Here is a 41,715-nt window from a genome sequence, read left to right as displayed (position 1 = left end):
TTCTGGTGTGGGCTTTTTTTTTTTTTTTATCTTCCACCCCGGGGGGGGGGGGGGGGGGGGGGGGGGGGGGGGGGGGGTGTTTTTTGGGCACGGGCGCCACCGCGGCCTGCTTGTCCACCTGCGCGGACTTGGGGATCAGAGCCTTGAGGATCGCCAGCGGAAGTTGGCCGAGGCGCGGCAGGGGAGCCTGGTCATTGGCGCCGACGGGTTTGTGCCCGATCGGCCGGTTGAACGGTGCGAGCCGCGACGGGCTGGGGATCTGCACGGCCTGGTTGGGCAGGGGCTGCGCCGCGGCGGAGGCCCCCTCGCAGGGCTCGGCATTCGCCGGTGGGGCCACCCCTGCGGCCACGCAGACGCAGATGACGAAGGCGGATGCTGTCGACATCGGAGCCGAGCGCAGGCGCAGCGACATGTCACAACCTCTCGGACAGGACGCGGCGATGACGTCGGCAGTGGGCTGATGTGACGCTAGTGATTCAAGGGGTTTCTGTGATCTGTGATGCGCGATGGGTACCGACTCGTGACCGTGTCGAGATGCCCTCCGGCGGTGATTTGTGGAGTGTCAACCGGCGCCCACCGCCGGTGAAACTCCACAAACCGCGCGGGGCGATAATGGTCGGCGTGGCGTCGGCTGAGCAGACCGGACGGTCGAGGCTGACCGTCACCCCCGCGGACATGACCCAGGCCGCCGTGTTCGCCGCCCTGATCGCCGCACTCGGTCTGCCGGGCACCTTCACCATCGGCCCCAGTGGCGTTCCGATCACCCTGCAGACCCTCGGGGTGATGCTGGCCGGATCGATTCTCGGGCCCCGCAAGGGCGCGCTCGCGGTGGGGCTGTTCGCGATCCTGGCGCTGGCCGGTCTGCCGATCCTGGCCGGTGCGCGGTCCGGACTGGTGGCGCTGGCGTCGCCGACGGCGGGATTCTTCGTCGGGTGGCTGCCGGCCGTCATCGTGATCGGGGCGCTCACCGCGGTGATGATGCCGCGGTATCGAGTGCTGTGGGGCATCGCGATCAACATCGTCGGCGGCATGGCGGTGATCTACGCGTTCGGAACCGCGGGCCTGGTGCTGCGCACGGATCTGTCGTGGTGGGCGGCGTTGTCGGCCAACGGGATCTACCTGCCCGGTGACGTGGCCAAGGCCGTCGTGACAGCCGTGGTCGCGGCCCAGGTGCACCGCGCCCGTCCAGGTCTGATCGCCGCGAGGCGGACGCGCCGCGCCGGTGTGCCCGATGCCTGACGGCGAGACTCCCGGCGTCGTCGTCGACCGGGTGTCCCACGCCTACGGTGAACGCACTGTGCTGCGGGATGTTTCGCTCAACCTGACCGAACGACGCATCGGGGTGGTCGGCCCCAACGGCGGCGGCAAGTCGACTCTGGCCCGGATGATCAACGCACTCGTCGTACCCGACAGCGGAACGGTGCGGGTCGGTGACCTCGACACGAGGAGGTCCGCGCGAAAGGTCCGCCGCGAGGTCGGTTTCGTCTTCACCGACCCGGACCGGCAGATCCTCATGCCGACGGTCGCCGAGGACATCGAACTGTCGCTGTCGCGGCACTCCCTGAGCCGCGCCGAGCGTGCCGATCGCGTTCGGCAGGTGCTCGAACGGTTCGGGTTGGCGGGTCACGCCGACCACCCCGCGCACCTGCTGTCGGGCGGTCAGAAACAGCTGCTCGCGCTGGCGGCTGTCCTGGTCACCGAGCCGCGAATCGTCGTCGCCGACGAGCCGACGACGCTGCTGGACCTGCGCAACGCCCGAATGATGCGAGACGTCTTCGCGACGCTTGACGTGCAGCTCATCGTGGTCACTCACGACCTGGATCTGGTCGACGATTTCGACCGGGTGATCGTCCTCGACGACGGGCGGGTCCGCGCTGACGACGTGCCCGCGGTCGCGCTGCCCGCCTACCGGGAGTCGATGACGTGACGACGCTGGGGCTCTATCAGCCGGGCACGTCGGTCCTGCACCGGCTGCCGGCCGGATTCAAGCTGCTGGCTCTGGGCGTGCTCATCGTGGTGATGTCCGTGTTCGTCGATTCGCCGGCGCGACTCGGGGCAGCGGCCGCGGCTGTCGCTGTGATCGTGGTCCTGACCCGACTCGATGCCCGCATGGTGTTCGCGCAGCTGCGGCCCGTGCTTGCGGTGGTGGTCTTCATCTTCGGATTCCAGGTCCTGCTCACCGACTGGCGCCGCGCTGTGGTGGTGTGCGGAATCCTGCTGCTGTCGGTGCTTTTGGCCATGGTCGTCACGATGAGCACGCGCACCACCGACATGCTGGCCGCTCTGACGGCGGCGATGCGGCCGCTGGGCCGCCTCGGTCTTCCCGTGGACCGCGTGGCGTTGGCGTTGGCCCTGGCCCTCCGGTCCATCCCGCTGATGGTCGAGACGGTGCGTCAGGTCGACGAGGCACGCCGCGCCAGGGGCCTGAGGTTCTCGGCCCGGACCGCCGTGGCCCCCGTGGTCGTCTCCGCGTTGCGCAGTGCCGACGGGTTCGCCGAGGCACTCGTCGCGCGCGGCCTCGACTGACCTCCGCCGTTTCGGCCCACCGCAGTCACGGGTACCTGAGAGAACGCGGTGCCTGCACGGAGGCCGGAATTGGGAGGAGATGGCCATGCGCAGTCGACGGATTCTGCACGCAATGGGCGCGGTTGTGATCGCGACGGGGGGCCTGCTGGTCGGTGCCGGTGGTCCGGCCGCTGCCGAACCCTGTCCGGACGCGGAGGTGGTCTTCGCACGCGGAACGGCCGAACCCCCGGGCGTCGGGGGAGTGGGTCAGGCATTCGTCGACTCCGTCCGTGCTCAGGCGGGCGGCAAGAACGTCGGCGTCTACCCCGTGAACTACGCCGCAAGCGGCAACTTCGACGACCGCATGGAGATTGCCCGCACCGTCGTCGACGGAATTCGCGACGAGCGTGACCGCGTCCAGTTCATGGCCACGAACTGCCCCGACACCAAGCTGATCCTGGGCGGCTATTCGCAGGGGGCCGCGCTCACCGGATTCGTCACCGCACCCAATGTCCCGCCGGGGGTTCCGGCCGGGCTCGTCCCGGCGCCGCTGACCCCGGACCTTGCCGATCACGTTGCCGCCGTCGTCCTGTTCGGCAAGCCCTCGGGGGCGTTCCTGCAGCACTACGACGTGCCCGCACTCGAGATCGGGCCGCTCTTCGCCGACAAGACGCTGAGCCTGTGCGCGGCCGGCGACACCGTCTGTGAAGCGGTTCCGGTGGGCGGGCCGTCGCTGCCCCATGCGCTGTACGCGGTCAACGGCATGGTCGGCGAAGGTGCATCCTTTGCTGCCAGCAGGATCTGAGCGGCGTCAGGCCCGGTCCTCACGGCGGGCCATGTGCAGCCCGATGGTGAACGCCGCCTGATCTGCGTGCTTGAACGGATCTCTGCCGGTGAGCTCGTGGATACGGGCCAGTCGGTGCCGCACGGTGTTGATGTGCAGGTACAACTGGCGCGCGGTCTCGCTCAGCGACCCATCGGCGGCCAGGAAGGTCCGCAGCGTGCGCACGTGCTGCGTGCCGCGCCGCCGGTCCATCTGTGCCAGCGGATCGATCAGCTGCTGTCGGAACGGGGCGAGTTGGGCCAGCGGCAGCTGCTCGAGGAGGCTCTCCAGACTGCTCAACTGATCAGGGCCGACGCGATGGCCGCGACGCTGCGCCAGATCCAGTGCGATGCGGGCCTGGCCGATCGCCGAACCCACTTCGATCAGAGGCACCGGCGCTGAGTGGCCCGACGGCAGTGACAGGTCGTCGACGGCCTCGAACGGGTCCGTACTCAGCATCAGGCACAGGTCAGGGGCGTCTCCCACCAGCGCCTCGGGGAAGGCCATCGACAGCAGCGCGCCCGCTCCGGTGGGCCACGCCGAGCAGACGAGCGATTCGCCGGTGAAGCCCGGCCACGCGAGCAGTTGGCTGAGCGCATCGGGCAGCAGCATGCGCCGCTCCACCAGGGACAGCAGTTGGCCGACCCGTTCTCGGGTCAGGGCGGCTTCGACGTCCCGCTGCCCCTGGGTCGCGCGGACGAACCGCGCGATCAGGTCGAGAAGGCCGGGTTCCGGACGCTCCCCGTGCCCGATCCACTCCAGCGTGCCCACACCGGGCACCGCGACCGAGGCCATCGCCTCCGCGCTGGTGTCGGCCGGGTTCAGCGCGAATGAGCATTCCAGGATCCGGCCCGCGGTGTCGAGCAGTTCGCGAGTGGATTCATGCCGCCGCAGCGACGAGAGCAGCTCGGGCACAAGGGCATTGGTCGCTCGTGCGACAGCGATCTCAACGTCGAGGCCATACTCCGCGACATACCGGCTCACCCTGCTGAACGGAACATCCGGTGACGCGACGACCACTGGAAGGCCGTGTGATCGGCACTGTTCCAGCAGTGCCGGGGGCACCACGTCGTGGCCGTCGCCGACCCCGAAGCAGACTCCGGCCGCATTCGAGGTGACCAGCGAATCGGTGAACATCCGACAGTCTTCGGGCGTCTGCAGGCTGATGCCGACAGTGCAGACCAACTCGCCCCCACGCAGGTAACGCGACGGATCCCGCAGCTCGGTGGTGTGGGCCCAACTGATCGTCCGATCCAGGTCCTGCTCCTGGCCCGCGGCCGCCACCAGACCCAGTCCGGGGGCGTCGAGCAGGTCACGGAGCGTGGGCGCGCCCGACTCCGTGCCCGTCCACACCGGCGAAACCATTGTCCGAGCGTAACGCCGATGTCACATAAGGGGGTGGTGGCGTTGTGCGATCCTCCAATGTCAGGATGTCGACCGGTGCGATGGTTGCGTCTTCGACGTTCCGGCTGGCGCGTGCGCTGACCTCGCGTGATAGTTCCTGCCAACAGCGCACTGAACAGCGGGAGCAACACATGTCGACATCGATCGGGTCCGATGAGCAGCCCCAGGTGCTGCGCCGGGAATTCTCCTTGTGGTCGGCGTTCGCGTTCGCGTTCGCATTCATCTCCCCGATTGTGGCGCTCTACGGCATCTTCGGCCTGGCGTTGTCCGCCGCCGGCCCGAGCTTCTGGTGGGGCTTCCTGCTGGTGTTCGGCGGGCAGTTCCTGGTGGCGCTGGTGTTCGCGACCCTGGTGTCGCGCTGGCCACTGGAGGGCTCGATCTACCAGTGGTCCCGTCGCCTGCTCGGCACCACGTACGGGTGGTTCGCGGGCTGGGTCTACATGTGGACGCTGGTGATCGCGATGGCGACCGTGGCGCTCGGCTCGGCTGGCTTCATCGGCCACATCATCGGGCTGGAGGAGCCCTCAGGTGGGACCCTCGCGCTGATCGCGCTGGTGATCCTGCTGGCCGGCACCGCGGTCAACCTCGTCGGTCGTGGCGCGCTGAAGGTGTTCATGATCGGCAGCATCATCGCCGAGGTCATCGGGTCGGTCGTGCTGGGCACCTGGCTGCTGCTGTTCCACCGGCAGAACTCGCTGTCGGTGCTGTTCGACGGCGGCGGTCCGGACACCGATTTCCTGGCCTATCTGACCGGGCCGTTCATGCTCGCCGTGGCGTTCATCGGCTGGTCCTTCGTGGGCTTCGAAAGTGCCGGATCGATCGCCGAGGAGGTGCACGAGCCACGCAGGCAACTGCCCAAGGCCGTGCTGTTCTCGTTGGCGTTCATCGCGTTGGTGGTCGCCTACTCGAGCCTGGCCATCATCCTGGCGATTCCGGATCTCGATGCCGTCGCCGCGGGGGCGGTCAGCGACCCCGTGTACGACACCCTGACGGTGACGCTGGGTTCCGGTATCGCCAAACCGGTGCAGGTGCTGTTCGTCATCGGGTTCCTGGCCAGCTTCCTGGCCCTGCAGACTTCGGCGTCCCGGGTCATCTGGGCCTACGCGCGTGACGGTGCGCTGCCCGCGGCGGACACCTTGGTCCGCCTGCGGGGTGCGGCGCGCATTCCCGTGGTCGCGATCCTGGTCACCACAGTGGTCGGTGCGGGCCTGTTCCTGCTGAGCATCGTCGCCGGCGACATCTACTCGCTGATGGTCAACTTCACCGCGGGCGGCTTCTACCTCGCCTTCCTGTTCCCCCTCGTGGGATTCCTGGTGGTGCTGCTGCGGCGCGGATGGCGCCCCGGCAACTTCTCGCTGGGCCGCGCGACGGTGCCGGTGGCCGTCGTCGCCGTGGTGTGGGCAGTGTTGCAGTTCCTCAACATCGCATGGCCGCGAGTGGCTTTCGACCAGCGCTGGTTGGACTGGTCGGTGTGGATCGGCGTGGTGGCGCTGGCGGTGATCGGTGCGGCACTCTTCGCCTCGGTGCGCTCGCGCATCACCAGCACGACGGTCGTCGACGACGCCGAGATCCGTGACGAGTTGGCCGACCATCCGTGAGTGAGAAACCCGTCGCGCTGGTGACCGGTGGTGCCAGTGGCATCGGTTCTGCGGTCGTCACCGCCCTGACCAGGCGCGGCTTCACCGTGGGATGTCTCGATCTGGTCGAGTCGGCACCGGAAGCCGAACACACTGTGGCTGTGGATGTTTCGGACAGCGCGGCCGTCGCCGACGCCGTGGCTCAGATTCGGGACAGGCTGGGGCCCGTCCATGCGGTGGTGACATCGGCGGGCCACTACGAGATGACGCCGGTGGCGGACATCAGCGCGCTGGCGTGGCGGCGGATGCTGCGCGTGCACCTCGGCGGGTTGGTGAACGTCGCCCGCGCGACGCTGCCGGACCTGATCGAGCACCGCGGCGCCCTCGTCGCGGTGGCAAGCGAACTTGCCGTCGGCGGGGGCGACGGGGACGCGCACTACGCGGCGGCCAAGGGTGCGATCCTCGGGGCCGTCCGGAGCCTCGCCGCCGAGGTCGCTCCTGCCGGGGTGCGGGTCAACGCGGTCGCCCCGGGCCCGACGGACACCCCGCTGTTGGCCGACGATTCACCCTGGCGCGCAGCGGAATACCTCAACACGCTGCCGCTGCGGCGGCTGGCCGCCCCGCAGGAGGTGGCACGGTGCGTCGAATATCTGGTATGCGATGCAACTTTCAGTGTCGGCGACGTGGTCAATGTGAACTCCGGAGCCGTGATATGAGTGCGAACCTGCAGGGGCGGGTCGCTCTGATCAGCGGCGCCGCCCAGGGCATGGGCGCCGCGCATGCCCGTCGGCTCGCGGCCGCCGGTGCCACGGTGGCCGTCAACGATCTCCGGGACAGTGCGCAACTGCGGGCGCTGGCCGAGGAGATCGGCGGACTGAGCGTCGCCGGTGATGTGTCCGACGCCGACGAATGTGTCCGTATCGCAGCCGATGTCGTGCGGACGACGGGCCGTCTCGACATCCTCGTGGCCAACCATGCCTACATGACCATGGCGCCGCTCTGCCAGCACGCGGACGACGACTGGTGGAAGGTCGTCGACACCAACCTCGGCGGCACGTTCTTTCTGGTGCAGGCCGTGCTGCCACACATGCGCGCGCTGGGCGCGGGCCGCATCGTCGTGATCTCCAGCGAATGGGGTGTGACCGGTTGGCCCGAGGCCACGGCCTACGCTGCCGCGAAGTCGGGGCTCATCTCCCTGGTGAAGACGCTGGGGCGGGAACTGGCTCCCGAACACATCATCGTCAATGCGGTCGCTCCCGGCGTCACCGACACCCCGCAACTGCAGGTCGACGCCGACGCCGCCGGTGTCGACCTGTCCGAGATGCACCGGCGTTATGCAGCGTCGATCCCCCTGGGACGCATCGGGTCTCCCGGCGAAGTGGCGGCGGCGGTCGAACTGCTGTCCGACTTCGACCTGGAGTCCGTCGTCGGCCAAGTGATCTCGTGCAACGGCGGCTCGACCCGGTCGAGAGCCTGACGGAAGGAATGACAGTGCACAGCCAACCGTATGTGGAGACCGCACCCGGGGTCTGGGGACAGGTCGATGCGCAGTCGGTGCCGCGCTACGCGGGACTCGGAACCTTCGCGCGACTGCCGCAGCGCCACGAGGTGCCCGACTACGACATCGCCGTCGTGGGCGTGCCCTTCGACTCCGGGGTGACCTATCGGCCCGGCGCACGCTTCGGCCCCGCCGCGATCCGGCAGGCGTCGCGTCTGCTCAAGCCGTACCACCCGGCCCTCGACGTGACCCCCTTCGCCTCCGCTCAGGTGGTCGACGCCGGCGACATCGCGGCCAACCCCTTCGACATCGGTGCCGCGGTCGATGAGATCCGAGACGGGGTACGGGGTCTGATCAGCCGGGCCGAGCAGCGGGTCGTGCTGCTCGGCGGCGACCACACCATCGCCCTGCCCGCGCTGCAGGCCGTCAACGAGGTGCACGGCCCAGTCGCATTGGTGCACTTCGATGCGCACCTCGACACCTGGGACACCTACTTCGGCGCGCCCTGCACCCACGGCACACCGTTCCGTCGGGCCTCCGAGCAGGGACTGCTGGTCAAGGGTCGCTCCGCACACGTCGGCATCAGGGGCTCGCTCTATGACCGTGCGGACCTCCTGCAGGACGCGGGCCTCGGTTTCACCGTGGTGCACTGCCGTGACATCGACCGCATCGGTGTCGACGGAGTGATCGACCGAGTGCTGGAGCGCGTCGGCGATCACCCCGTGTACGTCTCCATTGACATCGACGTCCTGGACCCCGCGTTCGCGCCCGGAACGGGTACGCCCGAGATCGGCGGCATGACCAGCCGGGAGTTGATCGCGGTCCTACGGGCCATGCGCGCGTTGAACATCGTCGGTGCCGATGTCGTCGAAGTGGCACCGGCCTACGACCACGCCGAAGTCACGGCCGTCGCCGCGGCCAACGTCGCCTACGAGCTCATCAGCATCATGGTGGGCTGATGAACCAGATCCGTTGGCCGGAAGGTAAAACCGCCGCCGCGGCGTTCACCTTCGACGTGGACGCCGAGTCGGCCGTGTTGTGGAACAACCAATCGGTCGGCGCGCGGATGAGCGTCATGAGCCACCAGGCGTACGGCCCCCTGGTCGGCATCCCCCGGATTCTGGACCTGCTGGAGCGCCACCAGATCCCGTCGACGTTCTTCGTTCCGGGGCACACCGCGGACCGCTACCCGGAGGCGATCCGCAGCATCGTCGCGGCCGGCCATGAGATCGCCCACCACGGGTACCTGCATGAGCAGCCGACAGCGCTGACGCTCGAGGAGGAGATCGAGGCGCTCGACAAGGGCTTGGCCGCGCTGGCCGAGGTGGCCGGCGTGCGCCCCAGCGGGTATCGGGCGCCGATGTGGGACCTGTCCTGGCGCACGCCGGCACTGCTGGCCGAACGGGGTTTCCTCTACGACTCCAGCCTGATGGACGCCGACCACCCGTATGAACTGGCCGTCACTCCGGGTGCCGCCGAGTCTCTGGTCGAGATCCCCATTCAGTGGGCCCTGGACGACTGGGAGCAGTACTGCTACCTGCCCGACATCTCCGGAAGCGGACTGATCGAGACTCCGCGCAAGGCCCGCGAACTGTGGCAGGCGGAGTTCGACGGCCTCCACCGAGTCGGCGGCTGCTGGGTGCTCACCAACCATCCGTTCCTGACCGGACGACCCTCGCGCGCCGCCGAACTCGACGACCTGATGCGCTACGTCCTCGATCACGATGACGTCTGGGTCACCAACCTGGCAACCATCGCAGAACACGTTCGCACACTGGGGCTCTCGCCGCGGACCATCACCCCGCCCGACGTTCGCCGCTGAGTCAGGACACCGATTCGGCGGCCTGCTCGATCACGGCGGTGACCGCGTCGGGGTGCGATATCAGCGTCAGGTGCGAGCCGCCGTCGAAGACCGTGACGTGCGAGTTGGCCCGCGCGGCCATGGCCTTCTCCGACGTGGGGGTGATGATCTGGTCGCCGGTGCTGATGAAGTACCACGACGGAATCGTCTTCCACGCAGCATATTTCGACGGCGTCTCGAATGCCGCCGTGGATGCGGTGCGCTGTGCGGCCCACAGCCGGGTGGCGACATCGGCGGGCAGATCGTTGGCGAAGTTGTTCACGAAGATGTCCTTCTTCAGGTACAGATCCACCGCGCCCGCCGGTGCGTCAGGATAGGCGAGCTTGTCGAACAGTTCGCTTTCGGGCCTCTGCTTGAGCACCGAATCCTGCCCGCTCAGGGACCCGTTGGTCTCGCCGACGTCGGGGGCGGCGGCGTCCACGTAGACCAGTGCCTTGACGTCCGGGGACTCCGCTGCGGCGTTGGTGATCACCGAGCCGCCGTAGGAGTGCCCGACCAGCACGACGGGGCCGGTCAGCGTCTTGAGGAAGCCCGCGACGTACTGCGCGTCCGTGGTCAGGTTCTCCAACGGGTTGGCGATCGCGCGCACGTCATATCCCTGGTGCTGCAGCGCGGAGACTTCGCCGTCCCAACTGGAGGAGTCGGCCCAGGCGCCGTGCACCAGCACGATCGTCGGTCTGGGCGCGGTCGGCGCTGGAGCAGCCGATGCCGGTCCTGCGGTCAGGAGCGCGGACACCATGATGCCGATCAATGCGGCTGAGCCTGAGCGTGTGAACATGACTTCGACTGTGCGCGATCGCTGCGCCGGTGTCATCGGCGCTGACTGCCAACCGGTCTACCGGCCAGCGGTACCAGTGTGCCTCGATCGTCGCGGTTACGGCCGGACCGTGACGCGGGTCCCGTTCGACGGGACTGGGCGGGGTGAGTCCGTGCTCAGCAGTACGCGGTGAGCCGTGCCGTCAACGCCACCGAACCGTCGGCGTTGATCGCCTCGGCGTCCGCCACGCCACTGCGCCGGCCCGCGCGCACCAGGGTGCCCATGTAGCGGGAGTCGTCGCCGCACGTCAGCTGCCGGACGAAGTTGACCCGGAGTGAGGCGGTCGTCATCTGCCGTCGTGGGTCGGTGTTCAGCGCCGCCGACGCAACCAGTTCCAGCCCCGCGGACGCCACCCCGCCGTGCACGATGCCCATGTCGTTGTTGAGTGCGGAGTTCGGCAACTGATGCAGCACCGCGGGTTCACCGACGACACCGCGAACGGTCATGATCTCGCTGAGGTCAGTCGGTCTGGGCCGGTCGTCGACCGCGCGCTCGGTGTGGGGGTCCTGGAACACTTCGGGGCGGGCGATGTGCACAGACCGGACCGACCCGGTCCCGATGACGGTGCCGCCATGGGTGAGTTCACACACGCCCAACGCGCTGGTGCCCTTGGCGCCGAACGGGTGTGCCGTGCCGAGCACCGGCACATCCGGCGTGGCGGCGATGATCGCGCCGGCGTCCGCGGTGAGCTCCATCGCGAGTTCGCTCGACACCGTCCACTCGTCGCTGGCCCGTCGATGGTGGTTGACCATCCCCGCGACGTAGTCGACCAGAACCGCCAAGGGGCCCAGCGTCGGATGACCGGTCAGTGGATTGACCAGTCCCACCACGGGCATGACCGCGATGTACGGGTCAGGACTGTCCGCCAGCGTCTCGACGCCGAAGCGCCCCAGCGGGGTGTTCACCGGGTGGACCTTGGCGATCGGCGGGGCCATCCGGCTACTTTACAAACTCAGATCAAGATGTCAGGCACGGCCTCAGAGCAGATAGATCACGAACACCGTGGCCAACAGCACCGCCAGCCAGGCGTCGGTCGCAAGTTTGAGCCACGTCGGTGCGGTGCGGACCTCCATGAAGTGGCGGATGATCAAGCGCCCCTTGATGAAGGCCAGCGCCAGAACCAGAGCGGTGATCGGAGTGCTGGCCTGCACTGTGCCCTGGGCGTTTGCGGGGGCCAGCCACCACGAACCCACCGTGATCACCGTGAGAGCCAGCCACACCCAGGTCATGGTCCGCGCGGAGTCCGGTCGAACCGGAGTCGTCGTATCGGTCATGTCACCTCATCACGTACAGCAGGGCGAAGATCAGCACCCAGAGCAGATCGACCATGTGCCAATAGATTGCGCCGGACTCGACCATCGATGCTCGCCGGCGCGACGGGTTGCGGAGTTCACGCACGAGGACACCCATCACGATGAGCCCGATCAGCACGTGCACCAGGTGCACTCCGGTGATCACGTAGTAGAACGAGTAGAACGTCTCGGCGTTGGTGTGGCCGGCGGAGATCTTGGCGTACCACTCATAGCCCTTGACGATCATGAACAGGAGGCCGAGGAACCCGCCGGCGTAGATCAACCGCACCGCGTGCGCGTACTGACCGCCGCGGGTCGCCAGTACGGCCCGAGCGACGAACCACGAACTGGTCAGCAGGATCACGGTGTTGAGCACGCCGAGGTTGATCGCCAGATGCTGCTGCGCCTGCAGGAACTCGTCGGGGTTCATGGCGCGGTAGATCATGAAGACCACGAAGTATCCGGCGAAGATGATCAGGTCACCGAGGACCATGACCCACATGTCGCCGTCACCGGGCAGGTGAGCGCGCGCAGGCGCCGGATCGGTTTCCGGTGTGGCGGGCGGGGCGTCAGCGGGTGTCACTGAAAGCTCTTCCTTCATCCGGTCAGCCCACCGCCGGTTCGTCTGCGCTCTGCCGCGAGGCGGCCTGCTTGAGCAGGACGATCAGCGCTCCCAACCAGACTGAGAACACCACCACCGACCACCAGAAGGCGATGGAACCGTTCCACGCGAACGGTCCGGCCTTGAAGACGAACATCTGGGTGGCGATGACCTCGGTGATGATCTGCCAGATGGTCACGTACGCAAACCATTTCGGGAAGATGCCGTTCTTGTCGTAGAGGATCGCGATGGCGAAGACCAGGTAGGCCGCTGTGAAGCAGCCCAGCGATCCGTTGTACGACAGCATGCCGAGGTCGTAGAGCAGGCTGATGAGTTCGGGATCCCGGTCGGGTCGGAACGCGGCGGTCAGGAAGCACACCGCCACGAGGAGGAACCCGGGCAGCGCCCCGACCCCCATCCCGCCGATGTACCCGTAGGCGAACACCGAGCCCACCGACATCCGTTTGATCTGGTACGCCACGAGGCCGTTGGTCCAGGCCGCTCCTCCGAGCAGGATCAGCAGCAGAGCGAAGCCGATTTGAATCGTCAGGCCGTGCTGAGTGAAGAACGCGACCTTGTCGGCCGCGGTCACGTCCGGCCGTGGCGGCGGAGTGACCCGTGCCAGTACACAGATGATCACCCCGAAGACGCCGTACCAGATCGGAAAGAACCACGTCATAAAGCGGACGTCCGGCTTTTCTCCGCCTCGGGCGGCGAGCTCTGTGCTCGGCCGATCCGGGGTCAGGGTGCTCATGCGGCCACCACGCCCTCGTCGACGGCCTGGCGAAGCACCGCGCGGCGCAGGACGAAGAACATCACCACCACGAACGCCGCGAATGCGCCGTTGCGCACCCAGAACGACAGGAGACCATCCCAGGCCAACGGACCGGTGTGGAACACCGCGGCGCCTGCTGCGGGAACCATCGCGATCGCGGTGGCCAACGAGTAGTGGCCCACCCAGCGGGGGAACACCGGATCCGCGGCGTCATCGAAGTAGACGGCCAGCGCAAGCACGACGAACTGGCTGACCACCATCCCGATTGGGGCGATGAGCACGATCCAGGCCAGATCGTTGAGCAGCAACACCAGTTCGGGGTTGCGGTCCGGACGGAACGCCGCGACGAGAAACAGGACATTCGACAGCGCGAAGATGGTGACACCGCTGACCACGGCCGTCAGGTAGCAGTAGGCCAATACGTGGGTCTGCTTCATCCGCTTCATCTGCACCGCGATCACCATGAAGAACGGCAGCACCATGACCCCGCAGAGATTGAACGTCACCTGGGAGAAGCGGATCCAGGCGGTGTGTTCGGCGTAGAACGACGCGACCTGATCAGCCGACATCGTCGGAGACATCGGTGGCCAGAATCCGGGGAAGGCCAGCATCGCGATCACCAGAACGGCCCCCACCGCCGGTCCGGTCCACAGGCTGACCCACTGCGCCTTGATATTCCCCGATTTGGGCAGGTCCTGCACCTGCTCGACGATCTGCACTCTCACCCTCCCTTAAGTGACTTGAATCAGTTCGCGTGCGGCGGCAACGTCGACCCTCGATGCTGCGAACGCCTCAACATGCCGAGTGACTTCGCCTGGGCGCGGACATCTCTGCTCGCTGAGCACGCTATCCCGGGACCCGCGGTAAGGAAAGGGCGAAACTGAGTGAAGTCAGTGAAAGGCGCGGTCCGCCGGATGTGCCGGGCTCACTCCACGAGGAGTGGGCCCGCTTCGCGTTTACTGTTCTGTGTTCTCGACCGGAATGCGCCTGCGCTTCACCAGAGGCGTCCACACGAAGGAGAAGATGTGCCGATCACACTGTTGAACCCCGATGGACTGCCCCAACACGACATCTACCGGCAGGTGGCGGTGGCCACCGGAACGAAGTTGGTGTTCGTTGCAGGACAGGTCGCCCGGACGGCGGACGGTGAGCGGGTCGGTGAAGGTGATCTGGCCGCGCAGGTCGAGCAGTGCTACGAGAATCTGGCGACGGCACTGGCGGCGGCGGGGGCCTCGTTCGACGACGTCACGAAACTGACTGCCTACTTCGTGGAGTGGGCGCCGGAGAAGATGTCTCAGTGGGTCGAAGGGGTGGCGCGGGCCTCTGCGCGACTGGGCATCACGGCGGCGCCTCCGCTGACGGGGATCGGAGTGGCCGCGCTGGCCGAACCCGATCTCCTCGTCGAGGTCGAGGCGGTTGCGGTCATCGACTAGATTCCGCGTGGCGCGGTCGGATCCGTCGGGCGACGCCGCCGATCAGCCGCGTGTGACCAGTCAGACATTGATCGTGCACTAACTATTAGGGCACCATGGAGTGGTGACCACGGCCCAGGAAATCGACCCCCTCGCGCTGGAGCAGCAGGTGTGCTTCGCGCTCGCGGTCACCAACCGGGCGGTGCTCGCGGTGTACCGGCCTCTGCTCGAACCTCTCGGGCTGACCCATCCGCAGTACCTGGTGATGCTCGCACTCTGGGATCATCAGAAGGGTGCGGGAGAGGACAGGCCGGCCATGGCGGTCAAACAGATCGCTGAGGTGCTCCAGCTCGACTCAGCCACGCTGTCACCCATGCTGAAGCGATTGGAGGGGCTGGGCCTCATCACCCGGACCCGAAGCGTCACCGACGAACGCGCCATCGACGTCAGGCTCACCGATGCCGGTATGGCGCTGCGCACCCGCGCACTCAAGATCCCGTACACGGTGGTCGAGCAGCTGGGTGTCGACCTCTCCGAGCTTGAGCATCTGCGTGAGGTGCTGACCCGGATCAACGCGGCCGCGTTGGCGGCCGGCGCATTACAGACCTGACCACCATCGACCCGTAGGAGTGACCATGGCCGCGGCCAAACCAAACCTCTGGCAGTACATCGCCTACTCGTATGGCAAGCGCCTCCCCGACAGCATGCGCGAGTGGGTCGCGCAGGACATCACTGGCGACGGGGCGATTCGCCGGCACCTCATTCGCATGGCGATTCCGCCGCTGTTCGTTCTCGGGCCGCTGTGGCTGCTGCCCGCGTCGCTGTACGTGCACCTCGAGATGACGGTGCCGATCTACATCTGGGCGCTCCTGATGGCGCTGGCGCTGAACAAGGTGTGGCGCCGGCATCGACTGGCCCAGCACGGCATCGACCCGGGTCTGATCGACGTGGTGAACCGCCAGAAGCAGGCCCACATCCACGAGGATTACGCGCGTCGGTTCGGCCCGCGGCCTGAAGAGGCCAAGTGGCAGTCCAACAGCACGCCGTTCTAGTCGACCCGCACTCAGCCGAACTCGAGGAGGGTGTAGGCCCCGCGGTACTGCTTGGTGAGCTTCAACTGCCAGAACGCGGGGAACACCTTCTCGAACAGGAAGCCCCGTCCGGCCGGCATCGGCAGATCGTGCACCGCGCGGATACCGGGAACGGTGTTGACCAGGTCCGCCAGTTCGGCGGGCGTGAGGCTGAACGGCATGGGTGGGACGCGGTAGCGGCGGGTTGACCGCACGCCCTTCGGCGCGAACTTCTTCACCAGCACGGGCGGCAGGTCGAAGATCATCTGTCCACCGGGGAAACGGCGCGCGCACTCGGTGATCAGCCCCATGGACTCCTCGGGCTGCAGGTACATCAGCAGGCCCTCAGCGGTGATGAAGACGCCCTCGCTGGTGTCGACCCGGTCCATCCAGGAGTAGTCCAGCGCGGACTGGGCCAGGGTGTGAATTCTGGGCGAGGACGGCAGCAGCCGCTCGCGAAGTTTGATGATCGGATCGAAGTCGATTGTCAGCCACTGGAACTGGCTGTCGGGCAGGGCGCTGGACAGCCGCCAGAAGCTGGTCTGCAGACCCTCGGCGAGTGCGACGACCGTGGCCTTGGGGTGCGCGGTCAGGTACTGGGATGCAGCCTTGTCGAATGCCAGCGAGCGCAGGGCCATCTCCTGGCCCTTGCGGCCGAACTTCTCGAAGTCGAACTCGATCGAGTCGACCAGCCTGATCGCCTCCGGGTCATTGAGGATGGCCTGGGGATGCCGCGCCTGGTGGGCGCGGCCGTACAGCGTCAGCAACGCGGTCTCCGACACACCGGTCAAGTTGCTGGCGTCGATCTTTTTCGCTGGTCTGTCCACGGCACCGAAGATACCGGCGTCTGGAGTGTGGGCCGACACGGCCGTCGAGCGAGCGATGCCGCCACGGCCGTCGAGCCTTCGGTGCGGACACAGTTTCGATCAGCCGTCCCGGCCCAGAACCGCGACCACTCGGTCGGTCCAGTCGGTGCCGACGCTTCCGCGGCGCGCGAACTGTGCGATGTAGCTGCCCACGATCATGTCGACGACGGCGTCGCCGTCCCCCTCGTCGTGGTCCAGTACCTCGACCGCCGGGCGTCGCTGAGCCTGAAGACTCAGCCAACCGCCTCGGCAAGGGACGCGCACAGTCGCTCGCGATGGTGACGGGCATCCCCGGACAGTGCCGCGTCCGCCCGGGCGCGGCGCAGATACAGGTGCAGGTCGTGTTCCCAGGTGAAGCCGATGCCGCCGTGCAGTTGCAGGGCGTGCCCGGCCACGCGGTTGATGGCGTCTGACACGTAGGCCTTGGCGATGCTGACCGCGCGCTCGACGTCGTGGCTCTCACTGTCCAGCGTCAACGCCGCGTAATAGGCCGCCGCGGTGCTGGCCTGCACCCAGATGCGCATGTCGGCGCACTTGTGTTTGACCGCCTGGAAGCTGCCCACCGGTTTGCCGAACTGGACGCGTTCCTTGACGTAACCGACGGTCATGTCGAGCAGTCGCTGTCCGATGCCCACGAGTTCGGCCGAAACCAGCGCGGTGTTGAGCGCCAGGGTGCGATCCAGCGATCGCTCTGCGAGATCGCCTGAGGCGCAGAGGGCTTCGGCGCCCACGGTCACCTTGTCGAAGGTCACGTCACAGTAGCTGCGCGTGACGTCGAGGGTCGCTTGGCGCTCGATTCTGACGCCGGGGCTGTCCGTGTCGACGATGAAGCGGGCCAGGTGCCCATCGAGCACGGCGTCGACGAGCAGGGTCTGCGCGGTGTCGGCATCCTGCACGGAAACCTTCGCGCCGTCGAGCACCCAGCCTTCGCCGTGCCGCACAGCGGCGGTGCTGATCCCGGCGCGCGACCATGGCTGGCCGTACTCGGCGAAGGCCCATGACGCCGTGCAGGTGCCCTCTGAGATCGACTGCAGCAGTTTGGATCTCTGGGCCGTCTCCGAACGCCCGACCGCATCGGCCACGACCACCGTGGGGATGAACGGCGTGGCGGCCAGGCTTCGCCCCAGTTCGACGGTGACGAGGGCAAGGTCGATCGCCTGCTGTCCCAGACCACCGTCGTCCTCGGCGATCGCCAGCGCCGGCCAGCCGAGCTCGACGCCGTGGCGCCACAGCTCGACGTCGAATCCGGCGTCGGAGTCGATCAGCTCGCGTGTGCGGTCAAGCGAACACTTGGCGGCCAGCAGCGACCGAGTGGCGTCGACGAGACCCCTCTGCTCGTCGGTGAGCTCGAAATCCACGGGGTGCTCCTTAGCTGACGTCGGCGTATCGAAGGGGGATTGCAAAACCCGCTCCAAAGATACAGGATACTGATTAAGGTAAATGGCGGTCGGGTCACAGCGCTGGGAGAGAGATTCGTGCAACTCGGGCAGGACACCGAACTCGACGAAGTGCGACGTCGGGTTCGCGATCTGGCAGCCAAACATGCCCCACCTCGGCACGCTCGCACCGGCGTCCGCGCACCCGAACCCCACGAGATCCCCGCACTGCGCGAATGGACTGGACTGCTGTTCTCGGAACAGTTGCTGGGAGTGCACTGGCCCGTCGAGTACGGGGGTCTGGAGAACCCGCATCCGCTGTTCGAGTCGGCGGTCACCGACGAACTCATCCGCGCCGGCGGCGCAGGGCCCGTGGGCGGCGGCCTGTTGGCGGCCGCAGCGATCATCGCCTCGGGCACCCAGGAACAGAAGGACCACTTCCTGCCGCGCATCCGGTCAGGCGAGCACATCTGGTGCCAGCTGTTCAGCGAGCCCGACGCCGGAAGTGACCTGGCCAGCCTGCGGACAAGGGCCCGCCGGGACGGCGATGACTTCATCGTCAACGGTCAGAAGGTGTGGACCACCAATGGCCAGTACGCCGACTGGGGATATCTGCTGGCACGCACGGACAATGACGTCCCGAAGCACGCGGGCATCACCGCTTTCGCGCTGGACATGACCACGCCGGGCGTCTCAGTCCGGCCACTGCGGGAGATCACCGGGACCGCAGACTTCAACGAGGTGTTCTTCGACGAGGTTCGGATCCCGGCGAGCATGGTGATCGGCGAGGTCAACCAGGGTTGGGCGGTCACGACCGCCAGCCTGGCCCTCGAACGGTCCAGTGCGGGCAGCGGGGCGTCGCTGTTCGGTGCACTGGACCGGTTGGCGCGCCTGGCGAAAGAGGTGACGGTCGAGGGCCGGCCGGCGATCGAGCGCGACGATGTGCGTCAGGCCATCGGCGGGTTCGTCGCGGATGTGCATGTCAATTCCCTGGTTTCGGCATTCGGCGACAGTCGCGCGCTGCATGGAACCGGGGACCTCGGTGACGCTCCGGTGTCGAAGATCCTGTTCAGCGAGATCAACCTGGCCCTGCACGAGTACGGGCTGGAACTGCAGGGGCACGACGGAGTCCGGATCGAGGGCGACTCGCAGGTGCGTGACCAGGGCTGGTGGCAGGACGCGTTCCTGTATGGGCGCGCATTCACGATCGCCGGCGGTACCAACGAGGTGTTGCGCAACCTGATCGCCGAACGCGCACTGGGACTGCCGCGTTGACTCCGTCCGCACCTGTGGGTGCGGCGCCGATCAGCGCCATCGAAGGTTTCGAGTTGGAGGAGACATAATGCCGCTGCAGGATTGGATGAAGATCATCTCGGTGGACGACCACGTCATCGAGCACCCTCGTGTGTGGCAGGACCGGCTTGAGCAGCGCTACCGGGATGAGGGTCCGCAGATCATCGAAACGCCTGAGGGGCACCATGTCTGGCGTTACGAAGGCCAGCTCTACCCGCAGATCGGGTTGAATGCGGTCGCGGGTAAGCCGCCGTCGGAGTACGGCATGGAACCCGTGCGCTACGACCAGATGATTCCGGGCTGCTACGACCCCGCCGAACGGGTCAAGGATATGGACATCGACGGTGTGCACGCCGCGTTGTCGTTCCCATCGTTCCCCGGATTCGGCGGCGGTGTGTTCCAGCGGGCCAAGGACAAGGATCTGGCCCACGCCTGCGTCACGGCCTGGAACGACTTCCAGGTCGACGAGTGGTGCGCGAGCGCGCCGGATCGTCTGATTCCGCTGGGTATTCTGCCGACCTGGGACCCGCAGGCCGCCGCGACCGAGGTGGAGCGGTTGGCGGCCAAGGGGACCAAGGCGGTGTCCTTCCCGGACAGCCCGGTCCCGTTGGGCCTGCCGTCGTTCCACCACCCCACCCACTGGGAGGTGCTGTGGGACGCGCTGGAGGCCGCGGACATGCCGGTGTGTCTGCATTTCGGTGCGGGCGGCTACGTTCCGGGCTTTTCGTTCCAGAACCCGAATCCCGAGGATATGGCGCCGTTCGCGGTCGCGATCGCGACGTTCTCGACCAACCTGATGTGGAGCACCGCGGACCTGGTGTTCTCGGGCATGCTGCAACGGCATCCGAACATCAAGTTCATGCTGTCCGAGGGCGGCATCGGATGGATTCCCTACCTGCTGGAACGTCTGGACTACACCTGGGAGCGGCACCGCTGGTACCAGAACATCAGCCGTACCGACCGACCCTCCGACCTGTTCCGGAAACACTTCTGGGGCTGCTTCATCGACGACGAGCACGGAGTGAACTCGCGGGAGCTGATCGGCATCGAGAACATCCTCGTCGAGGTCGACTATCCGCACTCGGACTCCAACTGGCCCAACAGCCGCAAGCGGATCTCCGAGAACCTGCTGAACGTCCCCGACGCCGACGTGCACCGCATCGTCGAACTCAACGCCCGAGAACTGCTGCACTTCGACGGCGGACGCTGACGGATGGCGGATGAGCCGGACGCCAGGGGCGACGACGGGACAGTGGTGGATCGGCCTGAGACCGACGACTACGACCTGTTGACGTTCGGTGAGGTGGCGGCCCGGCTCTCCGAGGAAGTCGTCTCAACCACAGCGGAATTGGATCAGGAGCGCAGCAAGTCTCCGCCTGACCCTGACCGGGTGCGTCGTCTCGAGGAACGCATCGAACTGCTGCGCCGCAGCGGCGAACGCTACCGACGAGACCAGGAGGCGGGGGAGGCCTTCAAACGTAGGTTCGGGGCAGCGATCACATCGGAGCCCGATCAGCCTCGGTGGGGTTGAGGGGAGCGGGGGGCCAATGGCGGCAACGGGGGAGAATCCATCACCGGTCGGTGACATCACCGACTGGACGAAGGGCTACGTCTCGCGGCATCCCGTCGCCTCGCTGGAGACGGTCGGCAGTCAGTTCATCCTGGGACTGCGAGCGCTGCAGTACCTGATCCAGGACATCGCACGCTGGCGCTTCCCGTTCCCCGAGTTTGTGCATCAGGCGGCCTTCATGGCATCGACGGCGCTTTTGCCGACGATGTGTGTGGCCATCCCCATCGGCGTGACCCTGCAGATTCAGTTCGCGCTGTTGGCCGGACAGGTCGGCGCGACATCACTGGCGGGGGCTGCCAGTGGGCTGGCCGTGATCAAACAGGGCGCACCGCTGGTCGCGGCGCTGCTGATGGCGTCGGCGGTGGGCTCCGCGATCTGCGCCGACCTCGGGTCACGGACCATCCGCGAAGAAGTCGATGCCCTTGAAGTGCTGGGCATCTCGGCGATCCGGCGACTGGTGGTGCCGCGGATGGCGGCGGCCATCGTGGTCAGCGTCGCGCTCACCGGCCTGGTCTGCTACATCGGATTCCTGGCCGGCTACCTGTTCAACACATTCGCGCAGAACGGCGCCCCGGGCAGTTTCGTGACCACGTTCGCGTCCTTCGCGACCGTGGGCGACCTGGTGCTGACCGTCATCAAGTCGATCGTCTTCGGAGCCATCGTGGCCATCGTGGCGTGCGACAAGGGGCTGACCACGAAGGGCGGTCCCGCAGGGGTGGCCAACTCGGTCAACGCCACCGTCGTCGCGTCGATCCTGCTGCTGATGATCACCAACGTGGTGTTCACCCAGATGTACGTCCTGCTGTTCCCGAAGGCCTCCCTGTGAGGGCCGCACCGTACTACCCGCGGGGTGTCCGCCCGATCGTCAGCGCGACGACGTCGGTGGCCGGACTGGGGATCCGTCTCGGCCACATGCTGACGTTCTTCGTGCATGCCGTGGGGGGTGTGCCGGTGACGTTGACGCGGTACCGAAAGGCCTTCCTGGCCATCCTCTCCGACGTCACGTGGGGAAACGGGTCCATCGTGGTCGGTGGCGGCACGGCGGGCGTGATCATCGTGCTGGGCGCGACCGCGGGCGCGATCATCGGCATCGAAGGCCTGCAGGCGCTGCACCTGCTCGGGATGGAACCCGCGGCGGGTCTGCTGTCGTCCACGGTGTCCACGCGTGAACTGGCCCCGATCATGGCGGCCCTGGCGTTCGCGGCGCAGGCGGGCTGCCGATTCACCGCCCAGTTGGGGTCGATGCGCATCTCCGAGGAGATCGACGCCATGGAATCGCTTGCCATCAGGCCGATTCCATACCTGGTGACCACACGACTGCTGGCCTCGGTGGTCGCCATCATCCCCCTGTACATCTTGTGCCTGGTGGTCAACTACGCGTCCGTGCAGCTCATCGTGACGTTGTCCGGTGGGGTGTCGGCGGGCTCGTATGACCACTACTTCCGGCTGGTGCTGACCGGCACCGACATCGCCTACTCGGTGGCCAAGGCGATTGTCTTCGTCACCATCACCTCGACCATCCAGTGCTACTACGGCTACTTCGCCTCCGGTGGTCCGCAGGGTGTCGGCATCGCGGCGGGACGGGCGATGCGCGCCAGCATCTCGGTGATGATCATCGCGAATCTGCTTCTCACGGTGGGACTGTGGGGAATCGGATCCGGCGCGAGGTTGGGCGGCTGACGATGATGCAGGGACTCGAGTCAGCGCAACGGCCGATCTCGGATCGGCGGCTGCTCCTGCGCGGGCTGGGCCTGCTGCTGGCCGCGTTGGTGGTGTCGGCCATCGCGATCGCCAAGTCGGAGGGTGCCTTCTCGAATAGGCTGGAGGTCGTCGCACTGCTCACCGACGTCGGCGACGGCCTGCCGTCGGGCTCGGACGTGAAGTTCCGCGGTGCGCTGGTGGGTTCGGTGGAAGGGGTGACCCCCGCGCTCGACGGTCAACCGAACCGAGTCAGGCTCAGCCTCGATCCGCACTTCTCGGGAGGCATCCCCGCCAACGTCACGGCACGCGTGGTGCCGGGCAACGTCTTCGCGGTGTCGTCCATCCAACTGATCGACAACGGCCCGGCACCGAGCCTGCGGGCAGACGACCAGATCGCGCAGGACGACAGCCTGGCCACCGTGCAGTTCCAGACCGCGCTGACCAAACTGCGCGACGTGATGGCTGCTGCGGGCAGGCCGGGATCCCGGGACAGCGTGGGCGTGCTGGCGGCGGTCGCCGAGGCCACCGCCGGCAAGGGCGACGAACTGACCCATGCCGGCGGCGGCGCCAAACGCATTGTCGACGAGATCAACCGGGTGATGGCCCCCGATGGCAGCGAGGCCACGCTGGACGTGCTCTCGGAGGCCCTGCAGGGCCTTCAGGCGTCGTCACCGGAACTGCTCGACGCCGTGCACAACGCGGTGGTCCCCATGCGGACGGTGGCCGAAAAACGCCAGGAGCTCACGTCTTTCCTGTCCGCCGGGATCACCACGTTCGGCACTATGGGGGAGGCGTTCGAGAACAACACCGATCGCATCATCGTGATCACGACTCAGTTGTCGCCCGTGGTGGGGGTGCTCGCCGACGGCGGAGGGGAGTTCGCGCCGATGGTCACCAGGATCAATGACGTCACCAACCGGTTCTTCGCCCACGTCTGGCATTCGGACCGGCAGAAGGCCGTGGGCAAGTTCATGTTGGTGTTCACGCCGAACAAGATGTACACGCGGCAGGACTGCCCTCGGTACGGCGAGTTGGAGGGGCCAAGCTGTCAGAACGCTCCGCTGACGGCCGATCCGCCTGTCCTGCCGCGCAACTTCGACCCCGCCAACCTGCCTACGCCGCCGGGCGGCAACGTCGGACCGGTGGGCAGTCCCGAGGAGCGTGCGCAGATGGCCGAACTCCTGGGACCCGACACCAACGTCGCCTCGGAACTGCTGCTCGGTCCGGTCGCACGCGGCAACACCGTGACGGTGATCCCCGATCCCGGTGCACCCCCACCAGGACCACCGCTGCCTGCCGAGGCCGGAGCACCAGCACCGGGGGTGGGGCCATGAGCTACCGCAAGCCCCTCATCGGGTTGTGTGTCTTCTTGACGGTGTGTTTCGCCCTGCTGTGGTCGGTGTTCGTCACCCTGCAGCGCAACGTCGGCGCGCCCGCGGAGTCCTACAGCGCGTTGTTCACCGACGCCTCCGGTCTCAAGGCCGGTGACGAGGTCCGGATGGCCGGTGTGAAGGTGGGCCGGGTCGACGCCGTCCGATTGGACGGCAGACTGGCTCGGGTCGACTTCCAGGTGGCCTCAGACCAGGTGTTGTACGGAAACACCAAGGCGTCCATCGACTATCAGAACATCATCGGCCAGCGGTATCTGGGGCTCTCACTCGCCGACTTCGGCGATCCGCAGACGCTGCCCGCGGGCGCACTGATCCCGGAGACACGCACCGAGCCGTCCTTCGACATCTCACGACTGCTCAACGGTTTCGAACCGCTGTTCGCGCTGCTCAACCCCGAGCAGGTGGACAACCTGACCACCGCGATCGTGCGTTCCATGCAGGGCGACAGCGGTGCGGTCACGACGCTGATCGCCGAGACCACCCGGTTGGCGCAGTCGTATTCCGGCACTGACGCGATTCTCGAGGGTGTGCTGACCCACCTGAACTCCGTGCTGGACCAGGTGGCCCAACGCAGCGGTGACCTGGACGCCTCGATCAGCTCGGCGAAGACGATGTTCAGCGGATTCGCCCAGCGCCGTGCTGAATTCATCGACTCCATGCAGCAGGTGTCCATCGTGGGTGGCCGCCTGGCCGACATCGTGGGCGACGTGCAGCCGGACCTTCGGCAGTGGCTGGAACGCGACCCCGGCTTCGCCAAGCACTTCATGGAGGACAAGCAGGGCTTTGCGTACATGGCGTTCAACACGCCACTCATGCTCAAGGGATTGGCCCGGATGAGCCAAGGAGGATCGCATCTCGACATCTATGCGTGTCACATCACGGTCAGCCAGTTCCCCCGCATCGACGCCCTGATCGACGCGATCGTGCGCAACGGAACCCGCGGCGGCGTCATCCAGAACAGCACGAAGTGCAGGTGAGCGTGTGAGGGAGAAGATCAAGAGCCTGTTCGACCGGCCCATCGAGGCGCACAGCAAGCTTCGCCTGGGCGTGATCACGGTGGCGATCATCGCGGTGGTCCTGGGCGGCGCGCTCGGGCTCGGCCGCCTGGGCCTCGGGAAGACCACGTACACGGCGGAATTCGCGCAGGCGGCCGGCATCAGCGCCGGCGATCAGGTGACGGTGGCGGGTGTGCATGTCGGATCGGTGAAGGGTCTTCGACTCGAGGATGACCATGTGGCCGTGACCTTCGAGGTCGACGACACCGTTCCTGCCGGAAAGTCGACACGTGCCGAGATCAAGCTGACCACACTGCTCGGTGCACGCTACGTCGACCTGCAACCGGCGGGCTCGGGGGAGTTGGAGGACAACAGGATTCCGTTGTCCAACACCGAGGTGCCCTACGACCTGCAGGCTGCCCTGCAGGACGCCACCACCACCTTCGAGGCCGTGGACGCCGAGAAGATCGCGCAGTCGATGACCACTCTGTCCCAGCAGCTTCAGCGCACACCGGAGATCCTGCCGCAGGCCTTGGACAACATTGCGCACCTCTCGTCGGTGTTGTCGGCTCGTCGCGACGAGATCAGTGCGCTGCTGCGCAGCACTCAGCGGGTGACCGAGCTGCTGAGCAATCAGCAGCAGAGCCTGGGGCTGTTGGTCAACCAGTCCCATGTGGTGCTGTCGGATCTGGCCGCGCGCCGCGACATGGTGGTGCGGTTGATCAAGGCCACCACCAAGCTGGTGAACCAGCTGCAGCCCGTGCTGATCGGCAACCGACCGCAGATCGATGAGCTGCTCAGGAACCTCGACGGCATGCTCGGGTCGGTGGGCCGCAACGAGGAGCTGCTCCGCAACACGCTGCAGATCCTGCCCGTACCGGTGCGAAACTTCGCCAACGCCACGGGCAGCGGCAACGAGTTCGACTTCACGTCCTCCGGCGGCACCCTGATCGACTCGTTCATGTGCGCCATCAGCAGCCGGGCCATTCAGTTCAACCTGCCGAACTACTTCGAGGACTGCCGATGAGGTCAGGTTGGAGGATCCCGCTGCGAAAGATCACCGCCCTGATCGTGTTGGTCGTGGCGGCCGGTGGGTGCTCGAGCGGGCCGATGGCCAGGGACCGTGGGATGACGATCACCGCGCAGTTCGACAACGCCAGCGGGCTGTACGAGGGGAACGCCGTCGCCATCCTGGGGATGCCGGTGGGCCGGGTCGAGACGATCGACGCGAAGGGGCAGTACGTCGACGTCACGATGCGCATCGATCCTGGTGTGAAGATCCCCGCCGATGCCATGGCCGTCACAGTCTCGACGTCCATCCTGACCGACCGGCACGTGGAGTTCACGCCCGTCTACCGGGGTGGCCCCACCCTGAACGACAATGACCGGCTGAGTCTGGCGCGAACCCGTACACCGGTGGAGTTCGATCGAGTGCTGGCCATGGTCGACAAACTCGCGGTGGAACTGCAGGGGGATGGACAGGGTTCCGGTCCCGTCACGGATCTGCTGAACGTGAGCGCCGCGATGACCACGGGGAACGGGGACAGGATCCGCGGCGCCCTCGGTGAACTGTCGAACGCGCTGCGGCTCAGCGACGAGCACGGCGCTCCCACCGGCGACGCCATCACCACCATCGCCACCAGCCTGGACAGCCTGACCACCGCGGCGGCCGAGAATGACCAGACGATCCGTGAGGTCGGGTCCGCCGTCCGGCAGCTGAGCCAGGTGCTCGGGGCCGAACAGTTGGGCAGTGGTTCCACCGGGGCCCAGATCAACCAGATCCTCTCGGGGACGGCCGATCTGCTGGAGAGCAACCGGGAAAACCTCAACTCCACCGCCGCCAACACCGAGGTGGTGACTCGGGCTGTGGCCGACTATCGACGGGAACTGGCTGAGACCCTGGACCTGGCGCCCATGGTGCTGGACAACGTCTACAACATGATCGACCACGAGAAGGACGCCATCAGAGCGCATCCCACGCTGGACAAGATCGAAATCAACGGTCAGGCCACCAAGGAGCTGTGCAATCTGCTGGGCATGCGGCAACTCGGCTGCGCCACCGGCACCATCACGGATTTCGGCCCCGACTTCGGGATGACGAGCATGCTCGAGGGATTGGCAGGACTGGGACCATGAGCAGAACAGACAGGATTCTTGCCGCCGTCATCGCATCCGTGTGCGTGGCCGCCTCCGTCACCTCGTGCTCGGTGGGACTCGACCAGATGCCGCTGCCGGCGCCCTCGGCGGGACGCCAGACCTACCCCGCCACCGCGACCTTCACCGACGCCCTCAACCTGCCCGCCAAGGCCAAGGTCAGGCTGTCGGGAGCCGATGTCGGCGAGGTGGAGGCGATGACGGCCCGCAACTATCAGGCCGTGGTGACCATGAACATCGCCTCGGATGTGCGTATCCCGGTGGGCACCAGAGCCGAACTGCGTTCTGCCACACCACTGGGTGACGTGTTCGTCGCACTCAGCCCGCCCACGCAGGTCACCGCTGAGTCCCCGGTGCTGCAGCCTGGCGACTCGATACCGGTGCAGGACACCGCGTCCGCGGCTTCCGTCGAGGAGGTGCTCAGCACCGCGGCTCTTCTGGTCAACGGCGGTGTGATCCGCAACCTCACCAAGGTCATCAACGGGATGGGTGCCGCGGTCGGCGGCAAAGGCGACGACCTGCAGGTGTTCCTCGACGAGTCCACCAGACTGATCCAGAGTCTGTCCGACCGATCCCAGTCCATCAAGACCGCGCTGACTCAGACGGGTGACGTCGCGGCCACCCTGTCCGAACGCCAGACCGCCATCAACGACGCCCTGGCGGCGGCGAGTCCGGCGCTGAGCACACTGTCGGACAACACCAACCACATCGTGGACCTCATCGCCCAGGTCAACCGGATCACGCTGCAGTTGGCCAAACTGCCGTCGGTGCGCGGCGAGGAGTCCCGCAGCATGATGGCCGATCTCAACCGGTTGTCCGCGGCGCTCAATGACGCATCCCAGGCGCCCGGCGCATCACTGGCGAACTTCAACCTTCTGTTCGGGCCGATCATCAAGCTGACCAACAGCACGTCGTCCAACGTGGACATCGACCTGGCGGACCTGGCGGTCGGTGCGTTCGCCGACCCATACCACCCCGCCGACCCGGGCAGTCGGGCCCCGACCCGCGAAGACTTCCGAAACATGGTGGGCAGCATCACCTATGAGCTGATCCGGGTGCGCAACAAGTTCTGGGGCGCACCGACACCGCCCCCGGGCAATGTGCCGCCACCGGACCTGATCGGCCCCGCGCCCGGGTCCCTGACCCCGGCGCCGCCCCGACCGAATCTGTTGGCCCCAGCGGCACCGGGAACCGACCCGTCGGCACCGGAGCCACCGGGAGCCGACCCGTCGACACCCCAACCCCCGGCACCGGAGGGCACGCCGTGATCGCCCGACTGCTGGCCGGCCTCCGCTACGCCCGGGACAGGCGCCTCGGACTGTCGGCGTGCGCTCTGGCCGTCATGTTCGTCGTCGGCGTGACCTATCTGGTGTTCGGGACCCTGCGGGTGGACCCGACCCGGACGGAGAGGCTTGTGCGCGTGCATCTGGAGGAGACCGGCGGTCTGCTTCCGGGCCAGGATGTGACCCTTCGCGGGGTTCCGGTGGGACGGGTTCGCTCCATCGACCTCACCGAGGGCGGCGTGATGGCCGTTGCGGCCCTGGCCCCCGACGCCGAGATCCCCGCCGACAGTTCGGTCCGGGTGTCGGCGCTGTCCCCGGCTGGCGAGCAGTACCTCGACTTCCGGGCCGACAGCAACGACGGCCCCTATCTGGCCGACGGGGACGAGGTCGACAGCAGCAGGACGGCGACGCCGGTGTCGTTGGCGACACTGCTGGGCGATCTGAACGGGACGCTGCAGCAGATCGAGCCCGACAAACTCCGAGCGGTGCTCGACGAACTCAAGGTCGGCCCGCAGGGTCCGCAGAAGCTCGCCGCGATTCTCGACGGAGGATCATTCCTCGTGTCGACCCTGGATTCGGTTCTGCCACAGACCGTCAGCCTGCTGCGGACCAGCAAGGTGGTCCTGGGAACGGTGCGTGATGTCAGTCCCGGCCTCGAGGCCACCTCGACCAATCTGGCCGGGGTCCTCGGTGGTGTGCAGCGCATGGACGGTGGATATCGCACCCTGCTGGATCAGGGCCCCGGCACGATGCAGCGGATCGATGACCTGATCGCCGACAACTCGCCGACCATGGTCCAACTGCTGGGCAATCTGACCACGGTGTCCCAGGTGATGCACGTGCGGGTCCCGGCGCTGGAGGAGTTCTTCTTCCCGAAGTATCGGCCCGGATCGGCGCTGGAGGAACTCGGCAGCTCTTTCCGCGACGGCGGCGTGTGGGGCGCGGTCAGCCTCTACCAGCGGTACTCATGCGACTACAACCTGCCGAAGTCCCCGCCGACCGTCACGGACTTCCCCGAGCCGTATCTGTACACCTATTGCCCCAATCCGGATCCCAAGTACCTGGTGCGCGGGGCCCGCAACGCCCCGCGTCCGCCCGGCGACGACACCGCGGGCCCGCCGCCGAACGCTGATCCGCTCAAGCGGGCAGACCCGACGCCCAAGGGGCCCTTGACCGTTCCGACCCCGTATGGCGGACCCGCCCTGCCGTTGCCGCCAGCACCGCACGGTCCCTGAGCCGGATATGTCGAAAGGAGTCAGATGAGCACCACCGACGACGTGCTGACGCGGGATGCCCACGACGACAGCGATGACGCCGGCGGCGGCGACAACCCTGACGAAGTTGTCCCAGCCCGCAGGTCCTGGCGGCCCACACGGCGGATAGTTGCCCTTGGCGCGGGCGTCGCTGTGCTGCTCGCGGCCGTGACCACGGCCGTGGTGCTGGCGTGGAACCTTCGGGCCGAACGTGAGATCAGCACCGCTGCCCAACAGGCCACCGCCGCGGCACAGCAGTACGCTGTCGTCCTCACCAGCCTCGACGGGGCGAAGCTGGACTCCAACTTTGCGGCCGTGCTCGACGGCGCCACAGGCGAATTCAAGGACATGTACAGCCAGTCGAGTGCGCAGTTGAAGTCCGTGCTGATCGACAACAAGGCCGCGGCAAAGGGCACCGTGGTGGCCGCCGGCGTGAAGTCCGCGACCCCCGAGAGGGTCGAGGTCATGCTCTTCGTGGATCAGTCGGTGACGAATTCAGCCAATCCGGAACCGCGGGTCGACCGCAGCCGAATCATCATGACGATGGAGAACGTCGACGGCCGCTGGCTGGCCAGCAACGTCGAGATCCCGTGATAGGAGGCCGGAAAGTGCACACTCGCAGTCGAATCGGGCGCATCCTCGCTGCGGTCGGCCTCGTCATCACGGCCGCACTCGGGACGGCGCCGGTTGCGAGCGCCGACACGGTCTCCAACGGCGTCACCTACGGCGTGGTCCCGGATGTGCGTGCGGGCGTCAGTCCCAACGGACTGGGCGACTGGACCGTGAACTACGAGAAGGTGGCCGGTGGTGACCCGGCGATCGCCGACGCGATCAACCGGATCCTCGACGACGAGGCCAACGGACAGGTGTGGCTGTATGCCGCCAGTGCCAGCAAGACCTCGCCGTGGACGTTCCACACGCAGGGCAGGCTGCTCTTCCGCCCGATGACCATCTCGGCGCTGTTCCTGGGGCAGTACAACGCGGTCAACCTGCCCAACATGCCTGTCGATGCTGTCGCCACCCGGGTGTTCGACTCCCGCAGCGGGATTCAGATCGTCTGGGACAACCTCTTCGTCGACCGGCAGGCAGGCCTGGTGCGGCTCTCCGAGCTCACGAAACAGATTCTGCCCGCGGCCTATCCGACCCCACCCCTGGGCGGGTGGGCGGAGTACTCACCCTCGATGGCGCCGATCGAGCGCAACTTCCGATTCTGGATACCCACCGCGGACGGCATCGAACTGCACTTCACTGAGGGGCAGTTCGGCCGCGAAGCGCGGACCATCACACTGCCCTGGGCGGGACTGAAGGACCTGATCGCCCCGGAGTTCGCCGGCATCACCAGTTGAGCACGTCGTCCGGTCCGCCCGGATTGCACCCCGAGTTGATCAGCATCGTGTTGCTGACGACCTGTCGCCAGGGCTCCAGATTCCAGGTGCCGACCTTGCCCGGATTGGTGAAGCTGGCCAACTGCCAGTGACAGAAGAACTGATTCTGCATGCTGAGTGTGTTGGCCTCGGGCGCCTGCTCGAGCAGTTCGGCCCACGCGTCGTAACTCTGTGCGCCGTTGGTGAACACGCCGGCGGCCGACCAACCCCACATGGTGGGGAAGATGCGCAGCGTCGCGCGTTCCCCGTGGTACTCCCAGACGACATGGTCGATGTACTGCGGTGAGCCGGGCGGGCGGGCAGGCAACGGCTCGGCCTGTCCGGCACCCGCCCCGGCGACAGCGGAGATCAGGCCGACAGCCGCGGCCGCTGCGACTCGCGTTGCTGTGCGCATGGCGCGATTCCCCTCAACCGGTCATCCCACGGGCCATTGAAGTGCCTTGTACTGCAGGTACTCCGTCAGTCCGAACTGCCCGAACTCACGGCCGATGCCGCTGTGCTTGTACCCGCCGAACGGCGAGTTCGGGTTGAGCCCACCCCCGCCTCCGTTGATCACGACCATGCCCGTGCGCAGCTGACGCGCGACCGAGCTCGCACGCAGCGGGTCGGCGGACCACACGCCCCCGGACAGCCCGTAACGGCTGTCGTTGGCGATCCTGATCGCATCGGCGTCATCCTTGAACGGGATGACCACACCCACGGGGCCGAAGAACTCCTCCTGCGCGATCCGCATACCGTTGTCGACGCCGACGAACAGCGTTGGCTCGAGGAAGAATCCGCGCTCCAGATGAGCCGGGCGCTTGCCGCCGAAGGCGATCTGGGCGCCCTCTTCGACGCCCGAGGCGATCAGGGCCTCCACGCGCTGCCGCTGCACCTCACGGATCAGGGGTCCCATCACGGTCGCGGGATCGGAGGGGTCGCCCACGCTGATGAACCCGAGTGTGCCGACGATCCTGGCCACCAGGTCGTCATGCAGGGACTCGTGCACCAGAATCCTGGTCTGCAGTGCGCACCCCTGTCCGGCATGCGTGATGAAGCCGCCCAGAACGGTTTCCAGCACCTTGTCGAGGTCGGCGTCGTCGAGGATGATGTTGGCCGACTTACCGCCGAGTTCGAGCACAACTTTCTTGATCGACTCCGCGCCCTGCGCATAGACCTTGCGCCCCACCGCATCCGAACCCGTGAAGCTCACGATGTCGACGTCCGGGTGCTGGGTGAGGCGCTCTCCTGCCGCAACGTCGCCGGTGACGATGTTCAATGTGCCCGGCGGCAGCCCGGCGGCCTCGGCGATCTCACCGAGGACCAGGGCCTCAAGTGGTGTGTAGGGCGACGACTTGAGCACGGCCGTGCACCCGGCGGCCAGCGCGGGCCCGACCTTGGCCAGGTTCAACAGGAACGGGAAGTTGAACGCCGTGATCAGTGCGGCCACCCCGTAGGGTTCCCGGACTACGACGCCCTGGCCGATACCTCGGCCGAGGATCGGGGCCACCGGCTCCTCGAAGGCGAACTGCGGAAGAACCCGGTGGGCCATATCGGCGAAATGGTCGATGGGAGTGCCGACTTGGAGGAAGTCGGCCAGCATGCGGGTCGAACCGGCTTCGGCGATGTTGAGTTCCACCAGTTCGGCGCGCCGGCGGGCGAGTTCATCGGCCATCGCGGCCAGGATGCGGCCGCGTTCAGCCGGGCTCATCCGCGGCCAGGGCCCCTCGTCGAACGCCCTGCGGGCCGCGGCCACCGCGTTGTCGATGTCGGCCGGGGTGGCCTGGGGCACCTCGGCGATGATCTCCTCGGTCGCCGGGTTGAGCACCTGAAGAGCCTCGTCGCCGACGCCCTCGGTCCAGTTGCCATCGATGAAGAGTTTGCGGGTGTCCAGTGATGTCGACGTCACGATGTCCTCCTGGGTGCGCTGGTTGAGTAGCATGATTTAGGGAATTGGCGGGAAAAGAAGGCGGGCGGCGGCATGGACGCGGTGAAGAGAAGCGGTGCGGCCGCCAAACTGGTTCGCGCCCCGAAGACCGCAGAACTCATCGCCGACGAGCTGCGCAGCCGGATCGTCCGTGGCGTGCTCAAGAAGGGCGACGCGCTGCCCACCGAGGTCGAACTGGTCAAGCAGTTCGGGGTGTCCCGGCCCACGTTGCGTGAGGCGTTCCGCATTCTGGAGAGTGAGTCGCTGATCGTGGTCCGGCGTGGATCCCGCGGCGGCGTTCTGGTGTCCTCTCCCGAAACATCGGTTGCCGCACGTAATTTCGGACTTCTTCTGCAGATGTCGGGAACCACGCTGGCCGATGTCTACGAGGCGCGCATGGTGTTCGAGCCCGCGGCGGCCGAGATGCTGGCCACACGTGCGACGCCGAACGACATCGCTGATTTGAAGGCTTCGACGGTTGAGCTGGCGAGCATGGTCAACGAAGGCCCCGAGAATGCCGACCTGCGCGAGTGGTCCGCTGCCACGTTCCGATTCCACGACCTGATCATGGAGCGGTCCGGGAACACCACGATCGCCCTGATCAGCGCCGTGCTGCGCGAAGTCGTCACCCGCCACATGGAGCGGGTGGTCAGTTCGGCCACCGACCCCGCAATCATCGAGAAGCAGTTCAAGCAGACGGTCCGAAACTTCAACAGGCTGATCGCGCTGGTCGAGGCCAAGGACGCCGACGGTGCGCGTGCCCTGTGGACCTCCCATATGAGTCACGCAGGCCGCAAGATGCTCTGGGGCCAGTTGGCCACCGAGTCCGTGATCGACCTGTACTTCTGACTCCACGCTCACCCCAGTACGCCGTCCTCGCGCAGCGCCGAGATCTCGTCCCAATCCCACCCGAAGTCCAGCAGCACCTCCTCGGTGTGCTGCCCCAGTTCGGGTGCCGGACCGGCCGGGGTGCCCGGCACGCCGTCGAACTGGTAGGGCGGTGCCACCACGCGGAACGGGCGTCCGTCTGTGCCGACGACCTCGGGCAGATAGCCGTTGTCGGTGACCGCCGGATTGCTCAGCACCTCCTCGAAGGTGGCCGCGGCTGCCCACACCCCGGAGAATCCGGACAGCACGTCGCGCCACTCCGCCAGCGTGCGCGACCCGAAGACCTTGTCGAGTTCAGCGATGCACTCGCCGCGGTTGGTGTAGCGCTTGATGGTGTCGGAGAACCGGTCGTCGTCGGCCAGGTCGGGCCGTTCGATGAGCGTGCACAGTTCGGCCCAGAACCGATCCGCCTGCAGGCACACCAGATTCAGCCAGCGGTCATCGGCCGTGCGGTAGTAGTTGACGATCGGATTGGGCGCGTCGATTCGGTTGGGCCTCGGCAGTTCACCTGATCCGGCCGCGACCGCCGCCAGGTCGGGTCCCATGGTCCACATTCCGGTGCCCAGCAGCGACACGTCCACCACGGCGCCCTCACCGGTGCGCTCGCGACGGAACAGCGCCATGGCAACCGCACCCGCGATGGCGCTGGAGCCCTGCAGGTCGTAGAACGCCGCCGGCTGGGGCACCGGTGCGGGAGCGCCCGGATCGGTGAGCTTGTTCTGCACGCCGGCCGCCGACCACGCCGCCGCGGAGTCGAAGCCGCCGGTGTCGGCCATGGCGCCTTGGCTGCCCCAGCCCGATCCGCGCACATAGATCAGGCGAGGGTCGGCCGCGCGCAGCGTGTCGGCGTCGATGCCGAGCTTGGTGCGGACCTTCGGCAGGTAGTTCGTCAGGAACACGTCGGCGCCCGCGGTGAGCCGCAGCAGGGTGGCGACCCCGGTCTCGCTCTGCAGGTCAAGCGTGATGCTGCGCTTGCCCCGGTTGGGCACGTGAAGGAAGGGATTGGGTGCCGAGTCGTCGGCGTTGAGCGCGTTGCGCAGCGCCCGCTGCGGATCACCGTTGGGAGGTTCGACCTTGATCACGTCGGCGCCGAGATCGGCCATGATCGCGCCCGCACCGGGGACGAAGGTCCACGACGCCACCTCGATGACGCGCACACCCTCGAACGGTCCGGTCATAGTGTTCTCCTGTTCTGCGGGGACTGCACGGCTCAGCGCACCGCTTGTAGCGCCTCGCGCATACGAGTGAAATGTTTGGGATGCCAGATGTCCTGGTCTTCACCCCATCCGATCTGGCCGTCGAAATCCCACCGCATCAGCGCCGTGCTGCCGCTGTCGGCTCGTTCGCAGACGTGGCTGACCGTGTAACCCTCGGCGTCCATGGTGCGGCCACTGAGGTCGACGAGGCGCACCTGCATATGAGAACTGAAACCCGTCAACGGATCTCGGTAGTTCTTCATGACGCTGGTGGCCTTGTCCAGGCGCTCGAACCGTCCGTCGCGCAGCAGCCAGCCGTGGTTGAGCGGTGACCACCCGTCCGCGTCGCCATCGGCAACCCGGACGAACGCCAAAAACCCGGTGTCGGGCCCGGAGTGCCCGAAGATGTACTGGATTCTGCCGCGACCACGTTCCCGCTCGATCTCCCGCCATCGCGGGCCACCCGGATGCAGCACGCGTGACTGGGGGGTGTCGGCCGACGACGCGGATCTGGTCGACGGCGGCCGGGGTTCCCCGCGTGGGGCCCAGGAGCGGTCGCGGATCGAATAGCAGTCGATGGGAATCAACTCGCCGTCCAGGCGAAGCTCGCCGGTGACATGGCCGAGCTGATCGAGGTGGCTGTGCTCCATGAAGGGCGGTTCGCCAGGGGTGTAGCGACGGGGGTCGTGCACACCGGCGAAGTGCAGGCTGATCGCGAAATCCGCAGCCGCATCGGTGAACTCGATCTGGTAATCGCGAAGTGGCCGCAGCATCCTGACGGTGAACCCGCCGCCCGGAATGGTGATGTCGCGCAGGTCGGGCGCCGGGTCGGTGACCGGTACCTTCTCCTCCATCCGGAAGTACCGCAGTTGCTCGTGATGCGGACCCCGGGGATCCCACACGTACACGCGCCAGATCACGAAGCCCTGGTTGGTGTAGAACGTCGCGTGCAGCCAACCACCCAGCTTGCGCTCGGGAACATTGAACGACCACCACGTGGTCTCGGCCCAGTACGGATTCCCGTCGGGGGACGCGTGGAACTCGTCGTCCGACGCCGTGAACGGTGTGTCGGCGGTGACCGCATCGGGCGTGGTCGCACGAACCATGGCGCAATCCTAACTAAAGGATACTAATTTAGGGAATAGTCGGCGAAACTCCATGCTGGTCGCTCAGTGCACGGTGGGACACCGGCCCACCCTCATGCGGCGCGTTCGAGGATGTGGATGCCGCACGTGGAACCGAGTCCGATCACGTGCGCCAAACCGACTCGGGCGCCTTCGATCTGGCGGTCCTTGGCTTCATGGCGCAGGTGCTGGCAGACCTCCCAGACGTTGGCGATCCCGGTCGCGGCGATCGGATGCCCCTTGGACTGCAGCCCGCCTGAGACGTTGACCGGCAGGCGGCCGTCACGCCACGGTGCACCGCTCTCGAAGAAGTCCACCGCGCCGCCGGGCTCACACAGTCCCAGGTTGTCGTAGTGGACCAGCTCGGCGGTCGCGAAGCAGTCGTGCAGCTCGACCAGATCGAGGTCCTCGGGGCCGACGCCAGCCTGCTCATAGGCCTGCAGGGCCGCATTGCGGGTGACGGTGTTGACGTTCGGGAGGATCTGGCACGCCTCCTCCCACGGGTCGGTGGTCAGCACCGAGGCGCTGATCTTGACCGCCCTCCGGCGCTGCTCGGCCGAGAGCGTCTGAAGTCGCTCATCGCTGACCAGTACCGCGGCCGCGGCGCCGTCGCAGTTGGCCGAGCACATCGGCCTGGTGTTCGGGTAGGCGATCATCACGTCATTGCGGATCTGCTCGGCCGACATCGCCTTGGTGTGCGCGGCCAGCGGGTTCAACGTCGAGTGGAAGTGGTTCTTCTCGCTGATCCGGGCGAACAGGTCCAGCGGAGCGCCCGCGTACGCGTGGCGATGCAGATACTGCATCCCGATCTGCGCGAAAACCCCTGGCATCAGGTCCGTTCCGACGTGTCCTTCGAGGCTGGTGACCGCGTCCAGCCGGCCGGTCGGCTGCCAGGTCTTGGCTCCGGACCGGGACTTCCCGCCAGCTCCGAGCATTCCGGCTCCGGCGAGTTTCTCGGCGCCGACGGCGAGCCCGAAGTGGGCCTCGCCGGCCTTGATCGCCAGCATCGCGGTGCGCAACGCCGTGGCGCCGGTGGCGCACGCGTTGGCCACGTTGAAAACAGGGATGCCGGTCTGGCCGAGTTGCTTCTGCACTGCCTGCCCGTAACCGGGTGCACCGAGCAGATTTCCTGCGGCCATGACGTCGATGTCAGCGACTGTGACGCCGGCGTCGGACAGTGCGGCGCTCGCGGCGTCGACGCCGAGGCCGACCGCGTCTCGGTCGGGGCGCTTGCCGAATTTCGTCATCGCGATGCCCAGGATCCAGATGTCACCGCTCATCGTGCGTCGCCTCCTTGGGGGCCGTCTGCCGGTTCGAAGCCGAATCCGATCGCGGTTCGGCCCTGGTCGTCCGTGCCGATGGGAAAGGTGGTCAGTCGCAACGGCATTCCCAGCCGGACGGCGTCCACGCTCGGCTCGACGTTGACGACGTTGGCCCGCACCGAGATTCCGTCGCAATCCACCACACCGGCGACGTAGGGGACCGCAACGCCCGGTGCCGCGACCGCGACGACGGTGAAGGTCTGCAGCGTGCCCGTCGTCGCCACCGCCTTGGTCGTGAACGACGTGCCGAAGCACGACGCGCACGCGTCCCGGTGGTCGAAGTAGTAGGCGGCGCAGTCCGTGCACACGGTCGCGCTCAGATGGGGAGACTGCCCCAGACGCAGATAGCCGACGATGGGGATGGGTTCGGTTGCGGTGGCGGTCGTCTCGGTCAAAGCCGTGGCCTTCCTTCCTGCGATGGTGACATCAGACCTGACGGCCGGCGTCGGCCCAGTACACGTCGCGGATCTGACGTTTGACGAGCTTGCCTGCCTCGGTGCGGGGCAGTGCGGAGTCGAAGTCCACTGATCTGGGGCACTTGAAGCCCGCCAGGCGGCCCCGGCAGTAGGCGATGATGTCCTCGGCCAACTCGGTGGACGGTGCGTGGCCCGGAACCAGTTCGACGACGGCCTTGACCTGTTCACCCCATTCCGGGTCGGGGATGCCGATCACCGCGACGTCGGCGACCGCAGCGTGGCTGGACAGCACACCTTCGACCTCGGCGGGATAGATGTTCACGCCGCCGCTGATGATCATGTCCTTGGCGCGGTCGCAGATGAACAGGAAGCCGTCGTCGTCGAGGTACCCGACGTCGCCGATCGTGAACGCGGCACCGCGGTGCACCGACTCGGTGAGTTCGGCGTCGTTCCGGTACTCGAAACGCTGCCCGTCCGTTCGTTCGATGTAGACGTCGCCGATGGCGTGGGGTCCCAGTTCATGCCCGTGCTCATCGAGGATCTTGACCCGCACACCGCGAATCGGCCGGCCGACGGTGCCGGGTTTCTCCAGCCAGCGCTGCGGCTTGGCGATGGTCGCGGGACCCTCGGTGCCGCCGTAGGTCTCCCAGATCACCGGGCCCCACCAGGCCATCATCTCCTTCTTGACCTGCAGCGGACAGGGCGCGGCGGAGTGGACCACCGAGCGCAGGCTCGACACGTCGTACTTCTCGCGGACCTCGGTGGGCAGTTTGAGCATGCGGACGAACTGCGTGGGAACCATGTACGCCGTGGTCACACCGTGCCGCTCGATCGCGGCGAGGGTCTTCTCGGCGTCGAACCGGCCCTGGATGACCAGGGCCTGTCCCACGTTGAGCGCGCCGAGGTAGAAGCTCTGGCATCCGGCGTGGTGCATGCCCGTCGAGACCAGGTGCGTGCCGTCGAATGGCCGGAAGTCGAATGCGCGGCCGAAGATCGCCAGTGCGTTGGCGGCCTCGGAGGGCTCTCGTCCGTCGAGTTCCCGGACGATTCCCTTGGGTTTGCCGGTCGTTCCCGAGGAGTACCGGATCGCGTCGCCCTGGGTGCGCTCGGACGGCGGCGTGTCCGGATGACCGGCGAGAAACTCCATCTCAGGGACGAATCCGGCGCCGCCGGTCCCCTGATCGTCCACCACGATGCGCAGCGTGATGGTGTCCGGCAGTCTGGGGAATCGGTCGAGGTGGTCCGCATGGCTGACCAGGACCGTCGCGCCGGAGTGCTCGAGGATCGACATGAACTCCTCGGCCGACAGCGACGTGTTGAGCGTCAGGTAGCGCAGGCCGATCTGATTGGTGGCCAACTGCCAGATGACGGCGTCGACGTCGTTGGGCAGCGCGTAGGCCACCACGTCTCCGGTCCGCAGGTCATGGGCTCGCAGGGCGTTGGACACCCGGTGCGCGGCGGACGCCAACTCGCCGAAGGTCAGGGTGCGACCGCTGGGGGATTCGGCGATTGCGGGCGCGTCCGGATGGTCCTCTGCTATCCACCACACGCCGAGGCGCTGATCCCACGGATGCTGCATCCACCCTCCCAAGATTCAATTAGATAGAACAGTATCCTTAACTTGGGGATCTGGAAAGTCCGCCAGCCGGATCCCCGTGATTCAGGAGGGGCTGGCGGTCGCGACCATGTGTGCGCGCATCCGCATGATCGCCAGTTCCGCGTCGCCTGCGACAAGGGCGTCGGTGATGTCCTGGTGAGCGGGTTCGATGACGGCGGGTGCGGACAAGGCGCCGACCCGGGGGTTGGCCGTGGCAATCTCCGAGTAGAACTGCCAGCCCAACCGCATCGTGACCCGATGGACGAGTTCGAGCGCGCGATTACCCGTCAGCCTGGCGAGCATCGAGTGGAAGTCCTCCGCTCGGGCGAACGCCATCTCAAGGCCCTGCTCGGCTTCGGTGTGCAGCGAGCGCTGCAGCGCCTCGACGTCGTCGTCGCGCTGTTCGGACAGCCTGGCGGCGGCGCGTTCGACCACGGCCAACTCCAGACCGGTGCGCAGATCGGTGATGTGGCGCAACTCGATGCCGCGCCGCCGGAGGTAGATCGTGATGACGTCGGCCAACGCCGAACTGTCAGGTTCGGCGACGAAGAGCCCTCCGCCGGGACCCCGGCGGGTCAGCGCGATCTGGTGGTACTCGAGGATGCGGATGGCCTCGCGCACCACGGCACGGCTGGCCTGATGCCGCTCCATGAGCGTGGTCTCAGAGCCGAGGAACGCGCCCGGTTGGGCACCCGTGGAGACGATCTCGGTGAACAGTTGACGTGCCAGCGCCTCACCACGCTTGTCGCCGACGGTTCCGGCCAGCGCGATCGCGGGATCGAGGCGCTGCACGGTGTCGGGCTGGGCGCGAATGAACTCGCCCTCGGCGTGCAGATGCCGACGCATACGCTCGCGCGCCAGTCCCGGGTTGTTGGCCAGGACGGCTTTCGCGATGGCGTCGTGGGCGCGTTGAACCTCGTGGGCCACCGCTGCGGGCACGGCCGCCTCGTCGGCGAAGTAGAAGTTGCTCACCCGGCTGAAGGTCTCGACGAAGAGTTCGAGGACGGGGTTGAGGGTCAGCGCCGCGATCTGCGAGTGCAGCCGGCGATGGTCGCGGGGCCCGTCGGCGGCCTCGCGTTCGAGGGTCGCCCGGAGCAGCGGGATGTCGGATTCCCCTGCGCGCTGCGAGGCGATCTCGGCAGCGAGTTCCTCCAGCAGGATCCGGGTGTCGAAGATCTCGTCGAGCGTGGCGTCGACGCGCAACAGGTAGATGATCGCAGGGCCGATCACGGCCTCGATGTCGGGTTCGTCGATCACCAGGCCGCCGCCGGTGCCGCGCCGCATCCGGGCCACTCGCTGGTGTTCGACGAGCCGAACTGCCTCGCGCAGGACCGCGCGGCTCACGCCGTAGCGCTCGAGCAGTTCGGACTCGGACCCCAGCACGTGGCCGACGGGCCAACCCAACTCGATCACATCGGAGACGATCTGCTCGGCGGCCCGCCCGGCCAGCTTCGCCTTCCGCGAATCGATCCGCGGTGCGATCAGTTCGCTCATGGCATCACCGAAGCGTCGGCGGGCCGTTGCGGCGTGGGGTCGCGCGCCGTTCGGCCAGTGGTGGATTGCCGATGTGGGTGTAGGCCATGCCGTTCTGAAGAGCGGTCGACCGGGTCATGTCTAAAGATTCCCATATCGCCCGGATCGTGCCCTGGATGGCCTGCGGGCTGCGTGCTGCGATGGAGGCCGCGATGTCCTGTGCGCGCTCCCACAGCTGTGCGCGCGGCACCACTTCGGACACCAGGCCGATGCGCAGCGCGGTCTCCGCGCTGATGCGCTCCTCGGTGCCCATCAGCGCCCAGCGCAGCACCTCGCCCAGCGGGACGCCGCGATGCAGCATCCCGATGGGCTCGAGCGCCGAGACGATCGAGGCGTTGGCATGCGGATCGAAGAACGCCGCGTCGTCGGCGCAGATCACGATGTCCGACTCGTTGATGAGGTACTGGGCGCCGCCGGCGGCCAGGCCGTTGACCGCGGTGACGACGGGTTTCCAACAGCGGTGGGCGATCTTGGGGGAGACCACGGTGCCCGGATCGAAGGTGTTCCACACGTTGGATCGGAAGAACCAGCTGCCGTCCCCTTTGACATCGACCCCCGTGCAGAAGGCGCGGTCGCCGGCGGCCCGCAACACCGCCACGTGGATGTCGTCGGTGTCGCGCACGGTCTGCCACGCCCACGACAGTTCGCGGGCCATGTCGCCGGAGATGGCGTTCAGCGCGTCCGGACGGTTCAGAGTGATCGTGGCGACGTTCTCCGAGACCGCGAACTCGATGGCCCGAAGCGTGCCGGGCTCGAGCCGGCCGGCGTCCAGATCTTCCTGGGGGGTAGCGGGAATCATGGAAATCAGTGTACTAATAAACCGGAGTGAAC

Annotated in this window: 45 protein-coding genes and 1 pseudogene; 26 read left to right on the top strand and 20 right to left on the bottom strand. The window is 67.0% G+C overall.

Translation table 11 applies throughout. From position 1 onward, the window contains the following. Positions 1-412, bottom strand: a pseudogene (locus A5727_RS28260) (hypothetical protein); the annotation flags it as partial. Between the two features lie 200 nt (positions 413-612). Between A5727_RS28260 and A5727_RS23160 the strand changes: the two are divergent. The 4 genes from A5727_RS23160 (at position 613) to A5727_RS23145 (ending at position 3,310) form a co-directional block, all read left to right on the top strand. Further along, positions 613-1,239: a biotin transporter BioY gene (locus A5727_RS23160; protein WP_068255733.1), complete on the top strand. Its 627-nt coding sequence runs from the start codon at positions 613-615 to the stop codon at positions 1,237-1,239. Further along, positions 1,232-1,927 carry an energy-coupling factor ABC transporter ATP-binding protein gene (locus tag A5727_RS23155; protein ID WP_068255728.1) on the top strand — a complete coding sequence of 232 codons (696 nt, stop codon included), beginning with the start codon at positions 1,232-1,234 and terminating at the stop codon, positions 1,925-1,927. The genes A5727_RS23160 and A5727_RS23155 overlap by 8 nt, the downstream gene beginning before the upstream one ends. Next, positions 1,924-2,526: an energy-coupling factor transporter transmembrane component T family protein gene (locus A5727_RS23150; protein WP_068255725.1), complete on the top strand. Its 603-nt coding sequence runs from the start codon at positions 1,924-1,926 to the stop codon at positions 2,524-2,526. The genes A5727_RS23155 and A5727_RS23150 overlap by 4 nt, the downstream gene beginning before the upstream one ends. Before the next feature lie 85 nt (positions 2,527-2,611). Further along, positions 2,612-3,310 carry a cutinase family protein gene (locus tag A5727_RS23145; RefSeq protein WP_157521530.1) on the top strand — a complete coding sequence of 233 codons (699 nt, stop codon included), beginning with the start codon at positions 2,612-2,614 and terminating at the stop codon, positions 3,308-3,310. 6 nt (positions 3,311-3,316) lie between these two features. Here A5727_RS23145 and A5727_RS23140 read toward each other — a convergent pair whose 3' ends face one another. Continuing rightward, positions 3,317-4,693: a PucR family transcriptional regulator gene (locus A5727_RS23140; protein ID WP_068255721.1), complete on the bottom strand. Its 1,377-nt coding sequence runs from the start codon at positions 4,691-4,693 to the stop codon at positions 3,317-3,319. 170 nt (positions 4,694-4,863) lie between these two features. On the opposite strand from A5727_RS23140, the gene A5727_RS23135 reads away from it, so the two are divergent. The 5 genes from A5727_RS23135 to A5727_RS23115 are packed head-to-tail and all read left to right on the top strand — an operon-like array spanning position 4,864 to position 9,629. Further along, positions 4,864-6,330 (top strand): APC family permease, encoded by a 1,467-nt coding sequence (locus A5727_RS23135; RefSeq protein WP_068255719.1) that lies wholly within the window; start codon positions 4,864-4,866, stop codon positions 6,328-6,330. Next, positions 6,327-7,025, top strand: a complete 699-nt coding sequence (locus tag A5727_RS23130; protein WP_068255716.1) for an SDR family NAD(P)-dependent oxidoreductase — start codon at positions 6,327-6,329, stop codon at positions 7,023-7,025. Before A5727_RS23135 ends, A5727_RS23130 begins: the two co-directional genes overlap by 4 nt. After that, positions 7,022-7,786 carry an SDR family NAD(P)-dependent oxidoreductase gene (locus A5727_RS23125; protein WP_068255714.1) on the top strand — a complete coding sequence of 255 codons (765 nt, stop codon included), beginning with the start codon at positions 7,022-7,024 and terminating at the stop codon, positions 7,784-7,786. Before A5727_RS23130 ends, A5727_RS23125 begins: the two co-directional genes overlap by 4 nt. 8 nt (positions 7,787-7,794) lie before the next feature. Continuing rightward, on the top strand, positions 7,795-8,766 hold the full coding sequence (speB, locus tag A5727_RS23120; protein ID WP_197507731.1) for an agmatinase: 972 nt from the start codon (positions 7,795-7,797) through the stop codon (positions 8,764-8,766). After that, on the top strand, positions 8,766-9,629 hold the full coding sequence (locus A5727_RS23115; RefSeq protein WP_068255712.1) for a polysaccharide deacetylase family protein: 864 nt from the start codon (positions 8,766-8,768) through the stop codon (positions 9,627-9,629). The genes speB and A5727_RS23115 overlap by 1 nt, the downstream gene beginning before the upstream one ends. Before the next feature lies 1 nt (position 9,630). Here the strand turns inward: A5727_RS23115 and A5727_RS23110 are convergent, their stop codons facing one another. From A5727_RS23110 to A5727_RS23085, 6 genes are all read right to left on the bottom strand, one after another. Then, entirely contained in the window at positions 9,631-10,446 is an 816-nt protein-coding gene (locus A5727_RS23110) for an alpha/beta fold hydrolase (protein ID WP_068255797.1), read from the bottom strand. A 155-nt stretch (positions 10,447-10,601) separates the two neighbouring features. Next, positions 10,602-11,420: a PaaI family thioesterase gene (locus tag A5727_RS23105; RefSeq protein ID WP_068255709.1), complete on the bottom strand. Its 819-nt coding sequence runs from the start codon at positions 11,418-11,420 to the stop codon at positions 10,602-10,604. Between the two features lie 42 nt (positions 11,421-11,462). Then, entirely contained in the window at positions 11,463-11,759 is a 297-nt protein-coding gene (locus tag A5727_RS23100) for a cytochrome C oxidase subunit IV family protein (RefSeq protein WP_068255707.1), read from the bottom strand. A gap of 1 nt (position 11,760) precedes the next feature. After that, positions 11,761-12,279, bottom strand: coding sequence for a cytochrome c oxidase subunit 3 (locus A5727_RS23095; protein WP_197507732.1), 519 nt, complete (start codon positions 12,277-12,279; stop codon positions 11,761-11,763). Between the two features lie 103 nt (positions 12,280-12,382). After that, complete coding sequence (locus tag A5727_RS23090) at positions 12,383-13,132, bottom strand: hypothetical protein (protein WP_068255700.1); 750 nt, start codon at positions 13,130-13,132, stop codon at positions 12,383-12,385. After that, positions 13,129-13,872, bottom strand: coding sequence for a hypothetical protein (locus tag A5727_RS23085; RefSeq protein WP_068255692.1), 744 nt, complete (start codon positions 13,870-13,872; stop codon positions 13,129-13,131). Before A5727_RS23085 ends, A5727_RS23090 begins: the two co-directional genes overlap by 4 nt. A 306-nt stretch (positions 13,873-14,178) precedes the next feature. Here A5727_RS23085 and A5727_RS23080 point away from each other — a divergent pair, with 306 nt between their 5' ends. The 3 genes from A5727_RS23080 (at position 14,179) to A5727_RS23070 (ending at position 15,617) form a co-directional block, all read left to right on the top strand. Then, a complete protein-coding gene (locus tag A5727_RS23080; protein WP_068255690.1) occupies positions 14,179-14,586 on the top strand; it encodes a RidA family protein in 408 nt (135 codons plus the stop codon). Positions 14,587-14,689: 103 nt separating this feature from the next. Beyond that, on the top strand, positions 14,690-15,175 hold the full coding sequence (locus A5727_RS23075; RefSeq protein WP_068255791.1) for a MarR family winged helix-turn-helix transcriptional regulator: 486 nt from the start codon (positions 14,690-14,692) through the stop codon (positions 15,173-15,175). Between the two features lie 25 nt (positions 15,176-15,200). Then, positions 15,201-15,617, top strand: coding sequence for a DUF5313 domain-containing protein (locus A5727_RS23070; protein ID WP_068255688.1), 417 nt, complete (start codon positions 15,201-15,203; stop codon positions 15,615-15,617). An 11-nt stretch (positions 15,618-15,628) separates the two neighbouring features. Here A5727_RS23070 and A5727_RS23065 read toward each other — a convergent pair whose 3' ends face one another. The 3 genes from A5727_RS23065 to A5727_RS23055 all read right to left on the bottom strand — a co-directional run bounded on the left by A5727_RS23065 (position 15,629) and on the right by A5727_RS23055 (position 17,859). Further along, entirely contained in the window at positions 15,629-16,462 is an 834-nt protein-coding gene (locus tag A5727_RS23065) for a class I SAM-dependent methyltransferase (protein WP_068255788.1), read from the bottom strand. 99 nt (positions 16,463-16,561) lie between these two features. After that, complete coding sequence (locus A5727_RS23060) at positions 16,562-16,765, bottom strand: hypothetical protein (RefSeq protein WP_068255685.1); 204 nt, start codon at positions 16,763-16,765, stop codon at positions 16,562-16,564. Further along, complete coding sequence (locus A5727_RS23055) at positions 16,735-17,859, bottom strand: acyl-CoA dehydrogenase family protein (protein WP_068255681.1); 1,125 nt, start codon at positions 17,857-17,859, stop codon at positions 16,735-16,737. The genes A5727_RS23060 and A5727_RS23055 overlap by 31 nt, the downstream gene beginning before the upstream one ends. Before the next feature lie 117 nt (positions 17,860-17,976). Here A5727_RS23055 and A5727_RS23050 point away from each other — a divergent pair, with 117 nt between their 5' ends. The 13 genes from A5727_RS23050 (at position 17,977) to A5727_RS22990 (ending at position 30,863) form a co-directional block, all read left to right on the top strand. Then, positions 17,977-19,152, top strand: a complete 1,176-nt coding sequence (locus A5727_RS23050; protein ID WP_068255677.1) for an acyl-CoA dehydrogenase family protein — start codon at positions 17,977-17,979, stop codon at positions 19,150-19,152. A gap of 67 nt (positions 19,153-19,219) precedes the next feature. Then, on the top strand, positions 19,220-20,380 hold the full coding sequence (locus tag A5727_RS23045; RefSeq protein ID WP_068255674.1) for an amidohydrolase family protein: 1,161 nt from the start codon (positions 19,220-19,222) through the stop codon (positions 20,378-20,380). A gap of 3 nt (positions 20,381-20,383) precedes the next feature. Further along, entirely contained in the window at positions 20,384-20,701 is a 318-nt protein-coding gene (locus A5727_RS23040; RefSeq protein ID WP_068255671.1) for a hypothetical protein, read from the top strand. 16 nt (positions 20,702-20,717) lie between these two features. Next, a complete protein-coding gene (locus A5727_RS23035) occupies positions 20,718-21,566 on the top strand; it encodes an MlaE family ABC transporter permease (RefSeq protein ID WP_068255668.1) in 849 nt (282 codons plus the stop codon). Next, a complete protein-coding gene (locus tag A5727_RS23030) occupies positions 21,563-22,420 on the top strand; it encodes an ABC transporter permease (RefSeq protein WP_068255664.1) in 858 nt (285 codons plus the stop codon). The genes A5727_RS23035 and A5727_RS23030 overlap by 4 nt, the downstream gene beginning before the upstream one ends. Beyond that, entirely contained in the window at positions 22,384-23,775 is a 1,392-nt protein-coding gene (locus A5727_RS23025; RefSeq protein WP_353612277.1) for an MlaD family protein, read from the top strand. The genes A5727_RS23030 and A5727_RS23025 overlap by 37 nt, the downstream gene beginning before the upstream one ends. Further along, positions 23,772-24,809, top strand: a complete 1,038-nt coding sequence (locus A5727_RS23020) for an MCE family protein (RefSeq protein WP_068255658.1) — start codon at positions 23,772-23,774, stop codon at positions 24,807-24,809. The genes A5727_RS23025 and A5727_RS23020 overlap by 4 nt, the downstream gene beginning before the upstream one ends. Before the next feature lie 4 nt (positions 24,810-24,813). Then, positions 24,814-25,854: an MCE family protein gene (locus A5727_RS23015; protein ID WP_068255655.1), complete on the top strand. Its 1,041-nt coding sequence runs from the start codon at positions 24,814-24,816 to the stop codon at positions 25,852-25,854. Further along, positions 25,851-26,963 (top strand): MCE family protein, encoded by a 1,113-nt coding sequence (locus A5727_RS23010; RefSeq protein ID WP_068255652.1) that lies wholly within the window; start codon positions 25,851-25,853, stop codon positions 26,961-26,963. The genes A5727_RS23015 and A5727_RS23010 overlap by 4 nt, the downstream gene beginning before the upstream one ends. Then, the gene (locus tag A5727_RS23005; RefSeq protein ID WP_068255649.1) at positions 26,960-28,249 is read left to right on the top strand and encodes an MCE family protein; all 1,290 of its coding nucleotides are present in this window, start codon (positions 26,960-26,962) and stop codon (positions 28,247-28,249) included. The genes A5727_RS23010 and A5727_RS23005 overlap by 4 nt, the downstream gene beginning before the upstream one ends. After that, positions 28,246-29,499: an MlaD family protein gene (locus A5727_RS23000; RefSeq protein WP_353612276.1), complete on the top strand. Its 1,254-nt coding sequence runs from the start codon at positions 28,246-28,248 to the stop codon at positions 29,497-29,499. The genes A5727_RS23005 and A5727_RS23000 overlap by 4 nt, the downstream gene beginning before the upstream one ends. Positions 29,500-29,523: 24 nt before the next feature. Next, positions 29,524-30,111, top strand: coding sequence for an Rv1363c family protein (locus A5727_RS22995; protein ID WP_068255645.1), 588 nt, complete (start codon positions 29,524-29,526; stop codon positions 30,109-30,111). Between the two features lie 14 nt (positions 30,112-30,125). Next, positions 30,126-30,863, top strand: coding sequence for a DUF3298 domain-containing protein (locus A5727_RS22990; protein WP_197507730.1), 738 nt, complete (start codon positions 30,126-30,128; stop codon positions 30,861-30,863). Here A5727_RS22990 and A5727_RS22985 read toward each other — a convergent pair. Beyond that, positions 30,853-31,296, bottom strand: a complete 444-nt coding sequence (locus A5727_RS22985) for a DUF2599 domain-containing protein (RefSeq protein ID WP_068255642.1) — start codon at positions 31,294-31,296, stop codon at positions 30,853-30,855. The two genes, A5727_RS22990 and A5727_RS22985, sit on opposite strands and share 11 nt — an antisense overlap. Positions 31,297-31,317: 21 nt before the next feature. After that, positions 31,318-32,790, bottom strand: coding sequence for an aldehyde dehydrogenase family protein (locus tag A5727_RS22980; RefSeq protein WP_231992200.1), 1,473 nt, complete (start codon positions 32,788-32,790; stop codon positions 31,318-31,320). Positions 32,791-32,862: 72 nt separating this feature from the next. On the opposite strand from A5727_RS22980, the gene A5727_RS22975 reads away from it, so the two are divergent. Next, positions 32,863-33,657: a FadR/GntR family transcriptional regulator gene (locus tag A5727_RS22975; RefSeq protein WP_068255639.1), complete on the top strand. Its 795-nt coding sequence runs from the start codon at positions 32,863-32,865 to the stop codon at positions 33,655-33,657. Positions 33,658-33,665: 8 nt separating this feature from the next. Here the strand turns inward: A5727_RS22975 and A5727_RS22970 are convergent, their stop codons facing one another. The 7 genes from A5727_RS22970 to A5727_RS22940 form a co-directional block, all read right to left on the bottom strand. Next, positions 33,666-34,874: a CaiB/BaiF CoA transferase family protein gene (locus A5727_RS22970; protein ID WP_068255635.1), complete on the bottom strand. Its 1,209-nt coding sequence runs from the start codon at positions 34,872-34,874 to the stop codon at positions 33,666-33,668. A gap of 32 nt (positions 34,875-34,906) precedes the next feature. Further along, positions 34,907-35,998, bottom strand: a complete 1,092-nt coding sequence (locus A5727_RS22965) for a DUF7064 domain-containing protein (protein ID WP_068255632.1) — start codon at positions 35,996-35,998, stop codon at positions 34,907-34,909. Positions 35,999-36,090: 92 nt separating this feature from the next. Next, a complete protein-coding gene (locus tag A5727_RS22960; RefSeq protein WP_068255629.1) occupies positions 36,091-37,296 on the bottom strand; it encodes a thiolase family protein in 1,206 nt (401 codons plus the stop codon). Next, positions 37,293-37,733, bottom strand: a complete 441-nt coding sequence (locus A5727_RS22955; RefSeq protein ID WP_068255626.1) for a Zn-ribbon domain-containing OB-fold protein — start codon at positions 37,731-37,733, stop codon at positions 37,293-37,295. Before A5727_RS22955 ends, A5727_RS22960 begins: the two co-directional genes overlap by 4 nt. A 31-nt stretch (positions 37,734-37,764) precedes the next feature. Further along, complete coding sequence (locus A5727_RS22950; protein ID WP_068255623.1) at positions 37,765-39,333, bottom strand: AMP-binding protein; 1,569 nt, start codon at positions 39,331-39,333, stop codon at positions 37,765-37,767. A gap of 81 nt (positions 39,334-39,414) precedes the next feature. Next, complete coding sequence (locus tag A5727_RS22945) at positions 39,415-40,845, bottom strand: FadR/GntR family transcriptional regulator (RefSeq protein ID WP_068255619.1); 1,431 nt, start codon at positions 40,843-40,845, stop codon at positions 39,415-39,417. A gap of 4 nt (positions 40,846-40,849) precedes the next feature. Beyond that, complete coding sequence (locus A5727_RS22940) at positions 40,850-41,683, bottom strand: enoyl-CoA hydratase/isomerase family protein (RefSeq protein WP_082949978.1); 834 nt, start codon at positions 41,681-41,683, stop codon at positions 40,850-40,852. Between the last annotated feature and the right edge of the window lie 32 nt (positions 41,684-41,715).

It is taken from the genome of Mycobacterium sp. ACS4331 (assembly GCF_001667265.1).
Classification (GTDB): domain Bacteria; phylum Actinomycetota; class Actinomycetes; order Mycobacteriales; family Mycobacteriaceae; genus Mycobacterium.
The sequence above is the reverse complement of the archived record's forward strand: the minus strand, read 5'-3'. Positions and strand labels throughout refer to the sequence as shown.

Bases quoted from the DNA above. Each gene is read 5' to 3' on its own strand.
- A5727_RS22965 (WP_068255632.1), bottom strand. From the start codon at position 35,998: ATGGTTCGTGCGACCACGCCCGATGCGGTCACCGCCGACACACCGTTC.
- A5727_RS23140 (WP_068255721.1), bottom strand. From the start codon at position 4,693: ATGGTTTCGCCGGTGTGGACGGGCACGGAGTCGGGCGCGCCCACGCTC.
- A5727_RS23045 (WP_068255674.1), top strand. From the start codon at position 19,220: ATGCCGCTGCAGGATTGGATGAAGATCATCTCGGTGGACGACCACGTC.
- A5727_RS23155 (WP_068255728.1), top strand. From the start codon at position 1,232: ATGCCTGACGGCGAGACTCCCGGCGTCGTCGTCGACCGGGTGTCCCAC.
- A5727_RS22950 (WP_068255623.1), bottom strand. From the start codon at position 39,333: ATGCAGCATCCGTGGGATCAGCGCCTCGGCGTGTGGTGGATAGCAGAG.
- A5727_RS22975 (WP_068255639.1), top strand. From the start codon at position 32,863: ATGGACGCGGTGAAGAGAAGCGGTGCGGCCGCCAAACTGGTTCGCGCC.
- A5727_RS22940 (WP_082949978.1), bottom strand. From the start codon at position 41,683: ATGATTCCCGCTACCCCCCAGGAAGATCTGGACGCCGGCCGGCTCGAG.
- A5727_RS22970 (WP_068255635.1), bottom strand. From the start codon at position 34,874: ATGACCGGACCGTTCGAGGGTGTGCGCGTCATCGAGGTGGCGTCGTGG.
- A5727_RS23035 (WP_068255668.1), top strand. From the start codon at position 20,718: ATGGCGGCAACGGGGGAGAATCCATCACCGGTCGGTGACATCACCGAC.
- A5727_RS23020 (WP_068255658.1), top strand. From the start codon at position 23,772: ATGAGCTACCGCAAGCCCCTCATCGGGTTGTGTGTCTTCTTGACGGTG.
- A5727_RS22995 (WP_068255645.1), top strand. From the start codon at position 29,524: ATGAGCACCACCGACGACGTGCTGACGCGGGATGCCCACGACGACAGC.
- A5727_RS23105 (WP_068255709.1), bottom strand. From the start codon at position 11,420: ATGGCCCCGCCGATCGCCAAGGTCCACCCGGTGAACACCCCGCTGGGG.
- A5727_RS23110 (WP_068255797.1), bottom strand. From the start codon at position 10,446: ATGTTCACACGCTCAGGCTCAGCCGCATTGATCGGCATCATGGTGTCC.
- A5727_RS22985 (WP_068255642.1), bottom strand. From the start codon at position 31,296: ATGCGCACAGCAACGCGAGTCGCAGCGGCCGCGGCTGTCGGCCTGATC.
- A5727_RS23135 (WP_068255719.1), top strand. From the start codon at position 4,864: ATGTCGACATCGATCGGGTCCGATGAGCAGCCCCAGGTGCTGCGCCGG.
- A5727_RS23090 (WP_068255700.1), bottom strand. From the start codon at position 13,132: ATGAGCACCCTGACCCCGGATCGGCCGAGCACAGAGCTCGCCGCCCGA.
- A5727_RS23125 (WP_068255714.1), top strand. From the start codon at position 7,022: ATGAGTGCGAACCTGCAGGGGCGGGTCGCTCTGATCAGCGGCGCCGCC.
- A5727_RS23145 (WP_157521530.1), top strand. From the start codon at position 2,612: ATGCGCAGTCGACGGATTCTGCACGCAATGGGCGCGGTTGTGATCGCG.
- A5727_RS23070 (WP_068255688.1), top strand. From the start codon at position 15,201: ATGGCCGCGGCCAAACCAAACCTCTGGCAGTACATCGCCTACTCGTAT.
- A5727_RS22960 (WP_068255629.1), bottom strand. From the start codon at position 37,296: ATGAGCGGTGACATCTGGATCCTGGGCATCGCGATGACGAAATTCGGC.
- A5727_RS23160 (WP_068255733.1), top strand. From the start codon at position 613: ATGGTCGGCGTGGCGTCGGCTGAGCAGACCGGACGGTCGAGGCTGACC.
- A5727_RS23095 (WP_197507732.1), bottom strand. From the start codon at position 12,279: ATGTGGGTCATGGTCCTCGGTGACCTGATCATCTTCGCCGGATACTTC.
- A5727_RS23115 (WP_068255712.1), top strand. From the start codon at position 8,766: ATGAACCAGATCCGTTGGCCGGAAGGTAAAACCGCCGCCGCGGCGTTC.
- A5727_RS23040 (WP_068255671.1), top strand. From the start codon at position 20,384: ATGGCGGATGAGCCGGACGCCAGGGGCGACGACGGGACAGTGGTGGAT.
- A5727_RS23005 (WP_068255649.1), top strand. From the start codon at position 26,960: ATGAGCAGAACAGACAGGATTCTTGCCGCCGTCATCGCATCCGTGTGC.
- A5727_RS22945 (WP_068255619.1), bottom strand. From the start codon at position 40,845: ATGAGCGAACTGATCGCACCGCGGATCGATTCGCGGAAGGCGAAGCTG.
- A5727_RS23010 (WP_068255652.1), top strand. From the start codon at position 25,851: ATGAGGTCAGGTTGGAGGATCCCGCTGCGAAAGATCACCGCCCTGATC.
- A5727_RS23100 (WP_068255707.1), bottom strand. From the start codon at position 11,759: ATGACCGATACGACGACTCCGGTTCGACCGGACTCCGCGCGGACCATG.
- speB (WP_197507731.1), top strand. From the start codon at position 7,795: ATGACAGTGCACAGCCAACCGTATGTGGAGACCGCACCCGGGGTCTGG.